This is a genomic window from Shewanella scandinavica (assembly GCF_031932065.1).
GTDB classification, from domain to species: Bacteria; Pseudomonadota; Gammaproteobacteria; order Enterobacterales; family Shewanellaceae; genus Shewanella; species Shewanella baltica.
Map to the genome: position 1 here is coordinate 1 of NZ_JAUOES010000027.1, position 57,671 is coordinate 57,671.

46 protein-coding genes (1 of these 46 running past the window's edge) are annotated in these 57,671 nt (G+C 46.7%); 22 read left to right on the top strand and 24 right to left on the bottom strand.

The genetic code is table 11. The features are described 5' to 3' along the window. Window positions 1-849: 849 nt before the first annotated feature. Window positions 850-3,447, bottom strand: coding sequence for a bifunctional aconitate hydratase 2/2-methylisocitrate dehydratase (acnB, locus tag Q4Q50_RS18520; RefSeq protein ID WP_006084352.1), 2,598 nt, complete (start codon window positions 3,445-3,447; stop codon window positions 850-852). A gap of 434 nt (window positions 3,448-3,881) precedes the next feature. Here acnB and hxpB point away from each other — a divergent pair, with 434 nt between their 5' ends. Next, window positions 3,882-4,541, top strand: coding sequence for a hexitol phosphatase HxpB (gene hxpB, locus Q4Q50_RS18525; RefSeq protein ID WP_259563893.1), 660 nt, complete (start codon window positions 3,882-3,884; stop codon window positions 4,539-4,541). 118 nt (window positions 4,542-4,659) lie between these two features. Continuing rightward, the gene (locus Q4Q50_RS18530) at window positions 4,660-5,013 is read left to right on the top strand and encodes a DUF2845 domain-containing protein (protein WP_006084354.1); all 354 of its coding nucleotides are present in this window, start codon (window positions 4,660-4,662) and stop codon (window positions 5,011-5,013) included. A gap of 80 nt (window positions 5,014-5,093) precedes the next feature. Here Q4Q50_RS18530 and Q4Q50_RS18535 read toward each other — a convergent pair whose 3' ends face one another. From Q4Q50_RS18535 to ampD, 9 genes are all read right to left on the bottom strand, one after another. Continuing rightward, window positions 5,094-7,136 carry a M13 family metallopeptidase gene (locus Q4Q50_RS18535; RefSeq protein WP_259563894.1) on the bottom strand — a complete coding sequence of 681 codons (2,043 nt, stop codon included), beginning with the start codon at window positions 7,134-7,136 and terminating at the stop codon, window positions 5,094-5,096. Window positions 7,137-7,354: 218 nt separating this feature from the next. Continuing rightward, window positions 7,355-9,571: a patatin-like phospholipase family protein gene (locus Q4Q50_RS18540; RefSeq protein ID WP_012588704.1), complete on the bottom strand. Its 2,217-nt coding sequence runs from the start codon at window positions 9,569-9,571 to the stop codon at window positions 7,355-7,357. Window positions 9,572-9,868: 297 nt separating this feature from the next. Further along, on the bottom strand, window positions 9,869-14,362 hold the full coding sequence (locus Q4Q50_RS18545) for an EAL domain-containing protein (RefSeq protein WP_311900558.1): 4,494 nt from the start codon (window positions 14,360-14,362) through the stop codon (window positions 9,869-9,871). 456 nt (window positions 14,363-14,818) lie between these two features. Further along, window positions 14,819-16,246 (bottom strand): dihydrolipoyl dehydrogenase, encoded by a 1,428-nt coding sequence (gene lpdA / locus Q4Q50_RS18550; protein WP_006084361.1) that lies wholly within the window; start codon window positions 16,244-16,246, stop codon window positions 14,819-14,821. Between the two features lie 147 nt (window positions 16,247-16,393). After that, the gene (gene aceF / locus Q4Q50_RS18555; protein WP_311900559.1) at window positions 16,394-18,385 is read right to left on the bottom strand and encodes a dihydrolipoyllysine-residue acetyltransferase; all 1,992 of its coding nucleotides are present in this window, start codon (window positions 18,383-18,385) and stop codon (window positions 16,394-16,396) included. A 12-nt stretch (window positions 18,386-18,397) separates the two neighbouring features. Continuing rightward, a complete protein-coding gene (aceE, locus tag Q4Q50_RS18560; RefSeq protein ID WP_115333757.1) occupies window positions 18,398-21,064 on the bottom strand; it encodes a pyruvate dehydrogenase (acetyl-transferring), homodimeric type in 2,667 nt (888 codons plus the stop codon). An 81-nt stretch (window positions 21,065-21,145) separates the two neighbouring features. Continuing rightward, window positions 21,146-21,898, bottom strand: coding sequence for a pyruvate dehydrogenase complex transcriptional repressor PdhR (pdhR, locus tag Q4Q50_RS18565; protein WP_006083345.1), 753 nt, complete (start codon window positions 21,896-21,898; stop codon window positions 21,146-21,148). A 274-nt stretch (window positions 21,899-22,172) separates the two neighbouring features. Further along, on the bottom strand, window positions 22,173-23,024 hold the full coding sequence (ampE, locus tag Q4Q50_RS18570) for a beta-lactamase regulator AmpE (protein ID WP_311900560.1): 852 nt from the start codon (window positions 23,022-23,024) through the stop codon (window positions 22,173-22,175). A gap of 81 nt (window positions 23,025-23,105) precedes the next feature. Continuing rightward, the gene (gene ampD / locus Q4Q50_RS18575; protein WP_311900561.1) at window positions 23,106-23,669 is read right to left on the bottom strand and encodes a 1,6-anhydro-N-acetylmuramyl-L-alanine amidase AmpD; all 564 of its coding nucleotides are present in this window, start codon (window positions 23,667-23,669) and stop codon (window positions 23,106-23,108) included. 533 nt (window positions 23,670-24,202) lie between these two features. On the opposite strand from ampD, the gene nadC reads away from it, so the two are divergent. The 10 genes from nadC (at window position 24,203) to Q4Q50_RS18625 (ending at window position 33,352) form a co-directional block, all read left to right on the top strand. Then, window positions 24,203-25,084: a carboxylating nicotinate-nucleotide diphosphorylase gene (gene nadC, locus Q4Q50_RS18580; protein ID WP_311900563.1), complete on the top strand. Its 882-nt coding sequence runs from the start codon at window positions 24,203-24,205 to the stop codon at window positions 25,082-25,084. A 746-nt stretch (window positions 25,085-25,830) separates the two neighbouring features. Further along, the gene (locus Q4Q50_RS18585) at window positions 25,831-26,259 is read left to right on the top strand and encodes a pilin (RefSeq protein ID WP_311900564.1); all 429 of its coding nucleotides are present in this window, start codon (window positions 25,831-25,833) and stop codon (window positions 26,257-26,259) included. A gap of 118 nt (window positions 26,260-26,377) precedes the next feature. After that, window positions 26,378-28,090, top strand: coding sequence for a type IV-A pilus assembly ATPase PilB (gene pilB / locus Q4Q50_RS18590; RefSeq protein WP_311900565.1), 1,713 nt, complete (start codon window positions 26,378-26,380; stop codon window positions 28,088-28,090). Window positions 28,091-28,213: 123 nt separating this feature from the next. Further along, the gene (locus Q4Q50_RS18595; RefSeq protein WP_311900566.1) at window positions 28,214-29,479 is read left to right on the top strand and encodes a type II secretion system F family protein; all 1,266 of its coding nucleotides are present in this window, start codon (window positions 28,214-28,216) and stop codon (window positions 29,477-29,479) included. A 43-nt stretch (window positions 29,480-29,522) separates the two neighbouring features. Continuing rightward, window positions 29,523-30,449, top strand: coding sequence for a prepilin peptidase (locus tag Q4Q50_RS18600; protein WP_311900567.1), 927 nt, complete (start codon window positions 29,523-29,525; stop codon window positions 30,447-30,449). A gap of 39 nt (window positions 30,450-30,488) precedes the next feature. Next, a complete protein-coding gene (gene coaE / locus Q4Q50_RS18605; protein ID WP_311900568.1) occupies window positions 30,489-31,106 on the top strand; it encodes a dephospho-CoA kinase in 618 nt (205 codons plus the stop codon). Further along, complete coding sequence (zapD, locus tag Q4Q50_RS18610) at window positions 31,099-31,833, top strand: cell division protein ZapD (RefSeq protein WP_311900569.1); 735 nt, start codon at window positions 31,099-31,101, stop codon at window positions 31,831-31,833. The genes coaE and zapD overlap by 8 nt, the downstream gene beginning before the upstream one ends. Window positions 31,834-31,906: 73 nt before the next feature. Continuing rightward, window positions 31,907-32,116, top strand: a complete 210-nt coding sequence (gene yacG, locus Q4Q50_RS18615) for a DNA gyrase inhibitor YacG (RefSeq protein WP_006083355.1) — start codon at window positions 31,907-31,909, stop codon at window positions 32,114-32,116. Window positions 32,117-32,192: 76 nt separating this feature from the next. Further along, a complete protein-coding gene (mutT, locus tag Q4Q50_RS18620) occupies window positions 32,193-32,585 on the top strand; it encodes an 8-oxo-dGTP diphosphatase MutT (RefSeq protein WP_311900571.1) in 393 nt (130 codons plus the stop codon). A gap of 230 nt (window positions 32,586-32,815) precedes the next feature. Next, window positions 32,816-33,352, top strand: a complete 537-nt coding sequence (locus Q4Q50_RS18625) for a thioredoxin family protein (RefSeq protein WP_311900572.1) — start codon at window positions 32,816-32,818, stop codon at window positions 33,350-33,352. Between the two features lie 64 nt (window positions 33,353-33,416). Here the strand turns inward: Q4Q50_RS18625 and Q4Q50_RS18630 are convergent, their stop codons facing one another. Beyond that, window positions 33,417-34,343, bottom strand: a complete 927-nt coding sequence (locus Q4Q50_RS18630) for a Ppx/GppA phosphatase family protein (protein ID WP_311900573.1) — start codon at window positions 34,341-34,343, stop codon at window positions 33,417-33,419. After that, window positions 34,344-35,660 (bottom strand): ATP-dependent RNA helicase RhlB, encoded by a 1,317-nt coding sequence (rhlB, locus tag Q4Q50_RS18635; RefSeq protein ID WP_006083359.1) that lies wholly within the window; start codon window positions 35,658-35,660, stop codon window positions 34,344-34,346. It lies immediately after the preceding gene. Window positions 35,661-35,812: 152 nt separating this feature from the next. Between rhlB and trxA the strand changes: the two genes are divergently transcribed. Both trxA and rho read left to right on the top strand, forming a co-directional pair. Then, window positions 35,813-36,139 (top strand): thioredoxin TrxA, encoded by a 327-nt coding sequence (gene trxA / locus Q4Q50_RS18640; protein WP_006083360.1) that lies wholly within the window; start codon window positions 35,813-35,815, stop codon window positions 36,137-36,139. Window positions 36,140-36,348: 209 nt separating this feature from the next. Beyond that, on the top strand, window positions 36,349-37,614 hold the full coding sequence (gene rho / locus Q4Q50_RS18645) for a transcription termination factor Rho (protein WP_011787892.1): 1,266 nt from the start codon (window positions 36,349-36,351) through the stop codon (window positions 37,612-37,614). A 55-nt stretch (window positions 37,615-37,669) separates the two neighbouring features. Here the strand turns inward: rho and Q4Q50_RS18650 are convergent, their stop codons facing one another. Further along, a complete protein-coding gene (locus Q4Q50_RS18650) occupies window positions 37,670-38,596 on the bottom strand; it encodes a LysR family transcriptional regulator (RefSeq protein ID WP_311900574.1) in 927 nt (308 codons plus the stop codon). A 134-nt stretch (window positions 38,597-38,730) separates the two neighbouring features. Between Q4Q50_RS18650 and Q4Q50_RS18655 the strand changes: the two genes are divergently transcribed. Both Q4Q50_RS18655 and Q4Q50_RS18660 read left to right on the top strand, forming a co-directional pair. Beyond that, window positions 38,731-39,753, top strand: coding sequence for a zinc-binding alcohol dehydrogenase family protein (locus tag Q4Q50_RS18655; RefSeq protein ID WP_311900575.1), 1,023 nt, complete (start codon window positions 38,731-38,733; stop codon window positions 39,751-39,753). After that, window positions 39,750-40,034 carry a putative quinol monooxygenase gene (locus Q4Q50_RS18660; protein ID WP_006084381.1) on the top strand — a complete coding sequence of 95 codons (285 nt, stop codon included), beginning with the start codon at window positions 39,750-39,752 and terminating at the stop codon, window positions 40,032-40,034. The genes Q4Q50_RS18655 and Q4Q50_RS18660 overlap by 4 nt, the downstream gene beginning before the upstream one ends. Before the next feature lie 50 nt (window positions 40,035-40,084). Here the strand turns inward: Q4Q50_RS18660 and Q4Q50_RS18665 are convergent, their stop codons facing one another. The 4 genes from Q4Q50_RS18665 to Q4Q50_RS18680 all read right to left on the bottom strand — a co-directional run bounded on the left by Q4Q50_RS18665 (window position 40,085) and on the right by Q4Q50_RS18680 (window position 44,498). After that, on the bottom strand, window positions 40,085-40,816 hold the full coding sequence (locus tag Q4Q50_RS18665; RefSeq protein WP_220591300.1) for a fumarate reductase iron-sulfur subunit: 732 nt from the start codon (window positions 40,814-40,816) through the stop codon (window positions 40,085-40,087). After that, window positions 40,816-42,822: a fumarate reductase flavoprotein subunit gene (locus Q4Q50_RS18670; protein ID WP_311900577.1), complete on the bottom strand. Its 2,007-nt coding sequence runs from the start codon at window positions 42,820-42,822 to the stop codon at window positions 40,816-40,818. The genes Q4Q50_RS18665 and Q4Q50_RS18670 overlap by 1 nt, the downstream gene beginning before the upstream one ends. Before the next feature lie 109 nt (window positions 42,823-42,931). Then, window positions 42,932-43,603, bottom strand: coding sequence for a fumarate reductase cytochrome b subunit (locus Q4Q50_RS18675; RefSeq protein WP_311900578.1), 672 nt, complete (start codon window positions 43,601-43,603; stop codon window positions 42,932-42,934). A gap of 172 nt (window positions 43,604-43,775) precedes the next feature. After that, window positions 43,776-44,498, bottom strand: coding sequence for a fumarate reductase cytochrome b subunit (locus Q4Q50_RS18680; RefSeq protein ID WP_220591303.1), 723 nt, complete (start codon window positions 44,496-44,498; stop codon window positions 43,776-43,778). Window positions 44,499-44,882: 384 nt separating this feature from the next. Between Q4Q50_RS18680 and prmA the strand changes: the two genes are divergently transcribed. From prmA to Q4Q50_RS18710, 6 genes are all read left to right on the top strand, one after another. After that, complete coding sequence (gene prmA, locus Q4Q50_RS18685) at window positions 44,883-45,764, top strand: 50S ribosomal protein L11 methyltransferase (RefSeq protein ID WP_063884687.1); 882 nt, start codon at window positions 44,883-44,885, stop codon at window positions 45,762-45,764. Between the two features lie 174 nt (window positions 45,765-45,938). Further along, window positions 45,939-46,907 (top strand): tRNA dihydrouridine synthase DusB, encoded by a 969-nt coding sequence (dusB, locus tag Q4Q50_RS18690; RefSeq protein ID WP_006083370.1) that lies wholly within the window; start codon window positions 45,939-45,941, stop codon window positions 46,905-46,907. A 16-nt stretch (window positions 46,908-46,923) separates the two neighbouring features. After that, window positions 46,924-47,229 (top strand): DNA-binding transcriptional regulator Fis, encoded by a 306-nt coding sequence (gene fis, locus Q4Q50_RS18695; protein WP_006083371.1) that lies wholly within the window; start codon window positions 46,924-46,926, stop codon window positions 47,227-47,229. 331 nt (window positions 47,230-47,560) lie between these two features. Continuing rightward, on the top strand, window positions 47,561-50,551 hold the full coding sequence (locus Q4Q50_RS18700; protein WP_311900579.1) for a UvrD-helicase domain-containing protein: 2,991 nt from the start codon (window positions 47,561-47,563) through the stop codon (window positions 50,549-50,551). A 228-nt stretch (window positions 50,552-50,779) separates the two neighbouring features. After that, on the top strand, window positions 50,780-51,589 hold the full coding sequence (ric, locus tag Q4Q50_RS18705; RefSeq protein WP_311900580.1) for an iron-sulfur cluster repair di-iron protein: 810 nt from the start codon (window positions 50,780-50,782) through the stop codon (window positions 51,587-51,589). Between the two features lie 131 nt (window positions 51,590-51,720). Then, window positions 51,721-52,224 (top strand): AlbA family DNA-binding domain-containing protein, encoded by a 504-nt coding sequence (locus Q4Q50_RS18710; protein WP_311900581.1) that lies wholly within the window; start codon window positions 51,721-51,723, stop codon window positions 52,222-52,224. Between the two features lie 17 nt (window positions 52,225-52,241). Here the strand turns inward: Q4Q50_RS18710 and Q4Q50_RS18715 are convergent, their stop codons facing one another. From Q4Q50_RS18715 to lptM, 7 genes are all read right to left on the bottom strand, one after another. Beyond that, window positions 52,242-52,820, bottom strand: a complete 579-nt coding sequence (locus Q4Q50_RS18715; RefSeq protein WP_311900582.1) for a HupE/UreJ family protein — start codon at window positions 52,818-52,820, stop codon at window positions 52,242-52,244. A 123-nt stretch (window positions 52,821-52,943) separates the two neighbouring features. After that, window positions 52,944-53,675, bottom strand: a complete 732-nt coding sequence (locus Q4Q50_RS18720) for an HAD-IA family hydrolase (protein WP_259507226.1) — start codon at window positions 53,673-53,675, stop codon at window positions 52,944-52,946. Beyond that, on the bottom strand, window positions 53,675-54,595 hold the full coding sequence (xerC, locus tag Q4Q50_RS18725; protein WP_311900583.1) for a tyrosine recombinase XerC: 921 nt from the start codon (window positions 54,593-54,595) through the stop codon (window positions 53,675-53,677). The genes Q4Q50_RS18720 and xerC overlap by 1 nt, the downstream gene beginning before the upstream one ends. A gap of 57 nt (window positions 54,596-54,652) precedes the next feature. Then, entirely contained in the window at window positions 54,653-55,282 is a 630-nt protein-coding gene (locus Q4Q50_RS18730) for a DUF484 family protein (protein ID WP_011848049.1), read from the bottom strand. Further along, window positions 55,279-56,106 (bottom strand): diaminopimelate epimerase, encoded by an 828-nt coding sequence (dapF, locus tag Q4Q50_RS18735; protein WP_006083422.1) that lies wholly within the window; start codon window positions 56,104-56,106, stop codon window positions 55,279-55,281. Before dapF ends, Q4Q50_RS18730 begins: the two co-directional genes overlap by 4 nt. 76 nt (window positions 56,107-56,182) lie before the next feature. Continuing rightward, complete coding sequence (gene lysA, locus Q4Q50_RS18740; protein ID WP_006084396.1) at window positions 56,183-57,427, bottom strand: diaminopimelate decarboxylase; 1,245 nt, start codon at window positions 57,425-57,427, stop codon at window positions 56,183-56,185. A 63-nt stretch (window positions 57,428-57,490) separates the two neighbouring features. Next, on the bottom strand, window positions 57,491-57,671 hold the 3' portion of the coding sequence (lptM, locus tag Q4Q50_RS18745) for an LPS translocon maturation chaperone LptM (protein ID WP_006083425.1). 11 nt of this gene lie beyond the right edge of the window; 181 of the gene's 192 nt are visible here — the last part of the coding sequence; its start codon lies beyond the right edge, outside the window — the gene reads right to left on this strand; the stop codon is at window positions 57,491-57,493.

Here is a 57,671-nt window from a genome sequence, read left to right on the forward strand (position 1 = left end):
GAATTCTGATTTTTTGTTTCTCGCACTCCTTATAAAAGAAGGGCTGAAACAAACTGTACATATTGCTATGAACACTCATCACTTTCGTGATACAGAAAATATTGATTTAAATTTTTGACTGCCAACCCGAAGGTTAAGCAGTTTCGATTAACTCAACACCTGTGAGTGTCCACACAGATTTCTTGTTTTATCTTGTTAAAGAGCAACTCAACTTCGTAAGAGAAGGTGAGTACCACACTGAGCGCCGAACGCTTCCAGGTGGCTAGGGCTGCGTATTCTACGCATTTCCCGTTTCGCGTCAAGGAGTTTTTTTAACTTCTTGCTGCGATTGAATTAAGTGCTTAAAAGCTACTCAACTCAACCTAACTCGCCAGCTTGCTTTCGCTGTCTGCCGTGTCAGTGGATGCGCATTATAGGGAGATTGAGAAAGTGCGCAACCCCTATTTTAAGGAAATTTGCAGTTAATTCATTTCCTTCAAGCTAATCACATCATACCCACCACTTACCCCCAAACTTATCCACAATTCAGTCAAACTAATGCCTTTGCTCGACATTATCCTTCTCAAAAAGCCATTAGATGATTTGTAGGTAAGTATGTAAGTAGAAGAATTTAGTCTTTCAAAAGGAAGATTAAGCGAGGTGAAGCCTGATACTTATTAGGAGCACGCCTTAGTTAATTGCCTAATAACAATGTTAGCCATTTATGAAAACCGAGCCTCTTATATGGGAGAGCCGAGACATCACTATTTAAAGGGGTTATTTGTACATATATATGTGGAGGAGAAACTGACCTACAAAAAAGCCAGCTTGCGCTGGCTTTTTACATCACGTTACCTTAACGGCAATCGATTACACGGTAGTCTGGAAAATCACTTCCGATGCCTTTTGTGTATAAGACTCGATTTGGTCGAAGTTCAAGTAACGGTAAGTGTCAGCCGCAGTGGCGTCTAACTCTTTTGCGTATTCTTGATATTCTTCAGGCGACGGCAGGCGACCTAACAGTGCAGCAACCGCAGCCAGTTCAGCAGAGGCTAAGTAAACATTAGCGCCTGTACCTAAACGGTTAGGGAAGTTACGGGTAGAAGTCGATACCACAGTTGCGCCTTCAGCCACACGTGCTTGGTTACCCATACACAGTGAACAGCCTGGGATCTCGATGCGCGCGCCTACACGACCGAAAATCGCGTAGTAGCCTTCTTCAGTCAGCTGATCTCTGTCCATCTTAGTCGGTGGTGCAATCCACAGACGAGTTGGCAGGGTTTTAGCAAACTTATCTAACATCTTACCGGTTGCGCGGAAGTGACCAATGTTGGTCATACAAGAACCGACGAACACTTCGTCAATCTTAGTTTGCGCAACAGATGACAGCAGTACTGCATCATCAGGATCGTTTGGCGCACACAGGATTGGCTCTTTGATGTCGTTTAAATCGATTTCGATCACTGCAGCGTACTCAGCATCTTTATCGGCGCTCATCAGTTCAGGATTCGCTAACCACTCTTCCATGCCTTTGATACGACGTTCAATGGTACGACGATCGCCGTAACCTTCAGCGATCATCCACTTCAGCATGATGATGTTTGAGTTCAGGTATTCGATGATAGGTTCTTTGTCTAACTTGATAGTACAACCGGCAGCAGAGCGCTCAGCTGAAGCATCAGATAGTTCGAAAGCTTGTTCAACTTTCAAGGTTTCAAGACCTTCGATTTCCAGTACGCGACCAGAGAAGATGTTGACTTTACCTTTCTTCTCAACGGTCAGCATGCCCAGTTCAATGGCTTTTAATGGGATAGCATGTACCAGATCACGCAGTGTGATGCCGGGTTGCATTTTGCCCTTGAAGCGCACTAATACTGATTCCGGCATGTCGAGCGGCATAACGCCAGTCGCCGCAGCAAACGCCACTAAGCCAGAACCTGCTGGGAATGAAATACCAATTGGGAAACGCGTATGTGAGTCACCACCCGTACCAACGGTATCTGGCAGCAGCATACGGTTTAACCATGAGTGGATAACACCGTCGCCTGGACGCAGTGATACACCACCGCGGTTCATGATGAAATCTGGCAGAGTATGATGCGTGTTCACATCAACAGGCTTTGGATAAGCCGCAGTGTGACAGAATGACTGCATAGTCAAATCAGCACTGAAACCTAAACAAGCTAAATCTTTCAGCTCGTCACGGGTCATAGGACCTGTGGTATCTTGTGAACCAACAGAGGTCATCTTAGGTTCGCAGTATTGGCCAGGACGCACGCCAGCTACGCCGCATGCTTTACCGACCATCTTCTGCGCTAGCGTGTAACCTTTACCCGTATCAGCCACGTCTTGTGAACGTACGAATACGTCAGATACGCCTAAACCTAATACTTCACGGGCTTTGTCAGTTAAACCACGACCGATGATCAGTGGAATACGACCACCAGCACGAACTTCGTCTAACAGCACTTCAGTTTTTAAGCTGAATTCTGAAATCACTTCGTCGCTGTCGTGACGCTTAACCACACCTGCGTATGGGTAGATGTCAATCACATCGCCCATTTCCATTTTGTTTACGTCAAGCTCGATTGGCAGTGCGCCCGCATCTTCCATAGTGTTGAAGAAAATCGGTGCAATTTTACCGCCAAGGCAGAAACCGCCAGCGCGCTTGTTGGGTACAAATGGAATATCATCGCCCATAAACCACAGTACTGAGTTAGTCGCTGATTTACGTGATGAACCCGTTCCCACAACGTCGCCCACATAGACTAATGGGAAACCTTGCGCTTTTAACGCTTCGATTTTTTTCACTGGACCAACGGCGCCAGCAACATCAGGCTCGATACCATCACGGGCGTTTTTCAGCATAGCTAACGCGTGTAATGGAATATCAGGACGTGACCAAGCATCTGGTGCTGGTGACAAGTCATCGGTGTTGGTTTCACCAGAGACTTTAAATACTGTCAGAGTGACTTTGTCGGCCAGTTTTGGACGGTTTAAGTACCAATCTGCATTCGCCCACGCTTCAACCACTTGCTTAGCAAACTCATTGCCTGCTTCCATCTTCTCAACCACATCGTGGAAAGAATCAAACATCAGCAGAGTGTGAGATAAGGCTTTAACGGCTAAAGGTGCTAACGCTGGGTTATCCAGCTGCGCGATCAGAGGTTCGATGTTGTAGCCGCCTTGCATAGTGCCTAATAACTCAGTAGCACGCTCAGCAGACAAAATAGGTGATTTTTCAGTGCCTTTGGCAACCGCATCTAAGAAAGCAGCCTTAACATAAGCGGCTTCATCAACACCTGGGGGAATTCGATTTTCAAGCAGGTCGAGAACGAAAGCCTCTTCACCTGCGGGTGGATTTTGAACTAACTTAACCAGTTCAGCCACTTGATGTGCATCTAATGGCTTAGGGACTACGCCCTCTGCAGCACGTTCTGCGACGTGTTTACGATATGCTTCTAGCACGGCAACATTCCTCTTTGTTTGGCGCTCTAACAACGAAACTGCACGTCTTCTTAATTGAAGCTGACAGTCCGACATGATCGACCCGTATTTCCGGCCTGCAGTATACTACAGCTTTGCAAAAGTATGAATCAGGTCACACTCGGCAAAAAGCGAAATAAGGACTAAATCCGGCGGCGAATGCCAACTTACGGGAATATTAAAACAAGTGAAATTAGACAATAGTTTGAAAACAGACAAAAAACCATACACTACAAATAGTTAACAATGTTTCATTAATTTTAAATCGAACAGGCAATTTTCAGCGCCCTAGATCAAATATGTGTAAATTTTTCTCATCTTGCGGCATTTTGGCTTTTAAGATGCGGTGCGAGAACTTACACTCAGGCTTAATTTACTGCATATCTCAGTTATTTCCCCAGTCCATCGGAGTACCAATGACATCCCTAAGCATTCAAGCCGTTATTTTTGATATGGATGGCGTTTTAATCGATTCAGAACCCCTATGGCAGCAGGTCGAGTATGAAGTGTTATCCGCACTTGGCGTGCCCGTGACCATAGAAACGATTCAACAAACCACAGGTTTACGCATCGACCAATGCGTGGATTATTGGTACCACAAGGCTCCTTGGCCTCACTACGACAATGCCAAGGTCAGCCAAGCGATTGTTGATAAGGTAGCGAATGAAATTCTGGTTAGCGGCGAAGCTATGCTGGGCGTTCACGAAGCGATTGATCACTGCCAAGCACTGGGTCTTAAAATCGGCTTAGCCACCTCCTCGTTTTACACTATTATCGAGGCGGTGCTCTCTAAGTTAGGACTCAGCGATAAATTTATGGCGGTGCAATCGGCCGAGGGCCTCACCTACGGCAAGCCCCACCCTGAAGTATATTTGAATTGCGCTAAGGCGTTAGATGTCGATCCCCGCTATTGCCTTGCGATCGAAGATTCTTTTAACGGCTTAATTGCTGCCCGAGCGGCCAATATGCAAACGCTTGCGATCCCCGCGCCAGAGCAAAGAGGCGATGCTAAGTGGGTTATAGCCCACCATCAGGCTGAGAACTTATTGGCCTTGCCGACACTCTTAGCTCAATAACGCCATAACACGCCTAGTCTCTGCTGGGCGTATAAGCTGAATTTTGGCCATATGGATAATGAGTTTTAACCATATGGATGAATGGCAGAATGCTGTTGTATGCACGAGAGGGGAGCCAATGAAGTACCTGTCTTTATTATCACCCGTATTATTACCCATGGGCTTAATACTCATGTCCGTCAGCTTGTCCGCTAATGCGGGTGGTGCCATGCACTGCAAGCAACAAGTGGTCAACACTGGCGATACCTTAACCACTGTGCTGGAGAAGTGCGGTTCGCCCAGTGATATTCGCGAATTTAGTTTACCAGCGACTTATCTCAACTCAGACGGCGACCGAGTGATCGATCCCAGCAAGTTGCCGACTGAGTATCAAGAATGGACCTATGACTTTGGACCGACACGCTTAATGCGCCGGCTTTATGCCACGGACAATAAAGTCACTAAAATCGAATCCTTAGGTTACGGACATTAATCAGCAGCATCCTTGATTATTGTCATCAATAAAAAAGCCAGACATTGTCTGGCTTTTCTTATTTCAATCAACTGCATGTATTACCAAATTTTTACACGTTCATCTGGCGTTAAATACATTTTATCGCCTTCTTTCATTTCGAAGGCTTTATAGAAGGCTTCCACGTTACGCGGCGTACCCATAGCGCGGTAGTGACTCGGTGAATGCGGATCAGTCAGCAAACGACGGCTCAGCTCTTCATCACGGTAGTTACGACGCCATACTTGCGACCAACCCACAAAGAAGCGTTGCTCACCCGTTAATCCATCAAGCACTGGCGCTGGTTTGCCATTAAGGCTCATTAGATACGAGCGTGCCGCTACGGTTAAGCCGCCTAAGTCGCCGATGTTTTCCCCTAAGGTCAAATCACCGTTAACAAACTTGCCGGGCAGTGCTTCATAACCTGAGTATTGCGCTGACAGTTGTTTACCGCGTTTTTGGAACTCTTCGCGGTCTTTATCTGACCACCAATCCCGCAGGTTACCGTCGCCATCGTACTTAGCGCCTTGGTCATCGAAACCATGGCTGATTTCATGGCCGATCACAGCTCCGATACCACCGTAGTTCACCGCATCATCGGCATCCATATTGAAGAATGGCGGCTGCAGAATCGCAGCAGGGAATACGATTTCGTTTTTCACTGGGCTGTAATAAGCGTTCACCGTTTGTGGCGTCATGCCCCATTCGGTACGATCGATTGGCTTGCCAAGCTTGTTGATCATGTCTTGATATTCAAACTGTGCGTAACGCATGTAGTTACCGACTAACTCGTCAGCCTTGATATCTAAACCTGAGTAATCTTTCCACTTATCTGGATAACCGATTTTATAGGTAAACTTAGCCAGTTTTTCTTGGGCGGCGACTTTGGTTTCTGGCGTCATCCACTCAAGTTCATTGATGCTGACTTCAAAACCTTTGATCAAGTTTTTGATCATGGTTTCCATACGCGCTTTAGCTTCTGGCTTGAAATATTGCTTAACGTACTCTTCGCCCACTAACTCACCAATCACTTGGTCGGCGCCATCAACCGCTTTTTTCCAGCGTGGTTGTTGCTCTTCGATACCCATTAAGGTTTTGCTCTTAAAGGCGAAGTTCAAATCAACAAAGTTTTTGCTCAGTAACTCGGCGTAGCTATCTACTAAGTGGAACGCGAGATAATCCTGCCAAGCCGATACCGGAAAGGTCTCGAAACCTGCACCGAGTTTTTCGAAGTAAGAGGGTTGGCGCACTATGATGTCAGAGACTTTGTCGCCTAAACCTGCGCTGGTCGCAAAGGCATTGAAATCAAATTGACCCGTTAACTTTTGCAGTTCAGCGCGATCTAACTTGTTATAAGCCTTATTGGCGTCGCGGGATTCCACTCGGCTCCACTGGCTTTTGGCGATCATCATTTCAATATCGGCAACGTTTTTAGCCGCGCGTTTAGCATCCTTGTAACCCGCTTCGGTCAGTATGTCTGTCACATATTTCGCCATAGCTTGGCGATTAGCGGCAAACTTAGGATCATCTTTCAGGTAATAATCGCGGTCCGGCAGCGTAAGGCCCGACTGGCTTAGATACACGGCGTACTGAGTTGAATTTTTAGCGTCGTTATTGACGTAAAAACCAAAGGGAATACCAGAGCCGGTCGTCAGCAATTTACCCATAACGGCAGGTAAATCAGCGTGTGTTTTTGCGGCAGCAATATCGGCCAGCAATGGCTTAAGCGGAGTAACGCCTAAGGTTTCAAGCAAATCGGTATTCATAAAGCTGGCATTGAAATCACCAATCTTCTGCTCATTCGAGCCTGCCGCGGGATTCTTTTTAGCGGCCGCTTCATCGATGATCTTTTTCAATGCATCTTGGCTTTGATCGTACAGCACAGAAAATGCGCCGTAGTTAGACTTGTCGGCTGGAATAGGCGTATTCGCTAACCATTTACCGTTAACGCTGTAATAGAAATCGTCTTGATGGCGAACTGAGGCATCAAAGTTTTGCAATTCAATGCCAGAAACCGCGGCGACTTCAGTTTTAGGCTCAGTACTACAAGCGGCTAAACCTAAACTCAGGGCGATACCCAGTGCCAGTGTGCTTATCTTCTTCATTGTTTTCCCCAGCTTCCTTAAGAATTATTATTTTTCCCGCAAAACCTTAGCATCTTGGCACGCCTCACAGTAGTAAGATTTTGTAAAAGGATATGACACTTTAGCGTCGCGCGAACCGATTCAGGCACTATGCCATCAAGGCCGTTTAGGATTTTCATCGCACAAAAAATAAGGGCACAACCTCAGTCATGCCCTCAAGACCTCACATGCATCACTCGCTAGAAGTTTTTACCCACAAATAAATAGAAGGACTTATCGCCAAGATCTGTGATCCCAAAGCCGATTGCCGCAGGTCCCATGGAAGTATCAGTACCAATGTAGAGACTCGATGCATAAATCAGATCGGTGAGGGTGACTTCAGAGCGCTCATCCCAGACATTGCCCGCTTCCAAACTCCAACCTAGATACAAAGGATAATCTGTCATACCGAGCGCATCACGCCCGAGATCATATTGATAAACAAAGGCGCCAAAGACTTTATGCGCGCCGGTCAGTGAGTCTTTATGGTAGCCAGATAGATTTAAAAATCCACCCAGCTCAGATAGATGCAGCGTATTCATCCCATCATTATCGTTGGTTGAAATCGATGCCTTACCCACAAAAGCATGATTGCCGACACTCAAGGCGCCCTTCCAGTCGGCCTCTATCTGCACACTGTATTGGTTTTGGTTATCGTCGATAATGTCATCGAAATCTTCATTGCGCACATAAACGTTTAAGGTCACGCGATTACCCGACGTCGGGAAACTAATACTGTCTAAGCTGTCGTAGCCGAATCTAAAGTAAGCTCCATAGGAGCTAAAATCCAAGTCGCTTGAAAGCCAAGCATCATTAATTATCGCGCCCTTCTCCGCCACTAAACCCAGCTCAATCATGCCCTGTGAGGTGTAGTTGTAGCCGATCCCGAGTTCTATGGTGTGGGTTTTCTTGTCGAAGGTGAGTAGACGATTGTTGTTATCGTATAAGTCCCAATTACGGGTATCGTATTGATAACGGGCGCGGCTAAAGAATTGTTGGTCTCTGTCTAATGGCTGATAGAACTCAGTCGCAAACAACTTTTCCATACCGAGTTTGATTTCATTGCGCCATTCGCCACCATTGAAGGTCAAATCCGTCATGGTATAGGCCATGTCAAAACTGATAGCAGATTCAGAGTTAAAATCATCCTCCCAGTTAAAGCCCAGTTGGAAATAATTTGGCCCCCAAGACTTAGCTTTAGTGGTCACAGTCAGTACGCGGCCGTCTTCACCCTCGACAAACTCAGCATCGACACGCTCAAACTTATTGAGGGAGTAAATACGCTTTAACGCCTCATTGAGCTCGTCCTTAGACACAGCTTGCCCAGGTTTAATGTTCAAAGTTTCCGTTAAGAGATTCAGACTCACCTTAGATTGGTTATCGAAGACAATTTCATTAACAGAATGACGCACATCTGCCATTAACAACTTACCTTTGGCTTTTTTGGCCTCGACGTAGGCGGCATATTCCTCAGGGCTCACGCTCATGCTGCTCAGCTTATCAAGCTGTCCATTAGCGGCTTCTTTGCCGAGGGTTAATGCCAAGGGCATGATAGTGAAATCTGTAGTGCTCAAGGCGTCGATCGCGGGACGGATCAACACATCCTTATCTGTCAGCAGCAGTTTTTGTTTTTCGGTGCTGGCATTGGTCAAAAAGTTGGAGAGCTGATCGAGCACGGCAATAGTGCTGTCTAATTTATCTTTTTTGACTAGAGGTGAACCAATATCGACGGCAATAATAATATCGGCGCCCATGGCCTTAACAACATCGACGGGCATATTGTTGGCAATACCGCCATCGACCAATAACTTACCGTCAATTTGAGCTGGCTGCAGCGCACCGGGAACCGTCGCAGAGGCTTGCATGGCTTTGACCATGCTGCCGTGACTGATCACCACAGGTAAGCTGGTTTCTAAATCGGTCGCCACTGCACGGTAGGGAATGGCTAAATCATCGAAATTACCAAATTGCTGTACTAGATCGGTAGACTGACGTAGAAGCTGCGACATAGTCTGACCACGCAGCAACCCACTTGGCGCCCTTACTTGGCCTTCGTTATAACCAATGTTCAGCGGAATGTTGTAGCGATCGCGTAACTGTTTATCCCTATAACTCAAAATATTGCGCGGGATAGTATCCGAGTAGCCACTGTCCCAATCAACACCCATCATGATTGCTTCGACTTCGCTGGCGCTGTAACCCAAGGAGTACATACCTGCGACATAGGCACCGATACTGGTGCCCGCGATGTAATCGACTGGGATGTTATGTTCTTCTAATATTTTGAGCACCCCCACATGGGCAGCGCCTTTAGCACCGCCGCCACTGAGTACGACACCAATTTTAAGGCGCTCTGCCGCCATCGACGGAGTCATGCACAAACACAAAATAATAGAAGCGAGTAGTTGACGCATCATGGTGAGGTTACTTTTTTATGGGATAAAAATCCGAGTTATATTACCAAACTTATCGATTTAACCGTCAGTCATATTTTATCTGGACCGACTAGTGATAAGACTGTGTACTATTTACACAAACAGATGCAGTTTAATTGAATAAATGACGAAACAAAATATCAATCATAGCTGAATATTTTGTCATTTAAATTTTAAGGACGCTGGTTTATATCTTGCTCGTATGGCCTATCGCCAATACAAATATCAAGGACGCATGATCAAACATAAGCGAGCCGATAATAGGTTATATGGTCTAGCTTAATGCTCAATAGCGAAGATTCTGTTATCTGTTTCTAAATAGCGTTCAAAATCATCCACGCACATAGGCTTAGCAAAATAATACCCTTGAATAATATAACAGCCGCGGCTAAATACTTGCTCTAACTGCTCAACCGTCTCAATCCCTTCGGCAACCACATTTAATTTAAGGTTACGGGCTAATTCAATAATACTGCTTACAATCGCCTGATCGGCCTTATTGGTGGCGATATCAATCAAGAAGGAGCGATCGATTTTTAAGGTATTCACCTCAAAATGGCGTAAATAAGCCAGAGAAGAATAACCCGTCCCAAAGTCATCAATGGCAACTTCAATCCCCAAGGATTTCAATCGCGAGAGATGATCTTTAGCCACGTGCAGCTCTTTCATCAATACGCCTTCAGTAATTTCTAAGCCTAAAGACGCCGTCGGCATTTGGGTTTCATGCAGAATTCTTTGTATGTCTTCAATAAAATCTGGCTGCCTGAAATGCACCGCCGAAATATTAACCGACAACTTAAAGGTAGAGCCATAACGTTTCGCCCACTGTGCTCCCTGCACACAAGCTTGCCTTAACACCCAGCGGTCAATATCGACAATTAAACCGCAGGCCTCGGCGACTTTGATGAAAATATCGGGACGAATAAAGCCGTCCAGCGGATGTTTCCAGCGAATTAATGCTTCCATTCCGATGAGCTTATCGTTACGTAAAATATCAATCTGCGGCTGGTAATAAAGCTCGAACTCTTGCCGCTCTATGGCTTTACGTAAATCGGCCTCAAGCCGTAAATGATAGAGGGCTTGGGCATTACGCTCAGAGGAATAATATTGGAAATTCCCCCGCCCTTCTTCTTTGGCGTGGTACATAGCAAGATCGGCATTCTTGATAAAGGCCTCGGGCTGCACCGCATCATCGGGCCAAATACTGATGCCAATACTGGTCGAAATATAAAACTCACGGCCATATAACTTAAAAGGCGCCACAATTTGTTCCAGCAGCCGCTCGGCAATGTGGTTTATCTCATCAATGCTGTTGGCATTTCTGAGTAAAATCACAAATTCATCGCCGCCAAAACGGCAGAGCATATGCTCGCTAGCAATACAGGATTGTAGTCGGCTTGAGGCTTCGACCAGTAAGGCATCGCCCATGCTATGACCATAGGAGTCATTAACATGCTTAAATCTATCGAGATCCAAGAACAGTAGCGCCAATTTCTCGCCCGTTTGCTGCGCGGCCTGAATAGACTGTAATAGGCGACTAGAAAATAAGGAGCGGTTTGGCAATCCCGTAAGCACATCGTAATTGGCTAGGCGGCGTAAATCGGCTTCGGTTTGTTTACGTTCGGTAATATCCGAGAATACCACCACATAATGGGTCACTTTACCGTTGGCACTTTGCATCACAGATACGTTTAGCCACACAGGACAGGGTTGCTGACTGGCGTTAATTAACTCACGCTCGCCCGTCCAAGACTGGCTATCACTGAGGAGTTGCTTAATTTCCGATGCCAAACCGTCATTCATCTGTACAAATTGGGTAAAGGATTGGCCTACTAAGTCAGCAGAATCGATGCCGATAATTTGCTGTGCCGCGTAATTCGCCACGCGAATACTGCCTTCGACATCTAAAATCAGTACACCTTCAGATGTGTTACCAAACGCTTTTGCCAGTAAATTCACTTCATCTTCTAACTGGCGTTGCACGGTAATATCACTATAAATCCCTGCGACCCGCTCAATCTCATTGGAGTGCTTATTACGGGCAACGGGCCGCCCTCTTACCCTTAACCAGCCCCAATTACCATCCTTGCGCTGATAACGATACTCGGCTTCGAATCTATCTATCTCCCCCGATATCATGCTATCCCACTGAGCGAGCGCTTTTTCCCTATCCTGTGGATGCACAGGCAACTCTGCTAAGCTCACAACAATCTCATTGGCATGGGTACCGAGAACTGCACCGCGATTATCAAGATGAAATGCCTGAGTATTTTTATGCCATTCCCAGAGATCCGAGTCACTACCGCGCAAAGATTGCCTCAGCCTGTCATCACTCTCAGTTAATGCCAGATTCATCTGCTTAAAGGTATTGATCTGGCGTTGCCGATACCAAGCAAGACTTAAGGCAATAATAGAAAATAACAGCAGTAAAATGCCTTTAAAACCTTGGGATAACCACCAATGCTGCTCAACATAAAAGGGATAGGTAAAAGGTTTATCGGACCATATTCCATTGACCTGACTTAAAATATCTAAAACATAACCACCCGAAGCTAAACCTGCGAGGTTAATCTGCGACTCACCCTGAAGCAGCACATAATTACTCTCTTCATCTTGATAACGTAATCGGTATTTAAATTGGATGGGCGAATCATCGAGATAATCTAAGTTAGTGATTTGAAAACTAACCATATTGGCTTCGGGTTTTATGGTCATCAGGTTGCGCGGCAACAGGGACACTTCGGTCGTGTTGTTATAGTACACAGAGACAGATTCAAGCATCACATGGTCATCGGTAATGCGATTGGCCAGCCTATCGACATCAAGTCGCATCACGCCCTCGGGCGTGCCTAAGTAAAAGCCTGTTTTAGGTGAGTAAAAATAGGCGCCTTCGTTCATCTCATCGGAAATTAAACCATCGAGTTGATTAAACATGGCAATCTCGCCCGTTTGGATATCCTGTCGCACCAAAGAATCCGAGCAGCCCACAAGATTAGACTTGGGCGTTTTTTGAATAAAAAACACTGAACTACAATTTAATTGCCACTCGGAGGTCAATGAAATTAACGATCCCGTTTGCTGATGGTATTCAAATAAACCTTTTTCATAGGAGCCGAACCAGATCACCCCAGGTGACATTTCTTCAATATGACTGACCGTGGGTTGTGCTGCAAAAGCATTAAACAACTGCCGCTGATCATGAAACTCGTTTTGGCTGTCGATGTAACCAAAGACTTTTTTACCGCCCACCCACAAACGATCGTCGGAGGTACGATAAATAGTGCGGATCACGGGGCGCTTAGGGCCGTCAAACTTGTTCGATGACTTATCAATATCAAAGGGCTGAGGTTCGTACAGTCCCATTTCCCAAAAATACAGCCCTGTTGTGGTCGCAATCCAAACACGTCCTTTCAGTTTGGGGTCACGATAGGTTTTATAAATAAGCTTATTTTTAAAATCATCATTGCCGTGAGTCCATTTAGAAAAGCTACTGCCTTGCAAAGTGTCTTTATCGACAACAAAAAGGCCGCTGGTCGTCGATAACAGTAAATAATGCCCCTCAAACGCACTGATATCGTAAATACTTTCATGGGGATTAAATCCCTCAATTGGCACGTTAAACGCTTTGCTACTGCCTTTTGCAATAAAATCTAAACTGGAAGAACCTAACCAAACCCCTTCATCACTGGCATGCACTGACCAAGTCATGGCATCGCTCAGTTGATAGGGTTCATCGCCAGTATAAGTATCGAGGATGAAATCAGGCTGTGACGCCAATAAAGCCAATCCATCGCCTGAGCCTCCGACCCACATCAAGCCTGCATCATCAAACAACATGGCTTTCAGCGTTTCCATGTTGGCCTCAGCCTTCAACTCTTTTTGATAGTTTTCAATCTGCCGCGTTTCGGGCGACCATTTCAATAAACCGATGCGACTGGAAAACCACAGATCCCCTTTAGCATCCTCAATGATCACTGTGCTCCAATCGGGCAATTCTAGCACGGGGATAATTTGCCTAGAAATTTGATCTAATTGATAAACGCCGCGTCCGGTCGCAATCCAGATCCTATGTTGAGAATCCTCTAACATATCGAGAATACTGCCCATAGATTCAGTCCAAGAGTATTGGAACACCCGCTCGCCATTTTGCTCCAGCAACTCTAATTGCAAGGTTCCCGCGACCAGCATTTGACCGTTAGGCATGACCAGCAATTTGCGCCAAGGAAGATCGCGATTAACCGGCAACTGAGTAATGAGGCGCAGTTCGGACTTTGAAGGGGAGAATTCATAAATCTGGCCATTATCAATTAACAATCGCCATGTTTTACTATTCTTTCGGGCTGCCGAGACCAGCGCACCACCGGGAAACTGCGGGAATAAATAGGGAGAACCAAAGGCGGTAAATTGATTTTGGACAATATCGTAGAGGTAAATTGCGGCGTTGGTGCTAACCAATAACTTGTCACGTTCTATGTTTACTACTGAGGTTAAAAAGTCATCTGACAGTCGCGATTCGGTGCCGATTTTATCGATACGCCGCACCTTAGAATTACTGACTCGATACAAGCCCTGCTCAGTCGCGGCCCATACAAAACCGTAATCATCTAAGGCCAAGCCTCGGATACTGGTGACCGCTAAACCGTCCCTATCAGTAAAAACTCGCTGCACAAAACCGCCCGCCCAAGCCGAGTGGACGCAAGTCAATGAAAGGATGAAACATGTCAGAATTGTTCTAATTATTTTTGTTTGCATGTGACGGCTTACTTCATACATATACCCAAACCACCTCAAAATGCAGAATTCAGCGGCTGATGTTAACGGCATGGTAACGCACTTTCAGCAAGGCTATTTATTGCTCCTGCATAAATGGCATTCACGACATATATGGCGATTGCGGCTATTTGTAGGCCTAGTGGGCTAAGTCAAAAATAGCCAACACGGCATAAAGTGCGTTACCCCGTGGTTAACATCAGCCACCGGGACGGAGCACCCAGGGCACTCCACTTCCGTGTTGCATCAATTCAAAAGGTGGCCGACATTTTTTCATTGATGCGCCTTGAATTGAAGCACCCTGGGCGCTCTGAAACTCGTATTTTGAGGTCGCTTGGGTATAACTGTACTGTAGCAGCTCAATCCTATCAATTCATCCGCTTGTTTACATAAAAGTTACAAAAAAATACAGGCAATAAAAAAGCGCTCAAATGAGCGCTTTTTTAATCGACAGCTAAATTACTTTTTCTTTGCCTTTGGGTTTGGCAAATCAGTAATAGAACCCTCGTACATTTCAGCTGCTAAGCCCACTGATTCGTGCAGTGTTGGGTGAGCGTGAATGGTTAATGCTAAATCTTCAGCATCACAACCCATTTCAATCGCTAAACCGATTTCGCCTAACAGCTCGCCGCCGTTAACACCAACAATCGCACCACCGATTACGCGATGAGTGTCTTTGTCGAAAATCAGTTTAGTCATGCCTTCACTCGCATCAGATGCGATAGCGCGGCCGCTTGCTGCCCATGGGAAAGTTGCGGTTTCGTAAGCAATACCTTGCTCTTTCGCTTCTTTCTCAGTTAAACCAACCCAAGCGACTTCTGGGTCAGTGTAAGCAATTGATGGGATCACTTTTGGATCGAAGTAGTGCTTCATGCCAGCGATAACTTCAGCCGCTACGTGGCCTTCGTGCACGCCTTTGTGAGCTAACATAGGTTGACCAACGATGTCACCAATTGCATAGATGTGCGGTACGTTAGTACGCAGTTGCTTATCAACCTTGATAAAGCCACGCTCATCAACGTTAACACCTGCTTTTTCTGCATCTAACGACTTGCCATTAGGTGCACGGCCAATTGCTACTAATACCGCATCGTAACGGACTGCTTCAGTTGGTGCGCTCTTACCTTCCATAGAAACATAGATACCGTCTTCACGGGCTTCTACCGCTGTGACTTTAGTTTCAAGGATCAGGTTGAATTTCTTCTTGATTTGCTTAGTGAATACGCGAACAACGTCTTTATCAGCTGCTGGGATCACTTGGTCGAACATTTCAACCACGTCGATCTCGCTGCCTAAAGAAGCGTACACAGTACCCATTTCTAGGCCGATAATACCGCCGCCCATTACTAACAACTTACCTGGAACTTCTTTCAGTTCTAATGCGTCAGTCGAATCCCAAATACGTGGATCTTCATGCGGAATGAATGGCAGTTTGATTGGGCGAGAACCCGCAGCAATGATCGCTTGCTCGAATTGAACCACTTTGACAGTGCCATCTTCAGCAGTCACTTCTAGCGTGTTAGGGCCAGTGAATTTACCAAAACCGTTAACCACGTTAACTTTACGCATTTTGGACATACCGCCCAATCCGCCAGTTAATTGGCCAATGACTTTTTCTTTAAAGCCACGTAACTTATCTAAATCGATAGTTGGCTCGCCGAAAACCACACCGTGAGCAGCAACGGCTTTGGCTTCTTCGATAACTTTAGCAACATGTAATAGGGCTTTAGATGGGATACAACCCACGTTAAGACACACGCCGCCTAAAGTGCTAAAACGTTCAACGATAATGGTTTCTAGACCTAAGTCCGCTGCACGGAAAGCCGCAGAATAACCTGCAGGACCTGCACCTAATACCACTACCTGAGTTTTGATTTCGTTACTCATGTTTTCCTCTAATTCTCATTCAATCCGTTGGAGGAGCTATCCTGCCAACCGAAAATGCGCCAGCGCGTAAGGTGGGCGCATTTTAACCTGTGTTTGATACTGATCACAATAAACAAAAGGCCACTCAAGATGAGCAGCCTTATATGCTTACAGAACCAAAGTACGAATATCGGACAGAATTCCTGACAGCGTCACACTAAAGCGTGCAGCCATAGCACCATCGATCACGCGGTGATCGTATGACAGCGACAATGGCAACATCAATTTAGGTTCGAACTCTTTACCATTCCACTTAGGCTTAATTTCAGATTTAGACACACCTAAAATCGCCACGTCTGGGTAGTTAACGATAGGCGTAAACGCTGTACCGCCAATGCCACCTAAACTTGAAATAGTAAAACAGCTACCTTGCATATCTGCAGATTTCAGCTTGCCATCACGGGCACGGATAGAGATATCAGCCAGTTCACGAGATAACTCGATAATGCCTTTCTTATCCACGTCACGCACGACTGGCACAACCAAACCGTTTGGCGTATCAACCGCCACACCGATGTGGAAATACTTCTTCTGGATCAGTGATTCGCCATCGCTACTTAAGCTTGAGTTGAACACTGGGAACTGTTGCAACGTTTTAGCCACAGCTTTTAGCATAAACACTAAAGGCGTGATCTTGTAATCGGCTTTCTTCTTCGCCGCTACATCGTTTTGCTGCTTACGGAACTCTTCCATTTCAGTAATATCAGCTTCATCGAACTGAGTCACGTGCGGAATAGTTACCCAGTTGCGGTGTAAGTTAGGGCCAGAAATCTTCTGGATACGGCTTAATGGAATTTCTTCCACTTCACCAAACTTACTGAAATCAACTTTAGGTGCTGCAATCACTTGCAGACCGCCGCCGTTACCTGAACCCACAGAGGTTGCCGCAGTGGCTTTCGGACGAGACAGTTCGTATTTCACATACGCCTGTACGTCTTCTTTCATGATGCGACCTTTACGGCCAGTACCAGCAACTTGGGTCAAGTCGACACCAAATTCACGGGCTAAACGACGTACCGCAGGAGACGCATGTACCGCACCGGTAGACACAGGCGTACCTGCGCTTGGGTGGTGTGGCACTGGAGGACGGCTTGCAGGTGTTGGGGCTGCAACGGGCGCCGCGCTCACTGGAGCAGGAGCTGCCGCTTGAGCTACAGGTGCAGGAGCTGCACCTGCAGTCACAGTTTCAATCGTCGCAATAACGCTACCTTGAGATACCTTGTCACCCACTTTAACAGTCAAAGACAGCAGTTTACCGGCGAATGGCGCAGGCACTTCCATGGTGGCTTTGTCAGTTTCAAGGGTAATCAAACCTTGGTCAGCAGTGATTTCATCACCAACAGACACGAGCACTTCGATCACATCGACATTGCTGGCATCGCCAATATCCGGCACTTGAATTTCTTTTACCGCAACCACGCTTGCCGCAGGTGCAGCAGGTGCTGCGGCCACTGGCGCTACCGTAACGGCAGGAGCCGCTTGGGCAGCAACAGTTGGCGCGGCTGCAGGTGCAGCGCCGCCAACTTCAAGCATGATGACTAAAGAGCCTTGCGACACTTTATCGCCAACTGCGACTTTAACGTCTTTAACCACACCCGCGAATGGTGATGGCACGTCCATCGTCGCTTTGTCTGTTTCTAGGGTAATTAAACCGCTATCCACTTCAATCTTGTCACCGACAGCAACCAGGACTTCGATAACCGACACATCAGTGTCGCCACCGATATCAGGTACAGTCACTTCAACCACTTTGGTTGCGCCAGTCGCAGGAGCAGCAGCCACTGGGGCTGGAGCCGCTTGAACTGGTGCAGATGCCGGTGCCGCCTGAGCGGGTGTTGCAACTGGAGCAGCAGCTGCCGCGCCCGCTGCTTGCATCATAGCAATCAAAGTACCTTCAGATACTTTATCGCCCACAGCCACTTTCAATTCGGCTAAAACACCGGCGAAAGGCGCTGGAATATCCATAGTCGCCTTGTCGCTTTCGACGGTAAGAATCGATTCTTCTGCCGCTAGGGTATCACCCACAGCCACACAAATTTCGATCACTTGCACTTCATCGCCGCCGATATCAGGAACAAAAACTTCTTTTAATTCAGCCATTTTTATTACCTCTTACGCGTACTGTGGATTGATCTTGTCAGCGTCGATACCATATTCTTTAATGGCTTTTGCTAACACATCGACAGGCAGCTCTTTGCGATCAACCAGTGATTTCAGTGCCGCAATAACGATGAACTTAGCATCCACTTCGAAGTGGTGACGCAGATTCTCGCGGCTGTCTGAACGACCGAAACCGTCAGTACCTAACACTTTGTAATCGGTAGGAATATAAGCACGTAACTGTTCGCCGTAAATCTTCATATAGTCAGTCGCTACGATTGCAGGTGCATCACTTGAAATCACTTGGCTGATATAGGCTTGTTTTGGCGTTTCGGTTGGGTGCAGCATGTTCCAACGTTCAGCGGCTTGACCATCGCGAGTCAATTCGTTGAAGCTAGTCACGCTAAATACGTCGGCAGTAATACCGAAGTCTTTCGCCAGTGCTTGCGCCGCTTTACGGGTTTGTTCAAGGATAGTGCCACAGCTCATTAACTGAACTTTGCCTTTACCTGAGCCCGCAACCGTTTCTAACTTATAGATACCTTTCACTATGCCCACTTCCGCGCCTTCTGGCATGGCTGGTTGCTCATAGTTTTCGTTCATCGTGGTCAAGTAGTAGAAGATATCTTCTTGATTCTCGCCGTACATACGACGGATACCATCTTGTACCACAACGGCAATTTCGTAGCCGTAGGTTGGATCGTAAGAAATACAGTTAGGGATAGTGTTCGCCAAAACGTGGCTGTGACCATCTTGATGCTGTAAACCTTCGCCGTTAAGCGTTGTACGACCTGAAGTACCACCGACTAAGAAACCACGAGCACGCATGTCACCCGCAGCCCAAGCCATGTCACCAATACGTTGGAAACCGAACATTGAGTAGTAGATGTAGAACGGGATCATAGGTGTATCGTTGACAGAGTAGCTAGTCGCAGCCGATACCCATGAAGACATGGCACCAAGTTCGTTAATCCCTTCTTGCAATACTTGACCGGTTTTATCTTCACGATAATAAGCCACTTGGTCAGAGTCTTGCGGTACGTATTTTTGGCCTTCGTGAGCATAAATACCCACTTGACGGAACAGACCTTCCATACCGAAAGTACGGGCTTCGTCAGGAATAATTGGCACAATGTTTTTGCCAATTTTCTTGTCTTTCAGCAATGCTGTCAGCACACGAACGAATGCCATAGTCGATGAAATTTCACGGCCGTTTGAGCCCTGTAAAATCGAATCGAAAATCTTCAGTGACGGCACTTCCATCTCTTCAGTGAACTTTTGACGACGTTGTGGCACGCTACCATGCAGCGCTTCACGACGGCTCATCATGTACTTCACTTCTTCAGAATCTGGACCTGGGTGATAGAAAGGCAGATCTTCTAACTGGTCATCTGGGATCGGGATATTGAAACGATCGCGGAAGTAACGGATAGACTCAACGCCCATCTTCTTCACGTTGTGAGCGATGTTTTTACCTTCACCCGCATCACCTAAGCCGTAACCTTTAACGGTTTTAGCGAGGATAACCGTTGGACGGCCTTTGGTTTTTTGTGCATGTTCCAGTGCAGCGTAAACTTTAACTGGATCATGACCGCCGCGGTTTAAGCGCCAAATGTCGTCATCTGACATGTTAGCAACCATTTCGGCCGTTTCAGGATACTTACCAAAGAAGTGTTCGCGTGTATAAGCGCCACCTTTGGCTTTACAGTTTTGGTATTCACCGTCAACGGTTTCTTCCATCAACTGCAGTAGTTTACCGCTGGTGTCACGGGCCAATAATGGATCCCAGTAACGACCCCAAATCACTTTAACAACTTCCCAGCCTGCGCCGCGGAATTCGCCTTCAAGTTCTTGGATGATCTTACCGTTACCACGTACAGGGCCATCAAGACGCTGTAAGTTACAGTTAACGATGAAGACTAAGTTATCTAATTCTTCACGGGCTGCTAAACCGATCGCGCCTAAGGCTTCTGGCTCGTCACACTCACCGTCACCTAAGAAACAGTAAACAGTTTGTGCTGAACAATCTTTCAGACCACGGTCAGTCAGATATTTCAGGAAACGGGCTTGATAGATGGCTTGGATTGGACCTAAGCCCATAGAAACCGTTGGGAATTGCCAGTAATCCGGCATCAGTTTTGGATGTGGGTATGAAGACAGACCCTTGCCATCCACTTCTTGACGGAAGTTAGCCAGTTGGTCTTCGCTTAAACGACCTTCTAAGAATGAACGCGCATAAATACCAGGGGCGATATGGCCTTGGAAATACACGAGATCGCCACCGTCTTTTTCATTCGGTGCACGGAAGAAGTGGTTAAAACACACATCATAAATCGTCGCGCTTGAAGCGAAACTTGAGATATGGCCGCCCAACTCTAAATCTTTCTTAGAACCACGCAGAACCATAGCCAAAGCGTTCCAACGGATGATGGCGCGAATGCGACGTTCCATCTCTTGGTTGCCAGGCATGTGAGGCTCTTGACCCGCTGGGATAGTGTTCAAGTAAGCCGTTGTGGCATTGTAAGGCAAGTGAGTGCCATTACGACGCGCTTTATCGATCAGCTTCTCTAGTAAAAAATGCGCGCGCTCTGGGCCTTCCTGTTCCAACACGGCTTGCAGGGCATCAACCCATTCCTGAGTCTCTAATGGATCTACGTCTTGTAGCATATCTTCAGACATGACACTGTCCTTCTCTATATACATGATAATGAATGGTGTTTGCGGCATATTCCGATTTAGCAGGCAGCTAAACTACAGAACTTAAGCGCCACTCTTTAAACGGCGCAAGCTTCGCTGCAACCGGCTATCTTCTTCCCGCACAGATAACATCACCTCTTCGATGTAACTTAAGTGTTCATTCGAGGCTTCTCTGGCGGCTTCGGGATCACGACGAACGATGGCAGCGAGCAAGGCCCGTCTGTGATCGTTAGCCATAGTAGAAGCTTCTTCGCGGCGGCTTAAAAGCTCCAAGTTTTGCGCCACATTTTGATGCAGCACAGGGGTTAAACTGAGAACGAGGTGTAACATAGCCACGTTATGTGACGCTTCGGCAACGGCACGATAAAAACGCACAATGGCGGCGGCTTGTTTTTCGATATCTGTGGCGGCTTCCACCTCGAGGATCATACGTTTGATATTTTGCATATCGGCGTCAGTACCACGCAGCGCCGCAAAATAAGCCATCATACCTTCGGTAGCATGACGGAACTCCAGCAAGTCGTATTGACTCTCTGGATCAGAATTCATAAGTTCAACGATAGGATCGGCAAGGCTCTGCCAGAGTTGCTCTTTGACATAAGTACCACCGCCTTGGCGGCGCATTAACAGTCCTTTTGCCTCAAGCTTTTGGATAGCTTCACGCAAAGAAGGTCGAGACACTTCAAACTGGATCGCCAGTTCGCGTTCAGGCGGTAACTTCTGACCGGGCTGCAAACTGCCCTCTAAGATCATCTGCTCTAATTGAGCCATAATCACATCAGAAATTTTTGGCTGATTAATTTTACTATAGGCCATCAGGCGCTCAGCTCCGTTGTAAATTGGTCTTACCAATTTTTTTGAGTGAGCGCACTTTATCAAATCAGCGTTTTGATGTCCAGATTGAAGATCACTCCTTAAAAGCGATCTCGATCGAAAGCACTCACGAAGAGAGAGCATAGCGGAAAAAAATGTCTATGGGGTCAGACCATTTGACAAAAGCACGGGCTTCGCCCTACTAGGCGCTGTAAAAGCGCAGCGGATAGATTCTAGAAGGAGCGTAGCGACGTCCTAGCAGCGAAGCGTCCTTCCTTTAACTCACCAACCCAAAAATGGTCAGTAATGAAAGTATTGCAACAATAAGTGTAAAGTTGCGTTTACTGAGCACTAATAATGCTAAGGTTGATTGTACACATATAGGTGCACTTGCGACCTCAGGTAAAGGTTGTGCCGCTAATGCCGTTTCAGCAACCACAGTGCGAGCGCTCACATTTAAGGTCAATCCATTACGGCGCCACGCCGCTAAACCTTCACTAAATTGACCACTTAAAGCATAACCAAAGGCGAAAATCCGGCTCGGTAACCAATCCAGTAGCGTAATCACTTCGTTGACTAAGGGTAGCTCTAGGGATTTACGGGCATTCTCTTCGGCATAAAAACGTACCGTGCAATACAGTACCGCACCGACTGGACCTAAAAAAATGAAAAACAGCGCCACTGCACCATAATAACGATAGTTAATCCAAGCAACACTTTGGCCCACTTTGGCACCAAGGTCTTTCTCGGATACAGCATCCAAACACTCGCTACAATCGAGTTCGGCGGCATAATGGTAACAAGCTTGGACGTCTGAGCGACAAGCGGCTTGCATATATTTTTTGAAAATATCACGCTGTTTCTGATGGTTAAAACAAACCACGGCCACAACAATCCATAGGGCTAAACTTAATAAGCCCCAAAACATTCCCGCCACTAACCAAAATAAAACATATACCAACAAGGCTGGTAGCACTAACGCCAACGCCATCATCACGCTTGTCAGTGACGCTTTATCACCAAAAAATGTTGTCTGATAGGATTGCAGTAAACGATCAAATTGCCATGATGAAGGAAGAAATTTAAGTCGCTCCACTAAAATGGCGACCAAGAGTGAAAATAATGCCATGGGCTGTACCTCTATAATTTGTCCATAAATAGTCTAGGTTTATATGGAATACGTCTAAAATCCAAAAAGTTAAGTGATTAACTAAGGGCGCAACGCCTGAGTATATTCCTTTAACTTGCCTAAATATCCTTCCCAATCAAAACTTTGCCCTGGGTCCGTTTTCCGCATTGGCGCAATATCACAATGACCCACAATCCGTTCAATACTCAACAATGGATATTCTACCAGTAGGGCTTGTGTTAACTCGATGAGTGACTGATATTGCTCAGGAGTGTAAGGCTCAGTATCTGTGCCTTCCAGTTCAATACCAATGGAAAAATCATTACAATTATCTCTCTCACCATAACGAGACACCCCAGCATGCCAAGCCCTGTCATTACAGCTTACATATTGGACACGCTCGCCATTGCGGCGGATCAAAAAGTGCGCCGAAACTTGCAAGCCCTGCAACGGTGCAAAGCTGGAATCGGCATTAGTATCTAAACACCCTTGAAATAATTGATCAATGTAAGGTAATCCAAAGCAGCCTGCGGGCAGACTAATATTGTGGATCACTAACAAACTCACTTCATTCAAGGGACGTTGATTAAAATGTGGCGACTCACAACGCCTCGCACTATTACACCAACCCGAATCAAACCGCATTATGAGCTTATCCTCTATGCCACATATACCCAAACAACCTGAAGATGCAGGATTCAGCGGGAATGTAACACACTTTAGGCAAGGCGGTTATTTGCGGACCTAGTGGGCTAAGTTAAAAATAACCAACACGGCATAAAGTGCGTTACAACCTGCCGGAACGGAGCGTCTAGGGCACTCCACTTCCGTGTTGCATCAATTCAAAAGGTGGCCGACATTCTGTCATTGATGCGCCTTGAATTGAAGCACCCTAGGCGCTCTGAAACTCGTATATTCAGGTAGCTTGGGTATATACTCGGTTACTCTAACAGTATTCAGCCGAGCAAAGAAGAAACCCAGCACACGGAACTGACTGACCTCATCATCTTTTAATATTGAGATCATGGAGCAAGCCATTCACTCCCAACATAAATAAGCCAGAGGCTAAGTCCTGCAGCACAATCCTCCACGCTGTTCCGTGAGACCTAAGGCCGTGGTAATCTTAACCTAAGATGCAAGTAGGTCGTCAGTAATTAAAGAACGCAAGGACCCCGCTCATGTTAGAAAACGATATTCGTCAATCAGTAAAATCCGCCCTCAGTGAAGACTTAGGCGGCATCGAAATCAACGAACACACTAAAGCCATAGCCTATGGCGATATCACAGCAATGTTGATCCCCGCCGATAAGTACGCTGAAGCCACTTTAATCACCCGTGAAGAAGGCGTTTTTTGTGGAAAAGCATGGGCCGAACAAGTTTTTAATCAACTCGGTGGGGAAGTCGCACTGCATTGGCATGTGGATGATGGCGATCTGGTGTTACCTAACCAACTACTGTGTGAACTATCGGGCCCAGCGCGCACGATTCTCACCGGCGAACGCACGGCAATGAACTTTATCCAAACCCTGTCTGGCGTTGCGACCTTAACTAAGCATTATGTCGATAAACTGGTGGGCACTCACACTCGCCTATTAGATACTCGCAAAACCATTCCAGGCCTGCGCACCGCCCAGAAATATGCCGTCACCTGCGGCGGCGGCAAAAACCATCGCATTGGCTTATATGATGCATTTTTGATTAAAGAAAACCACATTATGGCCTGTGGTGACATTCGCCAAGCCGTAGATACCGCCCGCAGCTTGTACCCGAGTAAACCCGTTGAAGTCGAAGTGGAGTCACTCGAAGAGCTCGCCTTAGCACTCGACTCTAGCACAGATATCATAATGTTAGATAACTTCGACATCACTAAGATGGTCGAAGCGGTTGAAATGAACAATCAATATAAAGCTAAAGGCGCCGGCGCTAAGCTCGAAGTCTCTGGTAATGTCACCTTAGATACCCTAGCCGAATTCGCCAAAACAGGGGTGGATTATATCTCAGTTGGCGCACTCACTAAGCATGTTCGCGCCTTAGATTTATCACTCAGATTAAAAGCTTAAAACCGCCGGATGTTAGCTGGTAGTGGAATGTTCTCGCAAAGTACCGTAAGCACATTCCACTCATAAAATATTAAGGCGAAATACCTTTGTTTTGTAGGGCTCCTGCAAACCAAATGCAAAATCGTGCCTGCACTACCATACTCAGCATTCACCCTCACGATGCACCCAACCCGTCACCAATTTGACAACATAGAGACACACGCCAGCTAAACTGATATTGTCAAAAAGTTGTTATAACCTAACCTGTCGATAAGTTAGCCTTTTATACAAAAACAACACTTTATTAGTACTTTATACTTAATTTTTGTTTCCTTTTACCTAACTTTGTACTAACTTTTACCAAGGCGAGATGGCCGTTTGGTCAACCTCACCTAAGGTCAGCACTGGGATTCTTTTTAAAATTGCCTAGTTCACTTTTTTGAGAGGCATATTTTTGAAAACGTTAGCCTAAGGTGCGGTTGCCGAAACAATTTATTCAAACAAGCGCTAACCCAGCATTAACCTTGTGCTAATTTAGCGCTAATTTAGTAAAGCGGGCTTGGATAAATCAGCATGAGTCATTACACATGGGTCATTCAAGATCATCGGTGTACTGTTAATGTTACATAGATCATATAAATGATTTTATTGACATAAATGAGTAATAAAGTTTGATGAGATAAAACAATTTATAGAGTAAAACAGCGGTTAGGTTAAACACTCTATTCAACCACAGTAAGTCACTAAATAGTTAGCTGGAGAGAAAAATGAAGGCCATGAATTTAAACAAAGCATTAAATAAAAAAGCTCAGGGTTTTACTCTGATCGAACTGATGATCGTAGTTGCCATTATCGGTATTTTGGCCGCAATCGCACTACCTGCGTATCAAGATTACACTAAAAAAGCTCGCTATTCTGAGGTGAATACTGCCGTCGATGGAATGAAGACAGCTGTAACAGTTTGTTTCCACGATTTAGGAACCATAACAGGCTGTTCTGCTGGCTCTAACGGTGTCCCTGCTGCACCCGCAGCTACAGCAAATATGGCATCAATAACTGTTGTCAATGGATTAATTACTGCCACAGGAACAGCAGCCGCAGGTGCATACACAAACGTATTAACAGGCACTGACACTGCAGGGGTTTTAACCTTCACTCAATCAGGAACTTGTTCTGCCGCTAAATATTGTAAATAGTATCTATGTCACTCAGATTTGAGGCAGTTGTTAACTGTCTCAAATTTAGAAAAATCCCAGAAACATTAGCAAATTGTTGATATTTTCTGATCCATCATTCAATTTAGGTTACTAAAGCATGCCAACTTCTGGCCTTCATTTAGGTTTGTCGACCTTATTTATCCGTAAGGGCCTGCTGAGTGAAGAGCAGATAGCTAACGCCATCACTAAATCCCGTCAGAATAAGCAAGCCTTAGTTAGTACCTTAGTGCAACAAAAGCTGGTCTCTGCTAGAGCCATCGCAGAGTTATGCTATGAAGAATATGGCACACCATTATTAGATTTAAATGAATTTGATCTCGCTTCCATTCCTGAGGACTTTCTCAATAAAAAGCTGATTGAAAAACATCGCTGCCTACCACTGTTTAAGCGCGGCAATCGCCTCTATATAGGCACATCCGACCCGACCAATATTGCCGCCCTCGAAGATTTCCAATTTAGTGCAGGCTTGCACGCAGAAGCCATTCTGGTAGAAGAAGATAAACTCGCTAAGGCGCTGGAAAAAATCCTTGAAGAAGATATCAGCGGGCTCGATATCAGTAGCATGGATGAGGCGGCGCTGGCGGGGATTGAAATTACCGACACAGATAGGCGCAACGAAGAACCCACTGGTGATAGTAGCGATGATGCACCTATTGTTATTTATATTAATAAAATTTTAACCGATGCCATTCGTAAAGGCGCCTCGGATTTGCACTTCGAACCCTATGAGAAGCGCTACCGCATTCGTTTTCGCATTGACGGTATTCTGCACGAAGTATCAGAACCCCCAGTTAGCCTTGCCAGCCGTTTATCAGCGCGGCTAAAAGTGATGTCGAAACTCGATATTGCCGAACGCCGCGTACCACAAGACGGCCGTATTAAGATGAAACTTTCCCGCACTAAGTCCATTGACTTTCGGGTAAGCACTTTGCCAACCCTGTGGGGCGAAAAAATTGTAATGCGGATTTTGGACTCATCCTCCGCACAATTAGGCATTGAAAAGCTCGGCTACGAGCCCGACCAAGAAAAACTTTACCTTGAAATGTTAGCAAAACCTCAAGGCATGATTTTAGTGACCGGCCCTACAGGCTCAGGTAAAACCGTCTCTCTCTATACTGGGTTAAATATTCTCAATACCGAAGAGCGCAATATTTCTACCGCAGAAGATCCGGTTGAGATTAACCTTGAAGGCGTGAACCAAGTCCACATTAATTTAAAAGCAGGTCTCACTTTCGCCTCTGCTTTACGTTCATTCCTACGCCAAGACCCCGATGTGGTGATGGTGGGTGAAATTCGCGATCTTGAAACCGCCGAGATAGCCATTAAAGCGGCACAAACGGGTCACTTAGTATTATCGACCTTACACACTAATTCGGCCGCCGAAACCTTGACTCGTTTAATCAATATGGGTGTACCAGGTTATAACATCGCCAGCTCAGTTAACCTGATTATTGCCCAGCGTTTAGCCCGTCGTCTATGCCCCGAATGTAAACAAGCGGAAGTGATCCCCGAGCATGAATTATTGCGCTTAGGCTTTGCCCAAGCACAAATTACTCAAGGCTTTACCACCTTTAAACCTGTTGGTTGCGAACATTGTTCAGGCGGCTACAAAGGCCGAGTCGGTATTTACGAAGTAATGAAGATGTCCGATGAGATAGCGCGTACTATCATGGAGGGTGGTAATTCTTTGCAAATTGCCTCCCAAGCTAAAGCCCAAGGAATGCGAGATTTACGGCAATCAGGATTATTAAAGGTACTCCATGGCGTAACGAGTATTGCTGAAGTCAACCGAGTCACGAGTTTCGACTAAACTCCATATCCATACAAAAGAATGGGCAATAAAACTACCACTTTCAATATTTATGCTTAATACTTAACGTCTGTATTAATAATCTTATCCCCTTAATTTAATAAGAATTATCTAGGAAACATTATGGCTACGGCAACCACAGCAAGAAAGCCTCGCGCCAATAAGAACGACAAAAAGAGCCAACCAAAAATCTATACCTTCGAATGGAAGGGGCTCAATCGTGATGGCAAAAAAACTGGCGGAGAGTTAAAGGGGACTACCGTAGCCGAAATAAAAAGTCAGCTTAAACTGCAAGGCGTCAACCCAAAGGTTGTCCGCAAAAAAGCCTCGCCATTTTTCGCCCGTAATCCTGATATTAAGGCCATGGACATTGCCATGGTGACTCGGCAAATCGCCACTATGTTAGCCGCAGGCGTGCCTTTAGTGACCACCATAGAAATGCTTGGTCGCGGTCACGAAAAGCAAAAAATGCGCGAACTACTCGGCACTGTGCTATCAGAAATTCAATCGGGTATTCCACTTTCAGACTCGCTACGTCCTCACAGACGTTACTTCGATGACTTATATGTCGACCTAGTCGCGGCAGGGGAGCATTCAGGCTCGCTCGATGCGGTATTCGATCGTATTGCCACTTATAGGGAGAAAGCTGAGCAACTGAAATCTAAAATTAAAAAAGCCATGTTTTATCCCGCTGCTGTAGTGGTGGTGGCAATTTTAGTGACCACTCTTCTACTACTGTTTGTGGTGCCACAATTCGAAGAGATTTTTAATAGCTTTGGTGCTGAACTCCCTGCATTTACCCAGTTCATTATTGGCATATCACGTTTTTTACAAAGTTCTTGGTATATCTTCTTTTTTGCCATTGTCATCAGTATTTGGTTGTTTATACGTGCCCACCGTAATTCACAAGTCGTTCGGGATAGAGTCGATGAGTTGGTGCTCAAAATTCCCGTTATCGGTAATATTTTGCATAAAGCTGCCATGGCACGCTTTTCACGCACCTTAGCCACGACATTTGCCGCAGGCGTCCCCTTAATCGATGGTATGGAATCTGCCGCTGGCGCATCGGGTAATGCGGTTTACCGTAAAGCCTTGCTAAAAGTACGCCAAGAAGTGATGGCAGGCATGCAAATGAACGTGGCTATGCGCACCACTGGACTATTTCCCGATATGTTGATCCAAATGGTGATGATAGGCGAAGAGTCTGGATCTCTGGATAACATGCTCAATAAAGTCGCCAATATTTATGAAATGCAAGTGGATGATGCCGTTGATGGCTTATCAAGCCTGATAGAGCCTATTATGATGGTGGTTATCGGGACACTTGTAGGTGGTTTGATTGTAGGCATGTACCTACCTATCTTCCAAATGGGAAATGTCGTAGGCTAACGCTTCACTTCAATAATAGAAAAGTTAATAACAAGAACAGCTAATGAATGAATTCATCTCCCTTTTAAGCCAGTCTCTAGATCAGAGTCCTTGGCTGTTTATTGCGTTAAGCTTTATTTTTGCCGCTACCATTGGTAGTTTTTTAAATGTGGTGATCCACAGATTTCCTGTAATGATGAAGCGGGAATGGCAGCAAGAATGTAATCAGTATTTGCAGGAATACCACGAAGACACAGTCAAAAAAATAGGGATAGACCAACTCAATAAACCTATTGATGCCTTTCCTGAAAAGTACAATCTTGTTGTGCCGGGCTCAGCCTGCCCTAAATGTAAAACCTCAATTAAGCCTTGGCATAATTTGCCTATATTAGGCTGGTTAATGCTCAAAGGTAAATGCGCCGCCTGTCACGCCCCTATTTCTTCCCGCTACCCCATTATTGAATTCATCACAGGTCTACTTATCGCAACTTTAGCTTGGCATTTTGGTCCAAGCTGGCAGTTTGTTTTTGCTAGCATACTCACCTTTGTGCTTGTAGCACTGACAGGTATCGATCTTGATGAGATGCTGCTCCCCGACCAAATGACGTTACCGTTACTTTGGCTAGGCTTGATCATCAATCTAAATCATACCTTTGCGAGCCCAACCGATGCCATTATCGGTGCGGCGGCAGGCTATTTGAGCCTGTGGTCCATTTTCTGGTTGTTTAAAATCCTCACAGGCAAGGAAGGTATGGGTTATGGTGACTTTAAACTGCTAGCCGTTTTCGGTGCTTGGCTTGGCTGGCAAATGCTGCCGTTGGTGATTTTACTTTCGTCCCTCGTTGGCGCAGTCGTTGGCATCACTATGATTGTCAGTAAACTCCTGAAACAAGGGAATCCAATCCCATTTGGCCCCTATATTGCCGCAGCTGGCTGGATAGCCTTGCTATTTGGGCAACAGATTGTCGATTGGTACCTCTCAACACTGTAAGTTCTAGCAAATTAAGCACAAAGCTATCCGGAGTATGTGATGTCAAAGTTTGTTGTTGGTCTTACTGGCGGTATCGGCAGCGGTAAGACGACTGTTGCCAATTTGTTCGCCGCCGAAGGAATAACCTTAGTCGACGCCGATATCGTTGCCCGCGAGGTCGTCGCTCCGGGTTCAAAAGGATTGGAAGCGATCGTAACTCATTTTGGTGCTGAGATATTAACACCAGAGGGTGAACTCGATCGCGTCAAGTTGCGGCAGCGGATATTTAGCCATCCTGAAGAGCGCGAATGGCTAAACCAACTATTACACCCCATGATCCGCCAAGAAATGCTAGCGCAGGTAGAAAAAGCGACCTCGGCCTATGTAATTATGGTCGTGCCCTTGCTATTTGAGAACGGGTTAGATAGGTTAGTCAATCGGACTTTAGTGGTGGATATTTCACCTGAGTTGCAAATAAATCGCACCGTAAAACGTGACAATGTTGATGCATCTCAAGTTAATAACATCATTAGTAGCCAATGTAGTCGCAGCGAAAAACTCGCCAGAGCCGACGACATTATTGATAATCAAGGAGAGATATCAACCTTAAAACAAGAGGTGCTAGCATTGCACCAGCGATATTTACAACTTTCTGGTACTGATAACGCCCATGACTGAATTAGTTTACGAACAGCCCTTAAACGAGAAAATTCGCAGCTACTTGCGGCTCGAATACCTCGATAAACAGCTGCAAAGTAACCTAAATCATGACCACCAACATAGATGTTTTTATCCGCTATTTTCTCTCTGTGAATTGTCCGAACGCTGTGATTATCGTAATGAAGTATTAAAAGACATTGAACGGCACTTGCTGCAACTCAGCAAATGGCAAGAATTAGATCACGTCGACCACCAGCAAATCGACCTTTATATCAATGCCCTCACCCAAGCCCGCGAACCGTTGCAAAAGCCAGAACGCTTCGGCAGCCAACTAAAACAAGACAGATTTATTTCTGCGCTACGACAACGCTTTGGCATGCCGGGCGCCTGCTGTAACTTCGATCTGCCGCAACTGCATTATTGGCTAGCTAAACCTTGGGAAGAAAAACAACAAGACTACCGCGATTGGATAGCACACTTCGAACCTTTGCTCACCCCCATCACCCTATTGCTCCAACTCACCCGCAGCACGGCCCATTACGACAATGCCGTTGCCCATGCAGGATTTTATCAGGGTGACAGTGCTCAAGCACTTGCTTTGGTGCGAGTCAAAGTCGATGCCTCCCACGGGTGTTATCCTACGATTAGCGGCCATAAAAACCGTTTTGCAATCCATTTTGTGCAGTTTGAACAACAACGCCACTCCGACCGTTCGATTGATTTCTTACTGGCTACCTGTGCATGAAGCCTTTACACTAATGGCCTGAAAGACATTAGTATTGACGGCAGCTGTATCGCCGTTAACCAAGAGAACAATTATGCCATTGACCGTTAACTGCCCTATCTGCAAAGCCCCTGTCGAGTGGGTGCCACAATCTGCATTTAAACCTTTCTGCAGCGAGCGCTGTAAGCTCATCGACCTCGGCGATTGGGCGTCAGAGAAGCATGTCATCCCAGTGAAGGCCGAATTTGATCCCGAAGCATTTGATGAATTTGATCTCGATGAAGGCGACTTTTTTAAAGAATAATGCGAAGCGCTAGCTGCACAGCTTACGCCATCACAGCGATTAATTTGCCCAACTCTCTACTCAATAGATAAATATTATGACTAAACGCATCCATGTTGCCGTCGGCATTATTACTAACTCGGCCGGTGACATTCTGTTGGCAAAACGCCCAGACCATTTACATCAAGGTGGGAAATGGGAATTTCCTGGCGGCAAAGTTGAAGCGGGCGAAACGGTTACTCAAGCGCTGATCCGTGAACTTAAAGAGGAAGTCGCGCTCGATGTCACCGATAGTCAGCCATTTATGGCGCTGAGTTTCGATTATCCCGATAAACAAGTGCTACTTGATATCCATTCAGTCACGGAATGTAATGGTACAGCTCAAGGCCTCGAAGGTCAGCTTATCGCTTGGGTCACTAAAGCCGACTTAGTTAATTACGACTTCCCCGACGCTAATAAGCCTATTCTAGAAAAAATTCTCGCCCAGTAATCGAGCCATTTAGCTTATTATTTCAATGCGCTCAGTCCCCGAATTGCAATTCGGGGATGAACTTTTTCAATGCCTTAACTCCGCAAACCATGCAATCCTGTGATCGTTAAGCTTATAGATATTAGCAATGCGTGATCTAGCTTGCAGCAAACCAATGATCCGCTTTAATCGCATCGAGAATAATGTTTGAATCAAGCTTCATTCTTTCTCTTCGATTTTAAGGGCGCATCATGCACAATAACGTTAAGGTATTCATAGCCACTACTGCCTTATTTTTTAGTTGTCAGGTACTAGCCAATGGTGGCTGTGGATTTGAAGAACAACAACAGGGCTTAATTGCGACCTGCAGCGAGGAGAAACAAGAAGTGATTTTAACTGGCATAGTCGAAGCACAACATTTAGTCACAGATCTTAATGAGTTTGCCGAAGGGTATAAAAGCTACCAGGTCGACACTGCGGCAATCACTCCGCTTAAAAGCGTCACCGAACCAACTGAAATTATTGTGATCATTGGTACTTGGTGTCCAGATTGTCACCGTGAAACACCGCGCTTTATCCGTATCATGGAAGAAGTCGCCAATCCCAATATCAAAGTGACCTATATTGGTGTCGACCGGACGAAGACAGATCCCGAAGGCTTAGCTGCCAAATACGACTTTACCCGTATTCCAACCTTTATTGTGCTGCAGCAAGGTAAAGAAGTTGGCCGTATCGTAGAGCGCCCAACCGTTTCCTTAGAAAAAGATCTTGCCGATTTATTGAAATAATCGACGCAGTACAAACAACAAAGGCCGCATAGCGGCCTTTGGTTTTTATCCATTCAGAGAAAGATTAGCTCGCTTCGTCAATAATTCGCTGAGCTAACATCACTAAAACGCCTTCACGTAACGCGCCGCCAGATAAGGCTAAATGCTCGATCCCCAGCAACTCAAACAAAGCCAACAAAATAGCGACACCCGCTGCAAAAGTCGGTGCCCGCTCGCTACAAAGCCCAGCAATCCCCGTTAAGCTAATATCTTCTTGGGCGAGAATTTCAGCCTTCAACTGAGTGAGTACATCGAGCGTTATCGTCTCAGATAAGCCACGGTGAAGCAGTACTTCAACCACAGATTGCACAGCGCCAGAGGCGCCAACAACACAATGCCAGCCTAGATCGCGTAGCGTTTGTCTATGCTCAGCTAATGCGGTTAGCACTTGCTGCTTGGCATCATCGAAATCTAACTGTTGCAGCGGCAAGCTACTAAAAAATTGGCGATTATAAGTCACGCTACCGAAAGGCAAACTGGTTTTGAACAACACTTGATGCCCATCACCGATAATAAACTCAGTACTCGCCCCGCCGATATCTATCACTAAACGGCGCCCTTGACCACAGGTGGTTGCCACCATGCCTTGATAGATAAGCTCAGCTTCACGCATGCCTGAGATGATTTCAATTGGATGACCAAGGAGTGGCAATGCACGCCGATTAAACTCATCGGCATTGCTGATACTGCGAAGGGTTGCGGTAGCAATCACAGCGACATGATTTGCTTCAATCCTATGTTGCACCAACATTTGGGCAAACATACTCAAACAGTCGAGGCCGCGCTGCATCACGTCATGGCTTAAGTTGCCATCGTCGCCTATACCTTCGGCGAGCCTCACCTTGCGTTTATATTTCGCAATAATATGCGGCTGACCACCACGCGTTTTGGCGATCAGCATATTAAAACTGTTTGAGCCTAATGTTATAGCGGCATAAGCGGGTGTTGGCATTTACGAATGTCTACGTGTCCTATCATGACGAGGAGGGCGAGCACCACTGCGTTGCGCACCTGGACGACTTGTCCCAGAACGATCACGCAGGTTTCGAGTGCCGCTCGGGTGTTTACGGTGGATCTTCGCTGGCGTTGGAATATCGGCCAATAAAGCTTCACTGTCGTAATTACTCACTGGAATCGAATGATTAATATAGCTTTCGATTGCTGGCAAGTTCAACGCGTACTCTTCACAGGCAAAGCTTATCGACATGCCCTTATTACCCGCACGACCCGTACGACCGATTCGGTGCACATAGTCTTCACAATCATCAGGTAAATCATAGTTATACACGTGTGAAACGTCAGAAATATGTAAACCGCGAGCCGCAACATCGGTAGCAACCAATATATCTAATTGGCCACTGGTAAACTGCTCAAGAATACGAATACGTTTTTTCTGTGGCACATCACCCGTTAACAAACCCACGCGATGTCCATCACCTTCAAGCCAAGACCAAAGCGTTTCACAGCTGTGCTTAGTGTTAGAGAAAACGATGGCCTTTTCTGGCCAATCTTCTTCAATCAAGGTCAACAGCAAACGCATCTTCTCTTCTTGCGAAGGATAGAAGATTTCTTCTTTGATGTTTTTAGAGGTTTTTTCTTCAGGAGCGATTTCGACTTTAACTGGCTCGTTCATATGATCGTAAGCCAGCTCTTGCACTTTCATCGACAAGGTTGCCGAAAATAGCATATTAAGACGTTGATTTGCCTCAGGCATACGTCTAAACAAGAAGCGGATATCTTTGATAAAACCTAGATCGAACATACGATCGGCTTCATCTAATACTACAGCCTGAATCGAATTCAGACCGATAATGCCTTGGCGAACGTAGTCGATAATTCGACCCGTAGTACCAATCAAGATATCAACACCTTGATCTAATACTTTACGCTGCACATCGTAACTTTCGCCGCCATAAACAATACCCACCTTTAAGTGAGTGTGTTTAGCGAGTAAAATCGCATCTTTAGCAATCTGAATCGCCAGTTCGCGAGTCGGAGCCATAATGATGGCGCGGGGCTGATTAATCAGTCGACCTTCAGGTACGGGAGTCGATAATAAGTGATTAAAAGTGGCGACCAAAAAGGCCATTGTCTTGCCAGTGCCCGTTTGTGCTTGACCAGCGATATCTTTTGATTGAAGTAATACAGGCAGTGATAACGCCTGGATCGGCGTACAAAATTCGAAGCCATTCTCGGCAAGGGCCTGTTTAACCTCAGGATGTAGAGGTAGGTCGGCAAACCTTTGGGTAGATAGATGTGTTTCGCTCATAGCGCAAGCTTACCTGTTGAGGTTGCAATAAGATACTCGATCGTTTGAAATAGCCACATTGTAAAAAGGTAACTTGAAAAGCTATTTTTCAGCCCCAATATACATGGTAAGCCATTAACAAACCAGCAATGGCACCCAAACTGGAGAACATCATGAGCGATAAAATTATATACCTGAGTGACGACAGCTTCGAAAACGACGTATTAAAGTCTGATTTGCCAGTATTGGTAGACTTCTGGGCCGAGTGGTGTGGTCCTTGTAAAATGATCGCTCCAATTTTAGACGATGTGTCTGAAGAATATGCAGGCCGCGTGACTATCGCTAAATTAAACGTTGACCAAAACAATGTTTCTCCAGCGAAATATGGTGTTCGTGGCATCCCAACTTTACTGTTATTCAAGAACGGCGAATTAGCCGCAACTAAAGTTGGCGCACTATCAAAAACGCAATTAAAAGAGTTTATCGACGCGCAAATCTAATTTGATGTGGTAATGAGTGACCTCCGGCACAAGCTATAAATTAATTGTGCCGGAATTTCCCTAAATTTCTGGACGCCCCGCTTTGTTAGTGCTACTTTAATAACCAGATTCTTTCTAATAACCTCTTCTCGCTCGTCAATCACTATCCTGAATTACATCCTTACTGATTGATCGCGGTAAGCTTTGTCGCGTAACACAAGACCCCCAAAATGAACTTAACTGAATTAAAAGACACGCCGATTTCTGACCTAGTCTCGCTAGCTGAAAATATGAAGCTCGAAAATATGGCCCGCGCTCGCAAGCAGGACATTATTTTCTCAATCCTTAAAGCCCACGCAAAAAGTGGAGAAGACATTTTCGGTGGTGGGGTATTAGAAATACTCCAAGACGGTTTCGGCTTCTTACGCAGCTCAGACGGTTCTTATTTAGCTGGTCCAGATGACATCTATGTCTCACCAAGCCAAATTCGCCGCTTCAACATGCGAACGGGTGATACCATTTTTGGTAAAATTCGCCCACCGAAAGAAGGCGAGCGTTATTTTGCCCTATTGAAAGTCAACGAAGTTAACTTCGATAAACCTGAAAACTCCCGTAATAAAATCCTCTTTGAAAACTTAACCCCACTCCACGCAGAAGAACGTATGCGTATGGAGCGCGGCAACGGCTCAACTGAAGATATTACCGCACGTATTCTGGATTTATGTTCACCGATTGGTAAAGGTCAACGTGGTTTGATCGTTGCACCACCAAAAGCCGGTAAAACGCTATTACTTCAAGGTATTGCTCAGAGCATCAGCTACAACAATCCAGAAGTGGTGTTGATGGTATTGCTGATCGACGAACGTCCAGAAGAAGTCACTGAGATGCAGCGCCTCGTTAAAGGTGAAGTTATCGCATCAACCTTCGATGAGCCAGCCAGCCGCCACGTTCAAGTTGCCGAAATGGTGATTGAAAAAGCCAAACGCTTGGTTGAACACAAGAAAGACGTGGTTATCCTACTCGATTCTATTACTCGTCTAGCCCGTGCCTATAACACTGTTATCCCGTCATCGGGTAAAGTGTTAACCGGTGGTGTGGATGCGAACGCCCTGCACCGTCCAAAACGCTTCTTCGGGGCAGCACGTAACATCGAACACGGCGGCAGCTTGACCATTATCGCCACTGCATTGGTTGATACCGGTTCTAAGATGGACGAAGTGATCTACGAAGAATTTAAAGGTACAGGTAACCAAGAGCTGCATCTGTCACGTAAAGCGGCAGAAAAGCGTGTGTTCCCAGCCATTGACTTCAACCGCAGCGGTACGCGTCGTGAAGAAAAACTTACTACTCAAGAAGAACTGCAAAAAATGTGGATCCTGCGTAAGATTTTAAATCCTATGGATGAAGTCAGCGCAATGGAATTCTTAATCGATAAATTGGCTATGACCAAGACTAACGAAGAATTCTTTACCGCCATGAAACGCACTAAGTCTTAATCTCAGCGAGTCGCTAAAAAAAGCCGCATGATGCGGCTTTTTTGTTTTTTGAATCCTAAGATTTTTGCACAGCCAGTATTTTACCTAAGCTTTTACTCAAAGCCTGTGTACGCTGCCGCAACATTTCCCGCAGCAATAAGACGACAGGCGTGACATGCTCGCGCCCTGGACACACTAAATACAAATCGACGGGTTCACCTTGATACTCAGGAAACAAACGCACTAATCGCCCTGAGATTAAGTCATCGGCCAGATCTAGACTCGACTTAAATACCAATCCTTTACCCGCCACAGCCCAACGACGAGCTATTTCCGCATCGTTAGCACTACGGTTGCCCGTGACACGCACTTTATATTCTTGGCCGTCGCGCCTAAATTGCCATTGGTCGTGAGTTCGCTCATCTAACATATAAAACAAACAATTATGCTCTATCAGCTGTTCTAATGAATCTGGTACACCAAACTCGGCCAAATATTCTGGCGAGGCGCACAGGACACGATCAACACTGCAGATAGGGAAAGCAACTTGGTTAGAATCCTGCGGTTTGCCATAACGCACAGCGACATCAATTTTATCGTGATAAAAGCTGCTGATATTGTCGCCAAGGTGCAAGCGCACTTGTAGCTGCGGGAAATCGAGCAAGAACTCATCGAGCCAAGGCACAAACAGATTACGACCAAAGTCTGATGAAACCGACAAGCTCAAGGTGCCGGATATCTTACCTTTGTCACTGGCGATGGCCTGCTCGCCAAGCGCTAAATCGCTTAAAGCACGACGACAATGAATAAGATAACGCTCACCTTGTACTGTCAAACGTAAGCTGCGGGTTGTACGGATAAATAAGCTAGTATCGAGCTGTTTTTCAAGCCGTTTTATTGCGGCACTGGCAGAAGCGGCGGAGATATCCATCTCGGCCGCAGCGGCAGAAATATTGCCACAATCGGCGACCCGCACGAACAAAGCTAAATCATTAATCAACATGATTATCAAAAATCCTTTGAAAAAATTACAAACTTTACCCTGTTTATCTCTTGGCTAATATTCCACACAATGGCCACAGGATACAAGTACGCTTAAACAAATCGGCTCCAGCCAGTACACCCAGAGGAATAAATATGAAAGCCATTGGTTACCAAACTGCAGGTGCAATCACAGCACCCAATGCATTAGAAGACATCACGTTAGCCGAACCGACGGCGACAGGGTTTGACCTCTTGGTGGAAGTCAAAGCCATTTCCGTCAATCCGGTCGACACTAAAATCCGTGCATCTAGCTCGGCGACAGCGGGCGAATATAAGATCATCGGCTGGGATGCGGTCGGTGTCGTCAAAGCAGTTGGCGAAAATGTCAGTCTTTTCAAAGTCGGTGATGAAGTGTGGTACGCGGGCGATATTAGTCGCAGCGGAAGTTATGCAGAATATCAATTGGTTGATGAGCGAATTGTCGGCCATAAACCTAAGAGTTTAACTTATGCCCAAGCGGCGGCATTACCCTTAACCGGCATTACAGCATGGGAGATTCTATTCGACCGCTTAGGTTTGTCCCAAGATGGTTCGGCAACTGACGCCCGTATTTTAATTATCGGCGCGGCAGGTGGCGTTGGCTCTATCATCACTCAACTGGCGGTAAAACTCACAGGGGCAGAGGTGATAGGCACTGCCTCTCGCCCAGAATCCGCCGCTTGGGTGCAACAGCTCGGCGCCGATGCGGTCATAGACCACACTAAATCACTCTCGGGCGAACTTGCCAATATTGGCATTACTGATGTGACCCATGTGATTAGCTTGACCCAAACCGACCAACATTTTGATGAAATAGTACAAGTGCTTAAGCCGCAAGGAAAACTAGCGCTTATCGATGATCCTAAAGGCCCATTAGATGTGATGAAACTCAAGCGTAAGAGTCTGTCATTGCATTGGGAGCTGATGTTTACCCGCAGCCTGTATCAAACCGAAGATATGGTAGCCCAGCATCACTTACTCAATCGCTTAAGTGCCCTTATCGATACAGGCGAATTGCAGAGTACGTTCGGTGAGCACTACGGCACCATTAATGCCCAAAACTTAATCAAGGCCCATACTCAGATTGAGTCAGGTAAAGCTATAGGTAAAATTGTTTTGGAAGGTTTTAGTCAATGAAAATAACGGTATTTGCCCAAATCATAGCGAATCAAGGCCAAAGCGACGCGCTATTTAAGATACTCAAGCAACTCGTGACGGACACGCATACCGAAGCTGGCTGCATCGAATACAAGCTGCATCACTCATTGGATGATGAAAATATCTTTTGGATGTACGAAATTTGGCAATCCCAAGCGGCATTGGATGAGCATATGGCGAGTGCGCATTTCCAAGCATTTGTCGCCCAAACGGCAGACTTAATCAGTCGAGCTGACATCCATAAAAGCTACGCCTGTTAATCAATAAAAAAGCGCCAAACGAGTTGGCGCTTTTCATTTTTCATAATGAATTAAATCAAAGTCATGGCCATCTTGCGGCGTAAATAGGCGATTTGCTGCATGTGTGGCAAATCCTTAGGGCAGTTATCTTGGCAACCCAGTAAGGTCATGCAGCCAAACACCCCATCCTGATTACCAATTACATGATAAAAATCTTCGGCAGTACGAGCGTCACGGCTATCCATCTCAAAACGGGCAATTTTCATCATACCGACGGCGCCGACAAAGGTTTCACGCATTTGCTTAGTCGCGCAAGCTGAAACACACACGCCGCACTCAACGCAGCGCTCAAGCTCATACAGGCGCGCAGCTTCGTCTGGGTCCATTGGATCTTCGAGGCGATGCACGCTGATATCGTTAGATTTTGGATGCAACCACAGCTTTAAGCGTTCGGCCAATTCCCGCATAAACTTACCGGTATTGACTGATAGGTCGCCAATCAACTCAAAGCCTGGCAGCGGCATTAGAGTGATTTCGCCCTTAGGATATTTGGCGGTTAAGGTACGACACGCTAACGTCGGGAAACCGTTAATCACCATAGCGCAACTGCCGCAAATACCGGCGCGGCAGACAAAGTCAAACTGCAATGAAGTGTCTTGTTCTTCCCTGAGTTTATTGAGGGCGATAAAGACCGTCATCCCCGGCGTTTCGGTAAGCTGATATCGCACCATTTTCGGCTTATCGTTTGGCTCCTGCGGATCATAACGAAAGATATTAAAGGTGAGCGTTCGACCTTGGCTCATTATGATTTTTCTCCTAACGCATTGGCGGACGGGCTTTTTAAAGTATCACTTAAACGTTCATTATTAGGTTGTAAGCTTTCGGGTAATTCAAAGGGCATAAGTGCCCGCTGGCGTTGATAACGGTCAGCATCGTCACCTAGCTCAGCTAAAATATTGGCAATCTGCTGCTCACGTTTTTCGGTGTCGGGATGCACTATGGCGTTGTTGATGCCATAGCCACGATAGCCCGGCGGGAGTTCCATCTTCATTACATCGAGCGCTTCGTAATTCAGCACAGGTTCGAGCGCATCGGCATCAGGCCAACTGGCCAAGGTGCGATTTAGCCAATCGCGGTCATTACGCTGCGGAAAATCCTCACGAGCATGGGCACCACGGCTCTCTGTTCGTGCCGCTGCGCCGCAGGCCACAGTCAGCGCCACTTTTAGCATACGCTTGACCCGCAGGGCTTCGACCAGCTCAGGATTGGCGTGACGCTTTTTACACTTAAGTCCGAGTTTACGCGAACGTTCCAGCAACACTTTAAGCTCGGCAACAGCCTTATCAAGCTCGGGGCCATTACGGAAAATCCCCACATAATCCATCATGATGCGCTGCATTTCACGTTTGAGGGCAAAGGCGCTCTCGTGGCCATCACCTTCGATCAGCAAATCTATTTCACTCTGCACTTGCTGCATAAAGCGTTCAGCAAGCTGAGTGTCTATCTCTAGGCTATTGTTCTCACAAAAATCGGCGACATATTTACCAATAATCATGCCGCCAACCACGGTCTCGGCCAGCGAATTACCGCCTAAACGGTTAAAACCATGCATGTCCCAACACGCCGCTTCGCCGACGCTAAACAAGCCTTTGAGCTGCGGGCTTTCACCCGTGGCATTGGTTCGAATGCCGCCCATGGAATAATGCTGCGTTGGCCGTACTGGGATCCAATCCTTAGCGGGATCGATACCGAGGAAGTTCTCACAAATTTCCTGCACTTCCCTTAGGTTAGTTTCGATGTGCTTGCGACCAAGAAGGGTAATATCCAGCCACAAATGCGGTCCATAGGGGCTATCAACGCCCTTCCCTTTACGTATGTGTTCTGTCATGCGGCGCGATACCACATCCCGCGATGCCAACTCTTTTTTATCGGGCTCATAGTCTGGCATAAAACGGTAACCGTCTTTATCGCGCAATAAGCCGCCATCACCACGGCACCCTTCCGTAGTTAAAATGCCCACGGGCACGATAGCAGTTGGATGGAATTGTACCGCTTCCATATTGCCAAGCCTTGCCACGCCCGTTTCTAACGCGAGTGCTTGACCAATGCCTTCGCAGATGATCGCATTGGTCGACACTTCATAAATGCGGCCATATCCGCCAGTGGCAATGGTGGTGGACTTAGCCACATAGGCCCTGAGTTCACCGGTTATCAAACAGCGGGCGATCACCCCATGGCAGCGCTTACCATCGTGAATAAGTGCCAAAGCTTCGATACGTTCATGGACGGGAATATCCATAGAAATCGCTTTGTTATCCATAGCATATAACAGCGAATGACCCGTACCATCGGCCGTGTAGCAAGTGCGCCATTTTTTTGTGCCGCCAAAGTCACGGGCGTTAATCAGTCCATGGGCTTCCTGCGCCTCATGCAGTGTCACTTTTTGCGCGTTCACAATCACGTCTCTTGGGCCTGCACTTACCCTTGACCAAGGCACGCCCCACGTCGCCAATTCACGCACCGCCTTAGGTGCACAGTGAGCAAACATCCGCGCCACATCTTGATCGCAGCCCCAGTCGGAACCTTTTACCGTATCTTGAAAATGCACATCCTCATCATCGCCCATGCCTTTTACGGCATTGCCTAAGCTCGCCTGCATACCGCCTTGGGCGGCAGCTGAGTGGGAGCGTTTCGCAGGAATGAGTGAGAGGACTAAGGTATCGAGTCCACGCTCTTTCGAGGCGATGGCGACCCTTAAGCCAGCGAGTCCGGCGCCTACCACTAATGAATCGGTATAAATCAGTTTCACGCCTGCTCCTTAATCGGGTCTATTATTCTTGTGCAGTTTGCTGTGTTCGACATTCTATTCATTAATAAGCTTATTCATTGATCTACTTATTCATTAATTTCCGGCGGAGTTAACTCGCATGGGGTAAAAACGCCAGCAGCGAAGCTATGCCGACGGTGACAAATAGCACGCTCACTATAGTTTTGATCTTACGTAATCGGTTGCGACTATTGAGATCCCGCGCCGCGCCCCATTTCAAGGCAACACGGTAAATACCAATCGCCGCATGTAACTCCACAGTAAGCAGCAACGGCAGGTAAACCATCCACACACCTTGGTTCCAAATACGGTCAGCGCTTCCTTGGGGACCTATGGTTTCGGGGGCTGAGCCTATGAGCCACAGATGCACAGGCAGCAAGAGTAAAATCACCACACCGCTAATAGCTTGCCAGCGCCACAGACGCGTATCACTGTGGTTGATCACCTGCATTTGTTGCCGCAATGCCCTTTGCTGACGCAAACTCATAGGTAACTTTTGCAGCGCAACTAATACATGTACTAACGCTAAAGCCGCAATACCCATTGCAATAGCCGTCACTACCCAGGGATAACCGTGGCCATCGTCGGAAAGAAAACTCAACTCCATAGTGCGCGCCACCCAATTCATGGCATCGCTACCCAGTAAAATCGATGAGACTAAGACTAAGTGGGTCCACAGAAAAACCGCGAGGATGACGCCAGACAAGCTCTGACTTAAATCCAGCCAAGCACTCCATTTTTTAATAGTTAGTTTGATCGCCATCCTCTCGCCTCACGCCGTTGACCGTATCGAGCCAATCTCATTAAGTCTTACTGCAAATTAATATCGCTCACATATCCACATGAAAACGTGAGCCAGATCAATTGAGTGCTGAATAATTAACCTAATGCTTAAATAATAGCAGTGAAACAAAATCCTGCTGCCAGCTCAAAGCCTACTCAGGCACAAAGGGCTGCACAGGAATACCCAGCTCACTGCCGATAAATAGATATGAAACTAGGCTCGCAGTACCAAGGCATAGCAAGTAAATAATCAGCACCTTGGCGAATTTTCGCAGGCCTGAGCGTTTGGTGGTTATGCCCCACTTTACCGCGACGCGATACAGGCCAATCATGGCGTGCACAACCACAGCAGGCAGCAACAGCACATACAGCAACCAAGCATTATCGTGATACACCCGCTCAGCCGATAAATGCGGGCCAATTTCAGGATTCAAAATCATAGTGAAGAGGTGAACTGGGACGAGGAAAAATAAGATAAAGCCGGTGATCAGTTGCCAAAACCACGCATGGGTATCCTTGTGGTTGATGCTACCCATGTGCAAGCGCAGGGCGCGCCATTGCCCGAGCTGCGCAGGAAAACGCCGCAGTGCCACCGCCGCATGCACTATCACCACCAATAACATAAACACCGAAAACACTTTAGTAACTATAGGGAAACCATGTCCTGTGCTGCTGAACATGCCACCTTCAAGCAACTGCACTACATGGTAAAAAGCCTCTTTACCCAGCAAAATGCTCGACTCAAAATGCATATGCAGCAATAAAAAGCCGCCGAGCATAATCCCTGTCGCGCTCTGTAGCCTGTCAGCCTTTGCTGACCAAGGATGACCTTGCGATGTACTCACCCTATTGTGAACTCGAGTTATGCTTGTCATCTTGGATTCACCTATGTCGTTTGTCGTTGGCACCTCTTGGCAAACTACACCATAGCAGTAACGCAGATCCGGCTTCAGCATCACAGATTTAAAGCGTGAGCCAACTCACCTGATTGAGTGCAACTCTTAGAACAAGATCACAAAAAACGCACCAAACCAAACAAAGGTAAAACCAATTAACCAATATATTTCATGGTGTTATACAAAAAATTAAAACTGACAATTCGCTTTCCAGCACCAATCGATGCGTGTTCGCTAACACTTTGTCTACGCAGACAAAAACGCTACACCGCGATAGTCAGTCGCAGAACCTTAAGCCATGGTTTACAATAGCGCGATATTTTGAACCCTTAGCGTTTGCACACTCAGCCACAGGATGCCCCCATGCCTTGGATCCAACTCCGAATCAACACCAATAGCGACGACGCTGAAACCATCAGCGACTTGCTCATGGAAGAAGGCTCAGTCTCTATCACCTTTGAAGACGGTAAAGACACCCCTATTTTTGAACCTAAACTGGGCGAAACCCCACTGTGGCGCGATACCGTTGTCGTTGCCCTATTCGATGCAGAAACCGATCTGACACCGACCATCGCCATGTTGAAAACCTTGCCTTTCCTCGGCGAGAACTTCAGCCATAAGGTCGAGCAAATTGAAGATAAAGACTGGGTGCGCGAATGGATGGATAACTTCCACCCAATCCAATTCGGCACGCGTTTGTGGATCTGCCCAAGCTGGCGCGAGATCCCCGATCCAACTGCAGTCAATGTGATCCTCGATCCAGGTCTTGCCTTCGGCACAGGTACTCACCCTACGACTGCTCTGTGTTTAGAGTGGTTAGACAGCTTAGATTTAAGCAATGAAGAAGTGATCGACTTTGGCTGTGGCTCTGGCATCTTAGCCGTAGCGGCACTGAAACTGGGCGCGAAAAACGTCACAGGTATCGATATCGACTATCAAGCCATCGACGCCTCACGTGCCAACGCCGAGCGCAATGATGTCGCCGACAAGCTAGCCTTGTACTTGCCAGAGGACCAACCCGCCGATCTCAAAGCCGACGTTCTGGTCGCCAATATTCTTGCCGGCCCACTGCGTGAATTAGCGCCTTTGATCGCAGAACGCGTAAAAACCGGTGGCAAACTTGCCCTTTCCGGTCTCCTCAAAGAACAAGCCCAAGAAATCTCTGACTTTTATAGCCAATGGTTCGATATGGACGCAGCGGCTCACAAAGAAGATTGGAGCCGCTTGACAGGCAAGCGTAAATAGCGCTAAAGGGTGGCGCAACATGCGCCACCGCTGGCTTCTAACTATTCAGCCTCTGACTTCTCGTCGATTAAAAGTCAAGAAAAAAAATTACATCTAGGTCATTTATTGACCTTTTCACGGCCAACAAAAAGGGCTACTATAGCGCCCCTTTGAAGAGCTAAGGTGAAACATAAAATGCAGATTGGACCCTATCAACTGAACAATCAGCTGATCGTGGCACCAATGGCAGGTGTCACCGATCAAGCTTTCCGTAATCTTTGTCTTCGTTATGGCGCAGCCCTAGCGGTTTCCGAGATGCTTTCATCCAATCCTGAGGTTTGGGATACAGATAAAAGCCGCCAGCGCATGACGCATTCTGGCGAGGAAGGCATCCGCTCAGTGCAAATTGCAGGAGCCGATCCTGATTTAATGGCGCAAGCCGCGTTGTTCAATGTTGAACAAGGCGCTCACATCATTGATATCAATATGGGTTGCCCCGCGAAAAAAGTGAATAAAAAGCTGGCTGGCTCAGCGCTGATGCAAAACCCGCCGCTGGTAAAAGAAATTTTACAAGCCGTGGTCGCCGCAGTGAATGTGCCCGTCACGTTAAAGATTCGCACCGGCTGGGAGCCAGAACACAAGAATGGTGTTCAAATCGCCCAGATTGCCCAAGATTGTGGCATCGCCTCGCTCGCCGTTCACGGTCGCACGAGACAATGTATGTACAGAGGCGACGCTGAGTACGACACGATCAAAGCAATCAAACAGAATGTCTCGATTCCTGTCGTCGCTAATGGGGATATCGACAGTCCGGAGAAAGCCCGCTTTGTGCTGGAATACACCGGTGCCGATGCCTTGATGATAGGACGGGGTGCTCAAGGACGGCCTTGGATTTTCAGAGAAATCCAGCACTACTTGGAAACGGGTAATAAGCTAGCGCCCATTGAGGTTGCCGAACAGCGTCAAGTGATGCTGGAACACCTCACCAAACTTTATGATTTGTATGGTGAATACAAGGGTATCCGCTTCGCCAGAAAACATATGGGATGGTACCTAGACCAAGAAGCTCAGCGCCAATTTAGGGCTGACTTTAATCGGCTGGAAACCGCTGCAGAACAGTATTCCCTCGTGGAATGTTATTTTGATGAATTAGTACAGAATTAATAAAGAGCAGAATAGAATGTTTGATCAGACAACTAACACAGAAGTTCACCAGCTTACCGTTGGCAAAATCGAAACCGCAAACGGCACTATCAAGCCCCAGTTATTACGTGACGCAGTAAAGCGTGCCGTAACTAACTTCTTCGCACAGTTGGACGGTCAGGAAGCACAAGAAGTTTATGAAATGGTGCTAAGCGAAGTTGAAGCGCCTCTGCTTGACATCATCATGCAACACACTCGTGGCAACCAAACCCGCGCAGCAAACATGCTAGGTATCAACCGTGGTACTCTGCGTAAAAAATTGAAAAAATACGGCATGAACTAATCCGTAAGGATTAAGCTGTTGTATTGAGAAAAGAAAAGGCCTGAAGAGATTCAGGCTTTTTTGCTTTCTGATACACGGTTTTCTAATGTACACCTTTCTAATGCCCGCCCTTCTTATGCATATAGTTACACAGCCAAGAGAATGCTTGGTTCACGCCAACTAAGACATAATTCACCAACACTATAAGCTTGGCTGCGTTTGATGACCAAAACCAATAGACAATCCATACAGAGCTATAGCATAACCTTGACACGAGCTATCGGGTTTTAAGTTATAATGCATTTAAAAATCAGCCTGTTAATTCTAAAACTTTTTAGCCGTAGGTTTTACATTGTCATTGACTCACTCTGAACAAGATATCAAGCACAGTTGGTTTGGCCATTTCTTTATTGGCAAAGCTGATGCGGTAAAACTCAGCGCCAGTGGTATTAGCATTAATCGCACTAAAGGCGGCTTTTTTGCTCACTCTCGCCGCGCTAACAAAGTAGCCGCTGACGAATGCTTTACCTTGCAGCAACTGGACTCTCCGCCAGTTTTTACCTTAAGTCCGCTCGGATATTTACTCAGTTTCACAGTATCTGGCAAAGCCTATCAACTGCCGTTTCTTAGCTATTTTGCACAGCATCAATTTGGCAATGAAATCGCACTGCTTTGGGCGAATGCCAACGGGCCGCGCATTGCTGAGTTAGTGGCGAAAGTCGATAAAATACTGGCACACACTTATTTACGTGAATCACGTTTAGCAATGATACAAGCCAGAGTCGCGCGCGAATATCAGCGTTGGTTCCCTTGGTGTGAAAACCTGCCATTAGCGACACATTTACGCTCTGTGTTAGCGAGGCTTGAGCAAATCCACCACTGGACTCGCGCCGATGTAAAGCAGCTGCGCGAAGATTACGTTCAGTCTCAGCTCGTTAAATTTGCCGACTATTTTGAGCGTGTAGAATCTAACCCCTTAACCGAAAAACAGCGCCGAGCTTGTATTATCGATGATAACAATAACTTGCTATTGGCAGGTGCAGGCACGGGCAAGACCAGTGTGATGGTCGGGCGAACGGGATATTTACTTAAGAGTGGTCAAGCAAAACCCGATGAAATACTGCTGTTAGCCTATGGCCGTCAAGCGGCTGACGAGATGGATGAGCGGATGAAAAACAAGCTTGGCACTGAGGATATCAAGGCGAGTACTTTCCACAGTTTAGGCTTAAAAATTATCGCCGATGTTGAGCGCGCTAAACCCAGTTTGTCCCCTTGGGCAGAAGATGACAAAGCCAAAGCGCTGTGGGTGCACAATACCCTTGAGACTTTGATTGAAGATGTGGCTTACCGTAAGCAGCTTTTCGAGTACTTCAGCCGTTTCTATTATGTTGAAAAAAGCCCGTTCGAGTTCGAGGTGGAAGGTGAGTATTTTCAATACTTGAATGACAACGATATTCGCAGTCTTAAAGGTGAGCGAGTCAAAAGCTTTGGTGAGCTTTACATTGCCAACTGGCTATTTAGCAACGGCATCGAATATGTTTATGAAGCTAAGTATGAGCATGATGTGCGCAGTATTGATTTTCGTCAGTATCAACCCGATTTCTATCTGCCTGAATATCAAGTTTATCTTGAATACTATGGTATTGATGAACACCACAATACCGCCCCTTATATCGATAACCAAAAGTACTTGGAATCGATGGCATGGAAACGCCAGCTACATCAACAACATGGTACTAAGTGTATTGAGCTATTTTATTACCAACATAAAAACGGGTCGTTAATCGGTAAGCTTGAGCAAGCTTTACAGATCTTTAAAGTGCAATACGCGCCCTTACCCGATGAAGCCATACTCGCCACCCTGCATGAACTAGGCCGCGTAACCGAATTGGCAAAAATGTTTAGTCAGCTGATTGGCCTATATAAAGCAACTTGCCTTGATGAACATGGTCTTGAGGGAGTATTTGCCCGCGCCGCCGATACTCAGCAGACGCGTAAGGCATTCGAACTGCTTGAGCCCATACTCACGCGCTATGAGCAACATTTAGCAATAAATGGCGACATTGATTTTGAGGACATGATTGGCAAAGCGCTGACGTATCTACAACGCGGGCAATTTATTAGCCCGTGGCGTTTTATTATGGTGGATGAGTTCCAAGATATTTCAGAACCACGTGCCCGCTTAGTGCGTGCTTTGAGGGATTCCTGTGCGCCCCATTCTAAAGCGCAGGCGTCTTTATTTTGTGTCGGGGATGACTGGCAGGCGATTTATCGCTTTAGCGGCGCAGATGTGAGTTTAACCACGCAATTTACTCACTATTTTGGCCCAACCACCCAAAGCGACTTAGATCTGACTTTTAGGTTTAACAGCAGTATTGGGCAAGTCGCTACCCAGTTTGTCACCCAAAATCCCACACAATTGAGCAAGGATATTCGCTCCCTCAAGCAGGTCGCCTCCCCCGCGGTTTCAATATTACGCCGCGGAGAAAATGAACCACCCAATAAAGATGAGCCAAGCCAGAATGCACTGGAACAAGCATTAACGGCAATAAGTGCAAGGATAAACGCCGGAAATGACAAACTTAGCAGCTTACCAAGCGTCTATTTGCTGGCACGTTTTTGGTTTCAGTTACCCGATAACAGCCAAGTTAACCAACTCAAGGCTAAGTACCCCAACGTGAAGATTGAGTGCCAATCATTTCACGCTTCGAAAGGGAAAGAAGCCGATTATGTGGTGATCATGGGGATGAAGACGGGAATGCATGGCTTTCCGTCGATGAAAATTACGCCGCCGATACTGGATGCTTTTTTACCTAAAACTGAAGCATTTGAATTTGCAGAAGAACGCCGACTATTTTATGTCGCATTAACGCGGGCAAAACACCGTGTCTATGTGATTGCTGATATGACAGATGTGAGCCCTTTCGTCACTGAACTGCTTACAAAAGACTACCCAATTGAACAAGATGAGTTCAACACCTCTTTAGTACAAAGGTTATTTGAAGAAGTAAAATGCGTGCGTTGTAGCACGGGAACGCTTAAGCCTAGAACAGGGAATTTTAAATCGTTTTATTCTTGCTCACATTTTCCCTTGTGCGATCACAAGGAGCAAGGCTGCGAACTCTGCGCTAGCCCAATGACGCGTAACCGTTTTGCAGGCTTTAAGGTGTGCCTAAATGAGGCTTGTGGACATATATCACCGCTTTGTAACCTCTGCGGCGGCGATATGCTGTTGAAAGATGGTCGATTCGGCCCCTTTTGGGCCTGTCGCAATTACCGCGGGCAAAACCTACCCAGTTGTACGAATACACTAAACAAGGCCAAGTTGTCGCTTCCGAATTAAGTGATAAAAAATGAAACGCTTTGGCGTGATCGTCACTCAGTATCTCAACGTTTCGAGAGCCAATTTGCCAGCTACAAATAAGTCAGGCGACCTACTCCTTAAGAGATATTTCGCTCGGTTAACTGTGACACCATCAGCAAATCCTGAGTATTTTAGTCGGGTTTAGTTGCTACGCATTAAAGCTGCAAATAATATGAATGTAAATTTATTGCTGCTTTGGAGCTATTCATGTCTGCTACTTCTATCCCGCAAGATGCACAACCCTCAGTTCATGGTGTGGGTTATCAACCTCGCCATGATTCACAACTTGGTCAAGGTTCAGAGCTCAGTGAGAGCGCTCAAGATAGCCACTGGCTAGCACGAAAAGTCGGTGAGTTAGTTGCCGAAGATTTTCGCCGCGCCCATGTGTTCAGCCAATTTGGTATCGATTTCTGTTGTGGCGGCGGTAAACCGCTGTCGATCGCCTGCGAGCGTGCAGAAATAGATCCCGCAAAAGTGGTTGCTGCGCTGAATGCGGTAACACTGACTGGCAGCAAAGAAGATGAATTGAATCAATTACCCTTAGATCTACTTATTGAATATATAGAATCAACGCACCATCAATACGTGCGCGAAAAAGCACCGTTATTGGTCGAATACTCCGAGAAGATGGTCCGCGCCCACAGTGAGCACTATGCCGAAATAGTTCCCTTTGCGGGTTGGGTACGTGCTTTAGTAGAAGACCTGATGCCGCATTTAATGAAAGAAGAGAAAATACTGTTTCCGGCGATACGCGGTTTGAGTCAAGCAGAGCACATTGAAACTTGCTTTGGCCATATTGGTAATCCCATCAATGCGATGCAGCACGAACATGAAGAAGTCGGTTTGATCTTGCAAAAATTACACGAGCTCACGAACGACTTCACACCACCGGAACATGCTTGCACTACGTGGCGTGTGTGTTATGCCACGCTAGCGGAATTTGAGGCTGATTTACATCAGCATATTCACTTAGAAAACAATATTCTATTTCCTAAGGCATTAGGTCTCGCTCAATAATCGATTAAATGTTGCTGCTGTGATGCCCCTGAATTACGGTCATCCGCAGAATCTTGAGGCCGGACCTAAGTCTGGCCTTTCAATTGTTGACGTGCTACAACAAGTCATGTGTCGCTGACGGATAAGCTGCCATGACATTTCAATCATTTGCACTCGATGAAATTGCCGACTTACACGAATCGGCCCAAGTAGAGTTTAAACTCGCAGGTGGACGCGACGGCCAAGGTCAATTACCCGAAGATATTTGGGCGACTTATAGCTCCTTTGCCAACACTTTAGGTGGCGAGATCATCCTAGGGGTGCGCGAAGAACGTGGCCATTTCAGCATTCAAGGTATTCCCAATCCGCTTCCTGTTTTACAAGAGTTTTGGGAGATACTCGATAATCCTAGCCGTACTAGCCATAATATTTTGGCGATTTCAGATGTGCAGATCATTGAAATTATGAATAAAAAGCTGATTCGTATCCGCGTACCGCTGGCGCCTGAGCAGCTCAAACCTATCTATGTCGGCGGCGATCCTTACACTGGGAGTTATTTTAGGGTGGGAGATGCCGACATGCATGCGAGCCGTCGGCAGGTCAATCTACTGTTACGCCGCGCCCATCTTTGCATGAAGCAGCTCAAGGCGCGTTAATCCGACATGTTATTACGTCAAAATCCAGCTAACAAATAACCGCCCATGGCCGCAATAGCTGCGCCCGTGACACGCATTAGGTTACGTTGTCCTGTCATCCGCTGCATTCCAAGGCCTATCATTACGCCGCCTAAATGGATTACCGCAGTGCCAAATAAAAATCCTAGAGCATACAAAACCGGGCTTGCCAATGCTGGCATTTCGGCGCCGTGGGCATGTCCGTGGAAAATCGCAAATACGCCCACAAAGGCCATGGCAAATAGCAATGGGATTTGACGATCAAAAGCGATGGCAAGACCGAGTAACAATACCGAGAGGGCAATGCCCATTTCAACGAAGGGAACGGCAATGGCGTATAAGCCTAAAATCCCGCCAACCAACATAAAGGTGACAAATGCTAAGGGGACAGTCCAAATTGCGCGGCCACCGAGCTGGGTGCTCAACATGCCCACACTCAACATAGCCAGCAAGTGATCAAAGCCTAATACGGGGTGATTAAAACCCGACATGAAACCGCCACCCGAATGGATCTCATGGGCCGATACCGGCGCTATCCAACATAAAGTGAGCAGTAATAACAACCCGATACGCGCCATAACACAGCCTTAGTCAGTGACTTCAGTAATATTAGGCTTCACTCTAGTGCAAATTTTGGGAACAAACCTTGATCTCAATCACTCTGGATTAGCAAAGAGGCAGATTCAATGCTGCCCACAGAGTTAGTTTGCGTCGATAGCCAGCACTTTGATTAACGCATCGAGAGCATTAATTTCTAAATGGGGTAACAAGGCCGCAATAGGTAAGGAATCGACTCGGCCAAAACTCGGATTCAACCACACAGACTGGCACCCAGCCAACCGCGCACCACGAACGTCGGCATTCATACTGTCGCCAACATGCAGTAAATGCTGCGGTGAAATATTTAATCGCGAGCAGGCCAATTCGAACATGTCTTTTGCGGGTTTCATATGCACGCCATTGCCTGGATGCAACACAAACTCGAAGGCATCGCCTAAACCAATTCGCTCGGCATCCACATTGCCATTGGTGATGCCTATTAATCTAAAATGCTGCGATAGGCGTTTGAGTAACAAGAGCACTTCGTCAGATACTTGAAAATGACTGCGATGAAAATAAAAACACGCCAATCCTTGCTCGGCGCCGCGTTCGGCTTCGACGGCCGAATACCCTAGCTGTATTAGCCCTTGGCGAAGCGTTGCCAAACGGGCTGCGCTGGTATCATGGGCGAGCTCGCGATTTTGCTGCAGCAGTTGCAGCTTTAGCCTGCGCCAATCATGGGTTTGCCACGCCTGCGACAATGGATAAGTCTGCAACAGAAACGTCGCTAGCTCGGCTTCGGCATTTAAAATATGCGGTAAATTGTCGTACAGGGTATCGTCGAGATCGAAACTGATCGCTTGAATATTTTGAGGTCTAAGATAGCAACGCATTATTTATCCTGTGTTTTTTTCGCTCTAGGATGGGCGTTATCATACACCTTAGCTAAGTGTTGGAAATCCAAACTGGTATAAATTTGCGTGGTCGCTAGGTTCGCATGGCCCAATAATTCTTGCACCGCCCGCAGATCGGCGCTCGCTTCTAACATGTGAGTGGCAAAGGAGTGGCGCAGTTTATGTGGATGCACGCGCACCGATAATGCCTGCTCTTGCCCCCATTTCGCCATCCGCGCCTGAATACTACGATGGGAGAGTCGCTTGCCTTTTTCGGTTACAAATAAGGCGTTATCTTCACAGGGGATCTGCTTTCGGCAATTGAGCCAATTCAGCAAAGCAGCAATCGCTAAACGACCGACGGGGACGATACGTTCCTTATTGCCTTTACCTAAGACTCGCACTTCTTTCAAATCGTATTGCACACTGGATAAATTAAGCGCGGCGAGTTCCGCTAAACGTAAACCACTGGAATAAAACAATTCCATCATGGCTTTATCCCGCAGACTCAGCGGATCTGTACCTTCAATGTCGAGCAAGTGACTGATGGCATCGACATCGATATTCTTCGGCAGCGGTTTGGCTTGTTTGGGAGCACTTAAGCCTTTGGCAGGATTAAGCTCGATCACACCTTCGCGCAGCAAAAATTCACCCCATTGTTTTACCGCAGATAAGCACAGTGAAAGCGATCGCGGGCTTAAGCCTTTGCGGTGCAATTTAGACAATACTTGCTGCCAATGCTCGCGACTTACATTGAGTAGATGCACGCCGTCAGGCAAGAGATCACTACCGCGATTAAGCTCGTAAAGGTAATTACGTACTGTATGGGCCGACAACTGCCGCTCGGTACTCAGATAGCGTTCAAAGGTGTGTAACCATTGAGTATTAAGCGCCGACACTTCGGCTGTTTGCGTACTCATATCGGTTTCCTCATGGGTTTTGCTAAGCCTTGAGTGAGCACAATCGCTCGATAGCCGTTACAGCTTAGCGAGCATGTGCGCCAGCAAACGCCGCAGTTGTTCCAGCAGCATGTTATCCATATCGGGATGAAAATGGGTGGCATCTTGGCTGGCAATAGCAAAAATGACTGGGTTGTCTTCCGACAATTTCGTCAGTGCCACTGACCCCACTTCGCTGCCAAATAGGCGTTTAGCCTCTTGCTGCGTGAGTCGGCCAAAATAGTGACCTTTATGCAGCCTTTGATCCCATATTGCCTTCATATCGGTATCGAGAACGCTGATCAAACGCACATGGCTGAAATTAAACTGTAATTTCAAACTGTCGGCCAACACTTCTTTAAGTGACACTAGATCGGCACAATTTAATAGCTGAAAGGATAACTCAGTATTGAATTGGTAAATCTTCTCGTTACGCGCCGCCATGGTTAACAGACTGGTGATTTCTTCTTCCAACTGGCTCACTCGCTGGCGCAGCATTTCTTGGCGACGTTCCACCAAAGAGATGGCGCCGCGTTCCATGTGAGGCAAGCGCATCGCCAGCAGCAGCTCGGGATAGCGATTAAAAAAGTCGGGATTATCCAGCAGATATTCGCGAATAATCAACTCATCGAAAGGCACATCCGTCTGCGGCATCAAGGGCTCTGTCATAACTGAATTTGTCCATCGTAAACGTGCTGCGCAGGGCCCGTCATCCACAAAGGTTTACCCTCGCCTTCCCAGTTGATGGTTAAGGTGCCGCCGGGTAAATCCACCCGCACTTGCTGGCCGAGCTTTCCTTGCACTTGACCTACAACTACAGCTGCACATGCGCCTGTGCCACAGGCCAAGGTTTCGGCCGCGCCGCGCTCATACACCCGCAGCTTAATGTGGCCTGAGTCTACCACTTGCATAAATCCCACATTCACACCACGTGGAAAACGCTCATGCTTAGTGAGCATGGCACCAATTTCAGCAACGGAGGCGCTCGCCACATCTTCAACGTCGAGCACGCAATGGGGATTACCCATAGAAGCCGCGCCACACAAAAAGGTTTGCATAGGTGTTTGCAGTAAATAGGTTTTTTCAGGTTTTTTGGCTTTGAAGGGGATCTGACTCGGTTCGAGGATCGGCACGCCCATATTCACGGTAACAGTACCGTCTCGCTCTAAGCGCAGAGTCATCTTGCCAGACGAAGTACTGACACGGATTTTACTCTTATTTGTCAGGCCTTTATTACGCACAAAACGGGCGAAACAGCGGGCGCCATTGCCGCATTGTTCGACTTCAGTGCCATCGGCATTGAAGATGCGATAATGAAAATCTAAATCGGGATCATAGGGCGGCTCAACTAAGAGTAGTTGGTCGAAACCTATGCCAAAGTTACGGTCGGCTAAACGGCGGATCTGCTCAGGCGAAAAGAACACGTTCTGCGTGACCCCATCGACCACCATAAAATCGTTGCCCAGTCCGTGCATCTTAGTGAATTGGATCAAGATACTTATCCTTTAAGCCGAGGCGCCGCTCATAAAGTATGAAACCAAGCGCCTGAATCAATATAATTTTTCTAGTTTACGGCAGGAGTTGCTCACCTTGCCAGAGCTGAGACAATTTTTCTCGCTCACGCACTAAGAAAGCCTGCTCACCATCCACCATCACTTCAGCCGCACGAGGACGCGTGTTGTAGTTAGAGGCCATGGCAAAACCATAGGCACCACTCGAACGCACCGCCAGTAAATCACCCGCGGCTAACGCGAGCTGGCGATTTTTACCTAAAAAGTCACCGGTTTCGCACACTGGGCCAACAATATCAAACTCATAGGCTTCTGAGTCCCTTGGCACGACTGGGATAATATTTTGCCATGCACTGTAGAGTGCGGGACGAATCAAGTCATTCATCGCGCCATCGACAATCGCAAAACGCTTGTCGCTGTTTTCTTTAAGATACAGCACCTGAGTAACAAAAATCCCCGCATTGGCGGCAATCGCACGGCCCGGCTCGAAGATCAGCTTAAGTTGACGGTCGCCCAAACGCGCTAATATGGCAGCGGCATACACATCAGGATGTGGCGGCGTTTCGGCATCATAGGTCACCCCTAAACCACCACCCACATCGAAATGCTCAATAACGATACCCTGCTCGGCCAAACGGTCGATTAACGCAAGCATACGATCCATCGCATCAAGGAATGGCTTGATTTCAGTCAGTTGTGAGCCGATATGGCAATCGACACCTTTCACTTTTAAATGTGGCAACGCATGGGCACGGGCGAAAACGATTTCAGCCTCATCCATAGCAATACCGAATTTGTTTTCTTTAAGGCCAGTCGAAATATAGGGATGGGTTCCCGCATCCACATCGGGATTAATCCGCAGGGACACAGGCGCGACTTTACCTAAACGACCTGCGACCAGATTTAACAGCTCAAGCTCAGCGCTCGATTCAACGTTAAAGCAATAAATGCCCAGATTAAGTGCCTGTTCCATTTCAGCCGCAGTTTTACCCACGCCAGAGAACACCACTTTAGCGGGATCGCCGCCCGCTTCCATCACTCTTGCTAACTCACCGCCCGACACGATATCAAAACCACTGCCTAAACGTGCCAGCACATTCAGTACAGCCAAGTTCGCATTGGCTTTAACCGCGTAACAAATCAAATGTGGATGATCTGCCACGGCATTATTAAAAGCATGCCAATGGCGCTCTAGCGTGGCGCGGGAATAGATATACAGCGGTGTGCCATAGGTTTGAGCTAAATCGGCAACCTGGCAGCCTTCGGCGTGCAGGGCATTTTGTTGGTAGAGAAAGTGATCCAATGTCTGATTCCTTACTGCGCTTTATCGCTGCTATAGTGATGGTCGTTGTAGTTATAGCGATTGTTATTGTTGTGTTTTTTGTGCTTCGATGGCTCTAATTTCGGTTTTAATCTCTTCCACTTCAGGCACAGTTTTAGCTTCATCAACCTTTTTAGGTTGATTCACCTCTGTGGCGGGCGATCGATAGAGGGGGCCCTTCTGGCCGCATGCCGTAATGAATAGGCTACCAAGCAATAACAATAAA

Coding starts and splice junctions, on each gene's coding strand:
- Q4Q50_RS18660 (WP_006084381.1), top strand. CDS start 39,750: ATGAAAATAACGGTATTTGCCCAAATCATAGCGAATCAAGGCCAAAGC.
- Q4Q50_RS18665 (WP_220591300.1), bottom strand. CDS start 40,816: ATGAGCCAAGGTCGAACGCTCACCTTTAATATCTTTCGTTATGATCCG.
- prmA (WP_063884687.1), top strand. CDS start 44,883: ATGCCTTGGATCCAACTCCGAATCAACACCAATAGCGACGACGCTGAA.
- ric (WP_311900580.1), top strand. CDS start 50,780: ATGTCTGCTACTTCTATCCCGCAAGATGCACAACCCTCAGTTCATGGT.
- aceF (WP_311900559.1), bottom strand. CDS start 18,385: ATGGCTGAATTAAAAGAAGTTTTTGTTCCTGATATCGGCGGCGATGAA.
- dusB (WP_006083370.1), top strand. CDS start 45,939: ATGCAGATTGGACCCTATCAACTGAACAATCAGCTGATCGTGGCACCA.
- Q4Q50_RS18675 (WP_311900578.1), bottom strand. CDS start 43,603: ATGGCGATCAAACTAACTATTAAAAAATGGAGTGCTTGGCTGGATTTA.
- aceE (WP_115333757.1), bottom strand. CDS start 21,064: ATGTCTGAAGATATGCTACAAGACGTAGATCCATTAGAGACTCAGGAA.
- Q4Q50_RS18585 (WP_311900564.1), top strand. CDS start 25,831: ATGAAGGCCATGAATTTAAACAAAGCATTAAATAAAAAAGCTCAGGGT.
- Q4Q50_RS18630 (WP_311900573.1), bottom strand. CDS start 34,343: ATGCCAACACCCGCTTATGCCGCTATAACATTAGGCTCAAACAGTTTT.
- ampD (WP_311900561.1), bottom strand. CDS start 23,669: ATGCGGTTTGATTCGGGTTGGTGTAATAGTGCGAGGCGTTGTGAGTCG.
- Q4Q50_RS18730 (WP_011848049.1), bottom strand. CDS start 55,282: ATGACAGAGCCCTTGATGCCGCAGACGGATGTGCCTTTCGATGAGTTG.
- Q4Q50_RS18625 (WP_311900572.1), top strand. CDS start 32,816: ATGCACAATAACGTTAAGGTATTCATAGCCACTACTGCCTTATTTTTT.
- trxA (WP_006083360.1), top strand. CDS start 35,813: ATGAGCGATAAAATTATATACCTGAGTGACGACAGCTTCGAAAACGAC.
- Q4Q50_RS18650 (WP_311900574.1), bottom strand. CDS start 38,596: ATGTTGATTAATGATTTAGCTTTGTTCGTGCGGGTCGCCGATTGTGGC.
- Q4Q50_RS18535 (WP_259563894.1), bottom strand. CDS start 7,136: ATGAAGAAGATAAGCACACTGGCACTGGGTATCGCCCTGAGTTTAGGT.
- Q4Q50_RS18720 (WP_259507226.1), bottom strand. CDS start 53,675: ATGCGTTGCTATCTTAGACCTCAAAATATTCAAGCGATCAGTTTCGAT.
- fis (WP_006083371.1), top strand. CDS start 46,924: ATGTTTGATCAGACAACTAACACAGAAGTTCACCAGCTTACCGTTGGC.
- Q4Q50_RS18530 (WP_006084354.1), top strand. CDS start 4,660: ATGAAGTACCTGTCTTTATTATCACCCGTATTATTACCCATGGGCTTA.
- xerC (WP_311900583.1), bottom strand. CDS start 54,595: ATGAGTACGCAAACAGCCGAAGTGTCGGCGCTTAATACTCAATGGTTA.
- Q4Q50_RS18715 (WP_311900582.1), bottom strand. CDS start 52,820: ATGGCGCGTATCGGGTTGTTATTACTGCTCACTTTATGTTGGATAGCG.
- Q4Q50_RS18540 (WP_012588704.1), bottom strand. CDS start 9,571: ATGATGCGTCAACTACTCGCTTCTATTATTTTGTGTTTGTGCATGACT.
- mutT (WP_311900571.1), top strand. CDS start 32,193: ATGACTAAACGCATCCATGTTGCCGTCGGCATTATTACTAACTCGGCC.
- rho (WP_011787892.1), top strand. CDS start 36,349: ATGAACTTAACTGAATTAAAAGACACGCCGATTTCTGACCTAGTCTCG.
- Q4Q50_RS18600 (WP_311900567.1), top strand. CDS start 29,523: ATGAATGAATTCATCTCCCTTTTAAGCCAGTCTCTAGATCAGAGTCCT.
- nadC (WP_311900563.1), top strand. CDS start 24,203: ATGTTAGAAAACGATATTCGTCAATCAGTAAAATCCGCCCTCAGTGAA.
- pilB (WP_311900565.1), top strand. CDS start 26,378: ATGCCAACTTCTGGCCTTCATTTAGGTTTGTCGACCTTATTTATCCGT.
- rhlB (WP_006083359.1), bottom strand. CDS start 35,660: ATGAGCGAAACACATCTATCTACCCAAAGGTTTGCCGACCTACCTCTA.
- hxpB (WP_259563893.1), top strand. CDS start 3,882: ATGACATCCCTAAGCATTCAAGCCGTTATTTTTGATATGGATGGCGTT.
- Q4Q50_RS18710 (WP_311900581.1), top strand. CDS start 51,721: ATGACATTTCAATCATTTGCACTCGATGAAATTGCCGACTTACACGAA.
- Q4Q50_RS18655 (WP_311900575.1), top strand. CDS start 38,731: ATGAAAGCCATTGGTTACCAAACTGCAGGTGCAATCACAGCACCCAAT.
- yacG (WP_006083355.1), top strand. CDS start 31,907: ATGCCATTGACCGTTAACTGCCCTATCTGCAAAGCCCCTGTCGAGTGG.
- Q4Q50_RS18545 (WP_311900558.1), bottom strand. CDS start 14,362: ATGTATGAAGTAAGCCGTCACATGCAAACAAAAATAATTAGAACAATT.
- lpdA (WP_006084361.1), bottom strand. CDS start 16,246: ATGAGTAACGAAATCAAAACTCAGGTAGTGGTATTAGGTGCAGGTCCT.
- pdhR (WP_006083345.1), bottom strand. CDS start 21,898: ATGGCCTATAGTAAAATTAATCAGCCAAAAATTTCTGATGTGATTATG.
- coaE (WP_311900568.1), top strand. CDS start 30,489: ATGTCAAAGTTTGTTGTTGGTCTTACTGGCGGTATCGGCAGCGGTAAG.
- Q4Q50_RS18680 (WP_220591303.1), bottom strand. CDS start 44,498: ATGACAAGCATAACTCGAGTTCACAATAGGGTGAGTACATCGCAAGGT.
- Q4Q50_RS18595 (WP_311900566.1), top strand. CDS start 28,214: ATGGCTACGGCAACCACAGCAAGAAAGCCTCGCGCCAATAAGAACGAC.
- ampE (WP_311900560.1), bottom strand. CDS start 23,024: ATGGCATTATTTTCACTCTTGGTCGCCATTTTAGTGGAGCGACTTAAA.
- zapD (WP_311900569.1), top strand. CDS start 31,099: ATGACTGAATTAGTTTACGAACAGCCCTTAAACGAGAAAATTCGCAGC.